Origin of the sequence: Mesorhizobium sp. CA13, from assembly GCF_020165235.1 — a bacterium.
Taxonomy (GTDB): domain Bacteria; phylum Pseudomonadota; class Alphaproteobacteria; order Rhizobiales; family Rhizobiaceae; genus Mesorhizobium.
Window position 1 is genome coordinate 115344 of record NZ_JAIUHS010000011.1, and the last position, 55657, is coordinate 171000.

Genomic DNA, 55657 nt, shown 5'->3' on the forward strand with positions numbered 1-55657 from the left:
CGCTGGAAAAGTTCGGCCATGATTTTGCGGTCATCAAGGCGGCGGAACGGCTGGAAGAGCGCTACGCCGATCTTGCCGCGTCGGTGGCCGAGAAGCTGAAAGCGATGCGCGAATAGATCCCTATTTTTCGATCACGCGTGCGAAACGCCTGTCCGGCACCAGCCAGACAAGGGCAACCAGCACATAGATCGCAACGCCGATCCACTGGCTGATGAAGGTCAGCGGGATGGCGCAGAGATAGGCGACAAGCGAGATCTTGCCCTTGCGGTCGTTGCCGATCGCCTTGGCAAAGGCCGTATCGTTTCCGTGCAGCCTGTGGAGCGTCACGACGAGAATGGTGAAGGCAATGGCGCACAGCGCGAGATCGGCGCCGTAGACGGCGACCGGTACCGGCGCGAAATGGTTTTCGCCCATGAAGGCGGTCGTCACCGGCATCAGCGACAGCCAGAACAGGAGATTGAGGTTCGCCCACAACACGCGGCCGTCGACCCGCTGCACGGTGTGGAACATATTGTGCAGATTGTTCCAGTAGATGCCGACATTGATGAAAGACAGCACGTAGCTGAAGAAGATCGGCCATAGCGGCAGCAAGGTCGAGAGATCCTCGCCATGCGGCACCTTCAGTTCAAGCACCATGATGGTGATGATGATGGCCACGACACCGTCGGTGAATGCCTCGACCCTGCCTTTGCCCATGAGTTGCGCCTTTTGCCCGGAGCCGATTGTCGAAAGACGGTAAACCGTTAGCTGATGTTGCCGGGTCGATAAACGCCATTCGATAAATTTCTCAACTATCTCGGGGAAACTCCCCTGTCGGGATCGCACAAGGTGTCTCCTGCAAGTCGGGGATTGCACACGACAGGATGTCGTGACGGATCGGAACCATTGGTTCCGATCCGAGCCCGTTCAGCCGGCCGGTTCCGGTCCACGCAACATCCACCATGCTGTCAGGAGCCTGCCGGCCGGCCGGAACGTTGGGGATAAGGGCGCGTTAAGGTCGCGATCCCTGAAACGACGAAGAGGTTTGGCCATGGCCTTTCGTGACTTGGCGCATACGCGCAACGAAGCAGGCGGCGAGGCTCTCGCAATCCCGGTGGTCGCCACAATGATCGCCGTTCTGTTCGCCGGCAGCACCGTGCTGACGCCGCTCTACATTATCTACAAGCAGCAATTCGGCTTTTCACAGATCACGCTGACGCTGGTCTACGCGGTCTATGTCGTCGGCAATCTCGGCGCCCTGCTGATGTTGGGCGGCGCGTCGGATGTCATTGGGCGCCGGCCTGCCGCTCTCGCAGCCATGGCCGTCGCCGTCGCCAGCGCGCTTGTCTTTCTGTTCGCCAACAATGTCGTTTCGCTCGATGTGGCGCGCATTCTGAGCGGGCTTGGCATCGGCGTCGGCGCGGGGACCGGAACGGCATGGATCGCCGAGCTTCTGCCCGACGCGGACAAGGCGCGCGCCAGCGTCATCGCCACCAGCACCAATTTCCTCGGCCTGGGTTTCGGCGCACTCGTCTCGGGACTGTTGGCGCAGTATGAACCGTGGCCCTTGCGCCTGGTCTTCATTGTCTATCTGGCGGTGCTTGTCATCGTCTCCATCCTGGTCTGGCGTACACGCGAAACGGTGGCGGAGCCTGGCGGACTCGGGCAGATTTCCATGCGGCCGCACTTTGCCGTGCCGGATGAAATCCGCGCGCGCTTCGTCGCGCCGGCGGTGACCGGTTTCGGCGCCATGGCGCTTGTCGGCTTCTATGCAGCGGTGGCGCCAAGCATCCTTGCGCAGCAACTGCATGAGACGAACCATGCTGTCGCCGGTGCGCTGTTCTTCGAATTGGCGATCGTCACCGCGCTCAGCATCGTAGCGTTGAAGCAAATGCAGAGCGGCAAGGCCATGCTGGCCGCGCTGGCGTTGATGATTCCCAGCATCCTCATGGTGGTGGCGGCGCAGATGCTGGCGTCGATGGCCCTGATGATTGCAGCCACCGCCTGCTGCGGCCTGACGGCCGCACTCGGCTATCGTGGCAGCCTGCAGGTGGTGAACGAGATCGCACCGGAGGATCGCCGCGCGGAAGTGGTATCCAGCTTCTTCATCTGCTGCTTTATCGGCAATGCCTTGCCCGTCATTGGCATTGGCATCATCTCGACCTATGCCAGCCCCATCGCGGCCAGCCTGGCGTTCGCCGCGATGATCATCGTGTTTGCGCTGGTCGCGCTGGGCTTTGGGTTGAAAAACAGGCCTTGAGAGCGGCCAGCTTCAGCCGTTCGGCGTCTCGGGGGAAAGATGCGCGCGTTGGCGCGGCACGCCGAGCCCGGTGTCGGGCGGCTCGCCGGCGGCCGGCCTGTTCTCCATCATATGCAAGGTGCGCCAGCCGCCGAAGCGGTAATAGCCCGCGGCCAGCAGCAGGGAGGTGATCGAGCCGGCGGGGAAACTCCACCACAGCGCTTCCTCGCCGATCACATCCCGCATGAAATAGGCAAAGCCGGTGCGCACGACCAGTACCGAGATGATCAGGATGACCAGCGGCGGCATCACGGCGCCCGTGGCGCGTACCGTGGCGAACAGCACGATGGTGATGCCGAACAGGATGAATGACCAGGACGCGACGTTGTTGATGTGAGCGGCGATGTCTATCGCCGCGCTGTCGCGGCTCAGGAACAGACTGAGGATCGAGCGGTCGAAGAACCATAGAAGTGCCACGAGAGCGCCGGTCAGCACCAGGTTGAAGCCGACGCCTGACGCTGCGATGCGGCTGATGCGGTCCCAGCGGCCGGCACCGACATTCTGCGCCGCCATCGAGGACACGGCCGCGCCGATGGCAAGCGCGGGCATCTGGATGTAGGTCCATAACTGCGCGGCGATGCCGTAGGCGGCGGCCACCTGCGAGCCGTAGGAGTTGACGATGCCCATCACCGTCAGGGCCGCGGCCGAAATCACGATCATCTGCAAACCCATCGGCACCCCCTTGAAGACGACGACGCGCAGCAAGGCGGGATCCGGCCGCAGCAGCGCCAGATTGGCGCCGGCCAGACGCAACGGGTGCTTGCGGACATAGAGCACGATCAGGATGGCAATGACGCTCACTGTCTGGCCCACAAGCGTCGAGATTGCCGAGCCTGCGATGCCGAACTCGGGGAACGGCCCGATGCCGCGGATGAGCAGTGGGTTCAAGATGATGTCGAGCACGACGGCGAGCGCCATGAAAAAGAACGGCGTGCGCGAATCGCCGGCCCCGCGCAGCACCGTCATGACAAAGGACAGAAGGTTCATCATCGGCACGGCCACGAAGATGATGCGCAAATAGGAGCGCGCCAGCGGCAAGGCGTCGGGCGGTGTGCCGAGCGCGCCCAGAATGGCGTCGACCCAGATCCAGCCGCAGACGGCGAACAGCATCGAGACGAAGAAGAAGAAGGTGGCGCTGGTGCCGACGATGCGGCGCGCCTCGGGCAGGTCGCGGGCGCCGACCGATTGCGCCACCAGTATGGTGGCCGCCATGCCTATGCCGAACACCGTGCCGAGGATGAGGAACAGCACCAGGTTGGCATTGGAGGTGGCGGTGAGCGCGGATTCGCCGAGGAAGCGGCCGACCCAGACGGCGTTGACCGAGCCGTTGAGCGATTGCAGCACATTGGAGCCGAGCACCGGCAGGGCGAACAGCAGGAGCGTGCGCGGAATGGGGCCGCTGGTCAGGTCACCGGTGCGCCGGCGCGCGGGCATCTTTTCATCCATGGCGGGCAATCCGGCAAAGCTGGTTCTTTTGAGTCCGGCACGCAGGATACCGCAGGGCCGACCGGGATGCACCTTTGCGAAAGGAGCGACGGCGGGCAAGGCATGCCGTCGTGCATCCGATCATGCTTGTCGGGCCGGAGGCGCCGCCTGGCGCCTCCGGTAAGATGCTTACTTCCTGGCGAGGTCGGGAAGCGTGACTTGATAGACAAGGAACATGGTGTCGACATCGGCGCCGTCCTCTGCCTTGTAGGGCGCGCCGACCTGGAAGCCGTCCTGTGCAAGGAAGTCGTTGTCGTTGGCGACGAACAGGAAATAGTCGTCGGGCAGCTTCGGATCGAGCACGCTCGCCAGCGACATCGCTTCCCACTTCTCCGAGAGGTTATCCTTGTCGTTGGGCGCGCCATTGTGCAGGCCGAAGCGGGCAAGCTCGGCCTTGTCGTTGATGTCGATGAACGGCGTCAGCCTTGCCGGCGTCACCGACGGATCGAGCACGCCCTTGGGCGCCACCGGCTTGTCGGCGGCATCGAAGGGACCGCCGGCGATGTCGGTCGCGCCGGAAAGGTCGACAATGTCGATCTTGCGATACAGCGAATCCTCGCCCTTCAGGCCCTGGCCGTTGCCGCTGTCGCGCGCCAGCATCAGGAAAGCGGTATCCGACAGCGCCACGATCTCGCTTTGCGCAGCCACCTTGGTCTTGCCCTTGGCGTCCTTGAACACCGGCAGCGGCACGACGTATTCGTGCGCCAGCTTGAGATGGGCAAGATCGGAGGCGTCATAGACCAGCGCCCTGGTGTTCTGGCGTGTCGAGGCCGAATCGCCGCCATCCTGCCGTGTTGCCGACTGCAAAACCGCGATCAGGAACTTGCTGTCTGGCGTCATTGCCATGCCTTCGAGGCCCTGATTGTTCTGGCGGCCGGTCTCGGGATCCTTGGTTCGGGTTCGGCAGCACCTGGGCCCGGATTGTCGGAAGCAAAATTGGCCGTGCCGTGGCGCATCGGCACGAGCGCGGCCGGAGGCTGGGTCGCCGACATCAGACGGCCGTCGGCGGAGAAGCGGTAGATGTCGGGACCGTATTCGTCCGAGACAAGCATAGTGCCGTCAGGCAGCCGCACAATCGCCTCGTTGTCGAGCGCGAGCTTGCCGTTATCGGCCTGCGGCAGGACAGGCATGTCGCCAGCGGCGGGACGCACGCCGTTCAGCGGGTCGAGACCGCTGGCGTCGGCGCCTTTGTCGTCAGTCAGGAGCATGGTGTCGGCGAGCGTCGCCTTGAGACCGGTCTGCTCCTGGCCGGCTGTGGGCGCGGCACCTGGCGCCGTCGGGGCGAATTCGATGTTGATGGTGTTGAGGCGCGGCCGGTAGTCGGTGGTGCCGACGACGTTATAACCGCGGTCGGGCAGCAGCCACAGCGAGCCCTTGTAGGTGCCGGCATCATGTCTCCAGCCCGCGGTGTCGATTGACATGCCGGAACCGGAGCCGAAGGTCTCGCCGAACCTGTCGCGCTGGCCGGCCGGGATGCGGCCAACCCCCACCAGCCCCTTGTTGACGAAACTGGCACCGCCGACGCTGGCCGTGCTGTCGGCGAAGACAGGCAGCGAAACGGCCGAGGCCGCCAGCGCGGCGGCCAGCAGCCGCAACGAGAATGAGCGTAGATGCGTCATGGATATCCCCTTGATGACAAAGCGCCGGGACGGCGGAATTCTGAGGCTGCCTGGGGGCGGCGAGGCTGCCGCCCTGGAGGGCCGCTTTTGCCCTCGCCAAGCGGTCTAAGGCGCGAACATGATGCTTGCATGACAGTTGGTGACGCATTCGCGTCGGCCCGCCGCGACGCTGCTGGGGAAGTGGGGCCGCGCCGAAAAATCGATCGTTCCGACACAGGTTCGACAGCGTCCAGGAGCTGTTCGCAGTACTAGACACTTATGTACAGTACATATATGGTGCCCGTTTCGGACAGTCCGGGGAGGGAAGCCTTGAGGTCTCATTACCGCGCAGTCGTCATCGGGGGAGGAGTGGTGGGCGCTTCGGTGCTTTATCACCTGGCGCGGTTCGGCTGGTCGGATGTGGCGCTGATCGAGCGCGCCGAATTGACGGCGGGCTCGACCTGGCATGCGGCGGCGGGGTTCCACGCGCTCAACGCCGATCCCAATGTCGCCGCGCTGCAGGATTACACCATCAACCTTTACCGCGAGATCGAGGCCGAATCCGGCCAGGACGTCGGCTTGCACATGACCGGCGGCGTCAACATCGCCAGCGATCCGGCGCGCTGGGAGTGGCTGAAATCGGCCTGGGCGGTATTCCAGTCGGTCGGCATCGAGACCGCCCGGCTGGTGACGCCTGACGAGATCAAGGCGATCTGCCCGATCGTCGATGTCACCGGGGTGCTCGGCGGCCTCTTCGATTCCAACGAAGGCCATCTCGACCCCTACGGCACGACGCATGCATATGTCGGTGCCGCCAAGAAGCGCGGCGCCGACGTCATCCTGCGCAACCGCGTGGTCGAGCTGAAGGCGCGGGCCGATGGCCATTGGGACGTGGTCACCGAGCAAGGTACCATCACAGCCGAGCATGTCGTGAATGCCGGCGGGCTGTGGGCCAAGCAACTCGGCCGCATGGCCGGGGTTGAGCTCCCGGTGACGCCGATGGAGCACCATTATTTCGTCACCGAGGACATTCCGGAAGTCGCTGCCCTCGACAAGGAGCTCGGCCTGGCCGTCGATCTCGACGGCTTTTCCTATCTGCGGCAGGAGCGCAAAGGCGTGCTGCTTGGCGTCTACGAGCAGAACCCGAAGCACTGGAACATGGACGGCGCGCCTTGGGATTACGGCATCGAGCTTATCCCCGAAGACATCGACCGCATCAGCCCGGAACTTGCCAAAGCGCATGAGCGTTTCCCTTGCCTGGCGACGGCAGGCATCCGCAAATGGGTCAACGGCGCCTTCACCTTCACCCCGGACGGCAATCCGATCGTCGGGCCGGTGCGCGGCCTGAAGAATTACTGGGTCGCCTGCGGCGTCATGGCCGGCTTCAGCCAGGGCGGCGGCGTCGGCAAATCGCTGGCCGAATGGATGATTTACGGCGAGCCGCAGGCCGACATTTTCGGCATGGACATCGCCCGCTACGGCGCCTTCGCCGCGAACCGGGAATATCTCAGGCAGACCACGCGCCAGTTCTATTCTCGCCGTTTCGTCATGACCTTTCCCAACGAGCGGCTGCCGGCGGGCCGGCCGCTAAAGCGCCCCGGCGCCTATGACGGCATGAGCGCGGCCGGCTGCGAATGGACGGCCTCCTGGGGGCTGGAAATCCCCGCCTATTTCGCGCCGATGGGATTCCGCGAGGAGACGACGCTCAGGCGCTCCAACGCCTTCGACATCATCGGCGACGAGGCGCTGCAAGTCCGGCGCGCCGCCGGCCTCATCGATATCTCGGCCTATGCGCGCTACGCGATCTCAGGATCGGGCGCGGAGGCCTGGCTCGATGGGCTTCTGGTTTGCAGGCTGCCGAAGGCGGGGCAGGCGAGACTGGCGCCGATGCTCGGGCCGGACGGGCGGCTGAAGGGCGATCTCACCGTCTTCAACTGGGGCAATGGCGACTACTGGCTGATGGGCTCCTACTATCTGCGCGAATTCCACATGCGCTGGTTCGAAGCGCATATGGCTGAAGGCGTTTGCGTCACCGATATTTCAGATGCGATGTCCGGCTTCCTGGTCACTGGCCCCAATGCCAGAAAGATCGTCGAGCGCACGACGCACCAGGACATCTCCGCCAAAGCCTTGCCATTCATGGCATGCGGCGAATTCGACATCGGCATGGTGGGGGCGCGGATGGCTCGCCTTTCGATCGCCGGCGAGCTCGGCTTCGAGATCAACTGCCCGGCCACCATGCATGCCACATTGCGCGAAACGCTGCTTGCCGCCGGTGAGGATCTCGGCCTCGCCGAAGTTGGCTATTACGCACTCAACGCGCTTCGGCTGGAAAAGAGCTTCGGCATCTGGTCGCGCGAATTCACGCAAGGCTACACGCCCGGCCAGACAGGGCTCGACCGCTTCATCGCTTTCGACAAGGGCGATTTCGTTGGCCGCGAGGCGGCGCTGAAGGAACGCAAGCCGGATGTTGGACGACGCATCGTGACGCTGGAAGTCGATGCCGTCGACGCGGACGCCAGCGGCTTCGAACCGGTCTGGCACGGCGCTCGGCGCGTTGGCTTCGTCACCTCCGGCGGCTTTGGCTACACGATCGGCAAAAGCGTCGCGCTGGCGTTGGTGGATGACGATTTTGCCGAGGAAGGAACGGCGCTTTGCGTGCACATTGTCGGCATCGAGCGGCCGGCGCGTGTCATTCCGGCTTCGCCTTACGATCCCTTGGGCAAGGCGATGCGGCAATGAGGAGGTTTCCGGATGATCGATGACGCAGCACGCGAAAGCAGGCGCGAGCGCCGACGGGGACGCATCGGCGAGGCCGGCAGCGAGAGCAGCCGCCGGCCCAATTACCGCTTGCTGAAGAACCCGTTCCTGCCGCAGCCGATCTTTTCGGACGACCACGTCGCCTCGATCCACGACACGGCGCTGCGCGTGCTGGAAGAGCTGGGCATCAAGGTTCTGCTGCCGCAGGCGCGCGACCTGCTCGCCCGCGCCGGCGCCCTGGTCGACCCCGATACCGACATGGTGCGGATCGGCCGCGACATGGTGGCGGCCGCGCTGGCCTCGGCGCCGCGATCGATCCACGCCCATGCCGGCGCACGTGCCCGCGACCTGCAGCTCGAACTCGGCTCGATGACCTTCCTGGCGGGCTCCGGCGCGCCGAACGTCACCGATCTCGAGCGCGGCCGGCGGCCCGGAACGCTGGCCGCCTTCGAGGAACTCATCAGGCTGGTGCAGCATTTTGACGTCCTGCATATGCTGGGACCCTGCATCGAGCCGCAGGACATCGACAACCGTTTCCGTCATTACGCCGTCAACCGGGCGCAACTGACCCTTTCGGACAAGTTCCCGTTCGTGTTCGCGCGCGGCACGCCGCAGGTCGACGACAGCTTCGAGATGATCAGGCTGGCCCGCGGGCTGTCCGAAGACGAGTTTCGCTCGGGCGCCCATTGCTACACCGTCATCAACACCAATTCGCCGCGCCAGCTCGACATCCCGATGGCGCAAGGCATCATCGACTTCGCCAGAGCCGGGCAGGTCCTGATCATCACGCCCTTCTGCCTGGCGGGTGCGATGGCGCCGATCACGGTGGCCGGCGCGCTGACTTTGCAGCATGCCGAGGCGCTGGCCGGATTGACGCTGGCGCAGATCGTGCGGCCGGGCGCGCCTGTCGTCTACGGCTCCTTCTCCTCCAATGTCGACATGAAATCAGGCGCGCCGGCCTTCGGCACGCCGGAGCATATCAAGGCGACGCTGGGGGCCGGCCAACTGGCGCGCTTCACCGGCCTGCCGTGGCGTTCGGGCGGCGGCAGCGCGGCCAACATCTCCGATGCGCAGGCGGCGCATGAGACGCAGTTTGCGCTGTGGGGCTCGGTGCTGGCGGGCGCTACCGTGTGCATCCATGCCGCCGGCTGGCTGGAGGGGGGGCTGAGCGTTTCCTTCGAAAAGCTGGTCACCGACATCGAGGCGTTGCAGACGGTGGCTGAACTGTGCGTCGCCACGCCCGGCGACGACGATGCCATCGGCTTCGAGGCGATCGCCGAAGTGCAGCCCGGCGGCCATTTCTTCTCGGCAGGTCACACCATGGCGCGCTACCGCACCGCCTTCTACGAGCCGCTGGTGGCCGACTGGTCGAATTTCGGCAACTGGACGCAGACCGGTTCCAAGACCGCAACCGAACGCGCCACCGGTATCTGGAAGCGCATCCTCGCCGATTTCGAGCCGCCGGCGACGGCCATTGCCACATCAGCTGCGCTCGATGATTTCATCGCGCGCCGCACGGAACAGGGCGGGGCGGCGCCGGTGTCGTGAGATAGCTTGTTCATCTCATCGTCCTGAATTGTGGGTGCGATCCGGAACCTGCTGCGCCTCTCATGCATTCATGGCACGGCCGGTGCCTGCTCGCATTGTGAGCCATTGAGGGAGGACGACCACATGGGTTTCGACCAGTATCACGAACCGCCCGAAGAATTGTCGCAGGAGGTGCGGACCTTCGCCCGCATGATCACCTCGCTGATCGAGGAGGCGGAAGCGATCAGCTGGTACGAACAGCGCATGTCGGTGGAGAAGGACCCACAGGCCCGCGCCATCATGAAGAACGCGCAAGGCGAGGAGTTCAAGCATTTCGGCATGGACCTCGAATTCCTGCTGCGCCAGAAGACGGACTGGCGCGCGGAACTGAAGGAAATCCTGTTTACGACGGGCGATATCGTCAAGGCTGGCGAGGCCGGCGAGAAGAAGGTGGATTGAGGGCTTCGCCAATTCTACGGAAGAGCAGAAAGGCGTCTCTCACACGGCCGCGACAAACCCGTCCAGCACGCGTTTCTGGCCGGCCTTGTCGAAGTCGATGGTCAGCTTGTTGCCCTCGATGGCCGCGATATTGCCATTGCCGAATTTCTGGTGGAAGACGCGGTCGCCGACGTTGAAGGGGGACGGCGTGTCGGCGACGGATTTCGCGACCAGCTCGCCATCGATGGTGCGGCCCTTGATGCTCGTGCGGCCGGCGCCGTAGCCGCTGTCGGTCTCGCCATAGCCGATACGCTCGACCTGGTGGCCGGAGCGCGAGCCCCAGTTGCGATCGGTCGCTTCGGTGCGGTTCTGCTGCGCCCGCTGCCAGCCCGGCGTGGCGTAGCTGTTGGAGAAGGCGCCGGATTTTTCGGCACCTACATTGTCGAAGCGCGAGGCGCCATAGGGGTTCTGGCGGCCACCTCGGCCGGAAGCGAACGAACCGCCGCCATAGGAATTGCCGTAGCCGCCATAGGAATTGCCGCTCTCGGCGACTTCGACATGAGTTTCAGGCAGTTCGTCTAGGAAGCGGGAGGGAATCGTCGATTGCCACAGGCCGTGGATGCGGCGGTTGGAGACGAACCAGATGTGCAGGTTCTTCTTGGCGCGGGTGACGCCGACATAGGCCAGCCGGCGCTCTTCCTCCAGGCCGGAACGGCCGCCTTCGTCCAGCGCGCGCTGGTGCGGGAACAGGCCTTCCTCCCAGCCCGGGAGAAAAACGGTCTCGAATTCGAGGCCTTTGGCCGAATGCAGCGTCATGATGTTGACGGCGTCGAGTTCGGCGTTCTGCTCGGCATCCATGACCAGGGCGACATGTTCGAGAAAGGAGCGCAGCGATTCATACTCCTCCATGGAGCGGATCAGCTCCTTGAGGTTCTCCAGCCGGCCGGGCGCCTCGACCGAACGGTCGTTCTTCCACATGTCGGTGTAGCCGCTCTCTTCCAGGATGGTCTCGGCGAGCTCGGTGTGCGGCGTGGTTTCCAGCGCCTTCTGCCAGCGTTCGAAATTGGCGGCGACCTCGCGCAATGCGGCGCGCGGCTTGGGCTTCAACTCGTCGCTCTCGGCGAGCTTGGCGGCGGCTTCCAACATCGGCACGCGCAGCGCGCGGGCCGTGTCGTGGATCTGACGGATGGTGGTTTCGCCGAGGCCGCGCTTGGGCACATTGACGATGCGCTCGAAGGCGAGATCGTCGGCGCCTTGCGCGACGACGCGGAAGAAGGCAAGCGCGTCGCGGATCTCCATGCGCTCATAGAAGCGCGGGCCGCCGATGACACGGTAATTGAGACCGAGCGTGACGAAACGGTCCTCGAACTCGCGCATCTGGAAGGACGCGCGCACCAGGATCGCCATGTCGTTGAGGTTGTGCTTCTGGCGCTGGTAGGCCTCGATGGTCTCGCCGACCGCGCGCGCTTCCTCCTCGGAATCCCAGGCGGCATGGACGTTGACCTTGCCGTCCTCGGGATCGTTGCGATCGGTGAACAGCGTCTTGCCGAAGCGGCCCTCATTGTGGGCGATGAGGTGCGAAGCGGCGCCGAGGATATGCGCGGTGGAACGATAATTGCGCTCCAGCCGGATGATGGTGGCGCCGGGAAAATCCTTGTCGAAGCGCAGGATGTTGTCGACCTCCGCGCCGCGCCAGCCATAGATCGACTGGTCGTCGTCGCCGACGCAGCAGATGTTGACTTTGTTTTCGCTCACGGGCTGTTCCGCGCCTGCCGGCGCGGGCCCTCCGCGCGGGCCTCGCAAAGGCTCGGACGCCCGGTCGGGCTTGCGGCCTTCGGCCGATCGCAGATCGGTCGATGTTAACGTCGACGAACGCCCAGCCTCCGGCCGCTGCGCCAGCAAGCGCAGCCACATGTATTGCGCGGTGTTGGTGTCCTGGTACTCGTCGACGAGGATGTATCTGAACCGCTTGTGATACTCCTTCAGCACGTCCGGATTGGCGCGGAAGATGCGGATCGGGTGGCAGAGCAGATCGCCGAAATCGCAGGCGTTCAGCGTCTGCAGGCGCTCCTGATAGGCCCTGTAGAGCTCGCGGCCCTTGCCGTTGGCGAAACTGCGCGCATCGCCCTCGGCGATATCGGCCGGGCCTTGTCCCTTGTTTTTCCAGCCGTCGATCATCTGCGCGAACTGCTTGGCCGGCCAGCGCTTGTCGTCGAGGCCCTCTGCCTGGATCAATTGCTTGATCAGCCGCACGACGTCGTCGGTGTCGAGAATGGTGAAGTCGGATTTCAGCCCGGCAAGCTCGGCGTGCCTGCGCAGGAGCTTGACGCCGATCGAGTGGAAGGTGCCGAGCCAGGGCATGCCCTCGACATTGCCTTCGCCGATCAGGATCCCTATGCGCTGCTTCATCTCGCGCGCGGCCTTGTTGGTGAAGGTCACGGCCAGGATCTGCGAGGGGAAGGCTTTTCCGGTCGCCAGGATGTGGGCGATGCGGGTGGTCAAGACGCGCGTCTTGCCGGTGCCGGCACCGGCCAGCACCAGAACCGGCCCTTCGGTGGTTTCCACCGCCAGCCGCTGCTCGGGGTTCAATCCCTTGAGATAGTCGGGCGCGTTGTTGTGGCCGCTGCGGGCAGCCATGGCGCGCGCGGCGATACCCGACGGGGCGGTAGGCCGCGCATCGGGTTCATCGAAAAAGGGCATGTCTTCGGAAAAGCCGGACATCGCCCCCGAATGTAGTGATTCGGTGGAGAAAGACCAGAACTGTCTACGTTTTGTTCCACCCCTGATTGTTCCCGGCCTGCTTGACAGGCAGGGCGGGTGGGAGAAAGCTGGGCAAAGGGCAGGGAGGGGATCCTGTTGCCCATGGCCGCCTCGAGGCGCGCAACAGTCGAAGGAGTATCATCTTGGCTGTCACCATCACCTCCCTCATTCTCCTCCTCATCGGCCTCGCGCTTGGCGCCGGCGGCATCTGGTTGGCTTCACTGGGAGGTAGCTGGTACTACATCATATCAGGCATCGCCTTCCTCATCGCCGCATGGCTGCTCTACCGGCGCAGATCCACCGCGCTCTGGCTCTACGCCGCGATCGTGCTGGGCACGCTTGCCTGGGCGGTCTGGGAAATCGGCTTCGACTGGTGGGAACTCGGGCCGCGCGGCGGCATCATCGTGCTCGTCGCGTTGTGGCTGCTGACGCCGTGGGCGAGGCGGGGCCTTGTTGGTCCCGATGGCCGCGCGCCGCTCATTCTCGCGGTGTTGGCGTCGCTGGCGGTCGCCGGCTATTCAATGACGACCGATCCCAAGGGTATTGCCGGCAATCTCAACACCGACAAGGTGACCCCGGCGGCCGATCTCGGCGGCGACGTACCTGCCGGCGAATGGCACTTCTACGGCCGCACGCCCTATGGCCAGCGCTATTCGCCGCTCGACCAGATCACGCCGGAGAATGTCGCCAACCTGCAGCCGGCCTGGACTTATCGCACCGGCGACGTGAAGGGTCCTGACGATGTCGGCGAGACCACCTATCAAGTGACGCCGCTGAAGATCGCCGATACGCTCTACATCTGCACGCCGCACAATTTCGCCATCGCCATCGACGCCGCCACGGGCAAGGAGAAGTGGCGCTACGATCCCCAGGTCAAGCTCGACAAGGACCGCCAGCACCAGACCTGCCGCGGCGTCTCCTATTACGCCGACGCCAAGATCGGTGCCGGGCAGCCTTGCGCCGCGCGTGTCTACCTGCCGACTTCGGATGCGCGGCTGATCGCGCTCGACGCCGCCAACGGTCAGGTCTGTCCGTCCTTTGCCGAAGGCGGCACGCTGAACCTTCTGACCGGCATGCCTTATCCCAAGTCCGGCTATTACTATTCGACCTCGGCGCCGCTGATATCGGGCGGCAAGATCATCGTCGGCGGCGCGGTCAACGACAATTATTCCACGCAGGAGCCCTCCGGCGTCATCCGCGCCTTCGATGCCTCCACGGGCGCGCTGATCTGGAACTGGGATTCCGGCAATCCCGACCAGACCACGCCGCTCGCGGCAGGCCAGACCTACACCGCCAATTCGCCCAACATGTGGTCGACGCCGAGTGCCGACGAAAAGCTCGGCCTGCTCTACATACCGCTCGGCAACCAGACGCCGGACCAGCTCGGCGCCGGCCGCAGCGCCAATGTCGAGAAATTCTCCTCCTCGATCACCGCGCTCGACCTCAATACGGGGCAATTGAAATGGGTGCGCCAGACCGTGCACCATGACCTGTGGGACATGGACGTGCCGGCGCAGCCGAGCCTTGTCGACATCACCAAGGCCGACGGCACGGTCGTGCCGGCGCTGGTGGGGCCGACCAAGCAGGGCGACCTCTATGTGCTCGACCGGCGCACCGGCGAGCCGGTCATCCCGGTCAAGGAAGTGCCGGCGCCCGGCGGCGCCATCGAAGGCGACCACACATCGCCCACGCAGCCGGTGTCGGACCTTTCCTTCAATCCGCCGCCGCTGACCGATGCCGACATGTGGGGCATCACCATGTTCGACCAGCTGGCGTGCCGGATCGCGTTGCACAGGCTGCGCTACGAGGGCCGCTACACGCCGCCGTCGCTGCAGGGCACGCTGGTCTATCCCGGCAATTTCGGCGTCTTCAACTGGGGCGGCGTGGCGGTCGATCCGGTCCGGCAGGTGCTGTTCGGCATGCCGACCTATCTCGCCTTCACCTCCAGGCTTGTGCCCCGTGCGGACGTGCCGCCGCCAGGCGACAGCAAGGGCAGCGAGCAGGGGCTGAACCGCAATGACGGCGCCCCCTATGCGGTGGTGATGGGACCGTTCCTGTCGCCGCTCGGCATTCCGTGCCAGGCGCCGCCATGGGGCTATGTCGCCGGCGCCGATCTCAGGACCGGCCAGATCGTCTACAAGCACAGGAACGGCACGGTCTACGACATGACGCCGCTGCCTTTGCCGTTCAAGGTCGGCGTGCCCGGCATTGGCGGGCCGATGATCACAGCCGGCGGGGTGGCTTTCCTCGGCGCCGCGGTCGACGACTACCTGCGCGCCTACGACCTGACCTCAGGCAGACAGCTCTGGCAGGCGCGCCTGCCAGCCGGCGGACAATCTACGCCGATGACCTATACGGTGGCTGACGGGCGCCAGTTCGTGGTCATAGTCGCCGGCGGCCATGGCTCGGTCGGCACCAAGCCGGGCGATTATGTGATGGCGTACGCGCTGCCGAAGTAGGAATGGCGCGCGGTCCCCGCAGGACCGCGGCCTAGCTGATTCCGAGATGGCTCTTCAGGCTGGGCACCGAGCCGAGCACTTCATTGGTGAGGTCAGGGCCGGCGGCGGCTTCGGCCTGCTGGATCAGCGTGGCGCCGGCCTGCCTGATCTGCGCCATGTCGAGGCCGGAGGCCTTGAGCGCGGCGACGCCGTTGATCAGTGCGCCGGCCTTTTCGCCGAGAACACCGCCCAGCGCGCCTTGCAACGAGGACAGCAGGCCGCCACCGCCGGCCGCGCCGGCGGCCATGACGTCGTATTGGCGGGCGAGATCGTCTGCGCCGGGAATCTTGGCAAAGAAACCCGAGACGTTGGTGCCTTCCGCCTCGTGCTCCAGCACCGAGAAGATGGTGCCGACGACTTTCTCTGTCGTTGCGTGGTCGAGGCCCGCCTTTTGCGAGACGGTGTTGACGATATCCTGGACGTTCATGGTCTCACCTCAAATTTGGGATTTCGGGTCCGTGCGGCGGTCCTTGCCGATGCGAAGCTCGATCATCGACCGCCTGCCTGCGTCCACAAGCCTGAAGCGTAATGCCTGAGCGGCAGCCAGGGCAAGGACGAACGTGCTGATGAGGATCGGCATGGTCATCGGCGGCGCTTCTTCTGGTCGGGACGGGATGGCACGGCGCATCGGTAGCACGCAGCTTCCCTTACTATTGTGGCAGTGCCTGCAGGATTTATCGGCGATGACCAAAATGTGATGTGGCGGCGGCACCGCCGGCTTCACCGGCAGCGGGCAATGCCTACCGCTGCGCCCATCCAGGCTGGACCGGGCCAGCCGCGCTCCTATGTAGCTCCGGTATTGAAGCTTGAAGCCGAGGAATGCGCCATGACCAAAGCAGCCGCCACGACACCAGCAAAGCCTGGGATCACCCAGGCGATGATCGACGCCTATGACGAATACACGCATCTGACACTCGATCGCCGCCGCTTCATGGAGCAACTGACCCGGCTTGCCGGGTCAGGGGCGGCGGCCGCGGCGATCGCACCGATGCTGGCGGCGAATTCCGCCCAGGCGGCCATCGTCGCCGAGAACGATCCCCGCGTGAGAGGCCAGGACATCACCTATCCCGGGGCCGGCGGCGAGATGAAGGCCTATCTGGTCAGGCCGGCGGATCAGGCGGGCAAGCTCGGCGCCGTCATCATCATCCACGAGAACAGAGGACTCAACCCGCATATACGCGACATCGCCCGGCGCGTGGCGCTGGAGGGCTTCGTGGCGCTCGCTCCGGATTTCCTGTCGCCGCTCGGCGGCACGCCCGCCGACGAGGACAAGGCGCGCGACATGTTCACCAAGCTGGATCCGGCGCGGACCGTTGCCAATGGCGTCGCGACGGTGGCTTTCCTCAAGGCCGACAAGGACGGCAATGGCAAGGTCGGCGCCGTCGGCTTCTGCTGGGGCGGCGGCACGGCCAACATGCTCGCCGTCAACGCGCCTGACCTGGCGGCAAGCGTCGCCTATTACGGCATGCAGCCGAAGGCCGCGGACGTGTCCAAGATAAAGGCGGCGCTGCTGCTGCACTATGCCGGGTTGGACGAACGCACCAATGCCGGCATCGCCGCCTTCAAGAAGGAACTCGATGCCGCGCATGTCGAATATACGGTCTATGTCTATGAAGGCGCCAATCACGCCTTCAACAACGACACTTCGGCAGCGCGCTATGACAAGAAGGCGGCTGATCTCGCCTGGGGCCGGACCGTCGCCTTCCTGAAGGAGAATCTGGCTTAGCGCAGGACTGCGTGCTCGCCGGCCTGTGCAAGGCAACGCCGGCCACCACCAGCGCAATACCGATGCAGTCGCTGATGCCGGGGATTTGGCGCAGCACCAAAATGCCGATCAGCGTCGCCGTGACGGGCAGCAGCGACAGCATCAGCGCGAAGCTCGACCGCGGCAGCCGCGCCATGGCGAGCTGATCGCAGATATAGGGGATAACCGAGGAGCAGATGCCGACGCCGATGGCCGCCAGCAGCAGCGGCGCGGAGAAAAAGGCGGGCATTGCGTCGGGGAAGCCGATCGGCAGCACGACCAGGAAGGCGACGGCCATGGCGGCGCCGAGCCCGGCAATGCCATCGCCGGCGCCTGAAGCGGCAACGCGGTGGCCAAGCACGATATAGCCCACAAAGAGCGCGCCGTTGAGGAAGGCCCAGAACAAACCGATGGGATCGCTGGACCATTTGACGTCGATCAGCAGCAAGGTGCCGGCCACGGCGACAGCAAGGGCAGCGAGATTGCGCGCGCTTCGGAGGCCGACCAGCGCGACGCCGATGGTGCCGACGAATTCGATCGCGGCCACCAGCGAAATCGGCAGGCGGTCGAGCGCCAGATAGAAGGAGCAGTTCATCACTGCCAGACAGGCGCCGAAGGCGAGCAGCAGCAGCCGTGTCGACCGATCGGCCTGAGCGAAGGTTCGCCACGGACGCGTCAGCGGCGCGAAGATCAACGCGGCGGTGGCGATGCGCAGCCAGGCCATGCCAAGCACGCCGATCTGCGCAAACAAAAGCACGGCGAAGGCAGGGCCGAGATAGTGGAAGACGGCGCTGACGCAGAACCAGACATGCGGCGGCAGCGATGTCGCCAGGCTGGCAAAGGCCGCACCTCGGGAAGCCTTGCGGGTGGTTTGGACTCGCGCCCGATCGTTCATTGGATCAGTATCGCAGGTAATTTTTTCGGTTCATATGGCTAGTGACCGTTCAAAAATCTCGTTCACTTTCGATATGCAAGGAGTTTTCGATGAAGCGCCTTCGAAACGAAAATATTGATCTCGATGCGGTCGACCTGAAGATCCTGCGCCTGCTGGAAAAAGATGCACGCGCCAGCACGGCCGAACTGGCGCGCGCCGTCGGCCTGTCGGCGCCGAGCGTAGCCGAGCGCATCAAGCAGCTTCAGGAGAACGGCGTCATCGAAGCCTATTGCGTGCGGATCAATCCGGCGGCGCTTGGCCTGAACCTGTCGGCATGGCTGCGCATCAGGCCGGTGCCGGGGCAACTCGCCGTCGTGGCCGAGATCATCCGCGACCTGCCCGAGATCGCGCAATGCGACCGGGTAACCGGCGAGGACTGTTTCATCGCGCTGGCGCATGTCGGCTCGGTGGCCGAACTCGAGCGGGTGATCGACCGCATCATTCCCTACGCGATGACCAACACGGCGATCATCCAGTCATCCCCAGTGGTGGCGCGCTCGCCGCTGGCGGCGATCAGGCGGCTGGATTGACCGCAATAGATCAATTGCCCGGCAGTGAAGCAGGTGGCCGCTCGACTTGCCGTCGTCAGGCGTGGCCGCGCTTCAGGCGAGCGCGCTTCAAGATGCTGCGCCAGCGGATCATGTCAAAGGGGATCGGCTCGTTGTTATTGGCGATGTGGAAGATCTCATTGTCGACGTTCTTCAGCGAACGCCAGAAATCATAGTCCGTTATGCGTGGATCCGCGGCTAGCCTGTCCACCTCGACCTTGATGTCGGTTTTCATGCACTTACCTCGAATCGGCTTCGCCCCGCCGCCCGTAGAACGACCCTGTGCGGACGTTTTCGAACGCTCCGCTGAGTCGTTCAACGGCTCAAATGGCTTGTTCCCGTTAAAACCTCGGTAAGGTTAACGCGGGCAGGAGGCTGCTTCAACCACTGGCGCTCGCCGATTTGAAGGTTCGACGATTTTGGCTTGCCGGTGTGGCTTTGAAGCCCAGGTCCGGTCCGTCCGGGAACGAGGTGGACGTCGATTTCGGCCTATTTGCGCCTGATGCCGATCGAGCGGCCGGCGCGTTCGGGCATCGGCAAGGCTGCGTGAGCGGCGCGCATCGCTTCGATCTTGGCCAGCACGTCGGCGGGGAAGGGGGCTACCTTGGGCCCGGACATGTCGACATGCAGTGCAAGCTGCTCGGACGTGGCGGCGAGCCAGCCGTCGGCATGGCGGATTTCCTGATAGAACCGCAACCGCTTCTCGTCATGGTCGATGAGCTGGAACGAGACTGTGACCTTGTGGTCGAGATGCAGTTCCTGCACGTAGCAGACATGGACTTCGGCGGTGTAGATCGTGAGGCGGCGGTTCTTGACATAGTCCAGCCCCATGCCCATCGCCTCGAAGGCTTCATCCGAACAGCGGTCGAACAGGACGTTGTAGTAGGCCATGTTGAGATGGCCGTTATAGTCGATCCAGTCCTTCTCGATAGCCATTGGCTGAGAAACAAAAGGGGCGGGGATCGGCATGGCAACTTCCTTGTTGTGGTGCTGGACAGAGCGTGGTTGTGAGAGCGGTTCATCGTTTCACGGAAACGCCGGACCGCCTCTTGATACAATTCTCTAGGGAAAGCGCTAGGCGCTTTTCCCGGGAAAACCGCTTCACACTTTTCCTGGAATTGCGTTAGGCATCATCCATAAATGCATGACAAGCATGGACACTGGTCCATTCGCGGAGAAATTCATGGCCCTGAGCGACCTCAATCCGGTCGAGCGCAACGAAGATGGCATCGCCGCCGTGCTCGGTATCCTCAAGCAGCGATTTGGCGAGCGCTTTCAGACCGGCGAGGCGATCCGCTCCCAGCATGCGCATACGACCACCTACATCCCGACGCAGGCGCCGGACGGCGTCGCCTTCCCGGAAACGACCGCCGAGGTGCAGGAGATCGTGCGCGCCTGCGCGGCGCACCGCGTGCCGGTGATCGCCTTCGGCGTCGGCTCCTCGCTCGAAGGCCATACCAACGCGCCGGGCGGCGGCATCTCGGTCGACACGTCGCGGATGAACCGGATCCTATCGGTCAATCCGCAGGATCTCGACTGCACGGTCGAGCCCGGGGTGACTCGCGAGGATCTCAACCGGCATCTGCGCGACACCGGCCTGTTCTTTCCGATCGATCCCGGCGCCAATGCCTCGCTGGGCGGCATGGCCGCGACGCGCGCTTCGGGCACCAACGCGGTTCGCTACGGCACGATGCGCGAGAACGTGCTGTCGCTGACGGCCGTCATGGCCGATGGCGAGGCGGTGACCACCGGCAAGCGGGCGAAAAAAAGCTCTGCCGGCTACGATCTGACGCGGCTGCTGGTCGGTTCGGAAGGCACGCTCGGCGTCATCACCTCACTGACATTAAGGCTGCAAGGCATTCCGCAGGCGATTTCCGGTGGTGTCTGTCCGTTTCCGAGCGTCGAAGCGGCCTGCAACGCCGTCATAGCGACGATCCAGATGGGAATTCCGGTGGCGCGCATCGAACTGGTCAATGCGCTGCAGATGCGGGCGATGAAGACTTACTCCAAGCTCGATTACCCGGAAAGCCCGTGCCTGTTCGTGGAGTTCCATGGCAGCGATGCAGGCGTTGCCGAACAGGCCGAGACCTTCGGCATGATCGCCGAGGAAAATGGCGGCGGACCCTTCCTGTGGACCAGCGTCGCCGAGGAGCGCACCAAACTTTGGAAGGCCAGGCATGACGCCTATTGGTCGTCGCTGACGCTACGGCCAGGCGCCAAGGGCCTGTCGACCGACGTCTGCGTTCCGATCTCGCGTTTTGCCGAATGCGTCACCGAAACCGAGGCCGACATCGCCGAAATGGGGCTTGTCGCGCCGATCGTCGGCCATGCCGGCGACGGCAATTTCCACGTCCTGGTGCTGATGGACGTGAACGACCCGAAGGAAATCGCGCTGTCGGAAAAGTTCGTGGCGCGGCTCAATATGCGGGCCATCGCCATGGAGGGCACCTGCACCGGCGAGCATGGCATCGGCCAGGGCAAGATCGGCTTCCTGCGCCATGAGCTTGGCCATGGCGTCGACATCATGCGCACGATCAAGCAGGCGCTCGATCCGCTTGATATCATGAACCCGGGTAAGATCCTGCCGGCCGCGGGATAGGGACGAGTTTCGGCAAAAGTGGACCGCGGACATCGGTCGAGTTGCCGACGAATTGCCTAAAGGATCGCAGGCCTGCCGTTTGGCATGCGTGACCAGGTCTCATTTTCCCGCCTTCCAGCGAATGCGCAAGAATCGGAATGCGCTTGTCGCGGACAAGGTGCAGAACACGATCCTCTCATCGGGGAAAGGGATCACCCATGCTGACGCTTTATGACTATCTGCCTTCGCAGAATGGCTGGAAGGTGCGTGTTCTGCTCGGGCTGCTCAAAATCCCGCATGAGACGCGCATCGTCTCGATTTTCGAGGGCGAGAGCCGCACCGACGCCTTCCTCGATCTGAACCCGGCTGGGGCCGTTCCCGTTCTCCAGCGCGAGGACGGTCGCACGACCGCCGAGTCGAATGCGATCCTCGTCTATCTCGCCGAAGGTACGCGCTTTCTTCCAGCGGATGGGTATGAGCGCGCGAAGGTCATGCAGTGGCTGTTCTTCGAGCAATATCATGTCGAGCCGGTCATCGGCTCTCTGCGCTTCTGGACATTGACCGGGCGGCTCGAACGCAACCAGGGCATGGTCGCGGCAAAACGGGAAGCCGGCACCCGCGCGCTCGACGCGCTGGACCGCAGCCTCGCCGAGACCGCATTCTTGTCGGGAAGCAGCTGTCGATCGCCGATATCGCGGTTTATGCGTACAGCCATCGGGCCGAGGATTGCGGTTTTTCGCTCACAGATTACCCGGCATTCGAGGCGTGGCTGGGGCGCGTACGAGCTGCCATCGGTGAGGACTATCCCGTGTATTCCTACAGTGTCGATGCCCATTCCGGTGCCTGAGAGGGAGCCGCCAGCGCAGATCGTCTTGACCGCGCCGGCATTCGGGCCGAGACTCCGTGCGCGGGAGGTCTGAACGAGACGGGCAGCCCAAGCGGAGGAGTGGTGTCATGGCGATTTCACGCAAGGAAGAAGCGCGCGCGCTGAGTGCCGACGAACACGAACTGGTGGAGAAATCGCACCATCCGGCGGTCCAGGACCTTTCCGACGCGGATCTGTCCGGCCTCGTCAAACGCCTGCGGGAGCGGCGCGACAAGGCGCAGACCGAGGCGCATCGTCGCCGGCGCGAAATCCGGGGCAAGGGCACACCGAAAGGGGCTGTCGCTTCAAAGGCCGACGGCGGCTCTCAGGTGAAGCTTGCGGTGCTGGCGATGGCCATGCGGCGGCTGAATGGCGAGGCCGAACGGCGCCGCCAGTTGACGGCGCGCATTTCATTGGTCGACAGCGCGCGCAAGGCGCTGGCCCTGAAACAGAAAGCGCCGACGGACGGTCCAGCGTTCAACGCGCGCACCGCGCATAAGGGCATGCGGGCCGTGCCAAACCAGAGGACGCCGAATCTGGTTCGGCCGGCCGAGCTCGGCCGACAACGCAAGGCGGCCAAGGTGGCGCAGGCAAAGCGCGACGCGCGTTGAATTCGCACTGATGACGCCGATGATCGCGTGCTGGTCTCCCCAGCACGCCGAAGCACGGCAGACGCTTCTCGGCCGACACCTGTCGACAGGCTTTGACGCTGCGTGTGCCGTCTACCGACTGGCCAACTTCTCTGGCGCTGCTTCGGCAAGCACCTGCAGCATCGGCCGTGTCGGCGCGAAGAATGTCGTGCCGGTGTGAAGGGTGGAGAAATCAAGCAGCCGGTCGTAGGCGCCGGGCGGGTCGCCGACATACATGCGCTGCAGCATCTTCTCGATCACCCAGAGATACCTCGAATAGCCGATGAAGTAAGTGCCGAATTCCCGTTGCCCCGGCCGGCCGAACGGCATGTTGTCGCGCAATATGTCATGTTCGTTGCCGTCGGCATCCTCGATGGTGGCGAGCGACTTGTGCGATTTGCGCGGCGCTTCGTCATCATCGATTTCGATGTTGTCGATCTTGGTTCGGCCGATGATCGCCTCCTGCACGGGCGTGGAGATTCGCGCCCACGCCTGTAGATCGTGCAGATATTTTTGAACGACGACATAGCTGCCGCCGGCAAAATCGGGATCTTCGTCGCCAACGAGCGCCGAGGCGGGCAGATCGAGGCCGGTTGGGTTGGCTGTGCCGTCGACGAAACCGAGCAGGTCGCGGGCATCGAAATAACGGAAGCCCGAGACTTCGTCGACGACGGTCACGCCGGGACCAAGCCTGTCCAGCAGGATACGCTCGAACTCGAAGCACATGTCGGGCCGCTCGGAGCGGATATGGAAGAGAAGGTCGCCGGGCGTCGTCGGCGCGGCGTGAACCGCTCCCTTGATCGGCGCGAACGGCTTCAACTCCGCCGGCCGCCGGCCGGGGCTGAGCCGATCCCAGAGATCGCGGCCGATCCCGGCAATGCACGACAGGCGGCCGCCGAGGTCGCGGAACCCGACAGTCTTGACCAGGTCGTCAAGGTCGCCGAGCACGGAACAAACCCCGGCGAGAACCGGCTGTTCATCGGCTATGGTGACGACAAGGAAAATCGCCGATTGCGAAAGCGGCGCGTCGACGCTCTGCGCATCGATCGGCACACGGTCCCAGTTCTTCCCCGACATCCCCAATTCTCCGCTTTTCCAGGATTCTTTCAGACGACCCCGGATCGGAAAACGCCGCGGCCGGAACAGGACGAGCACGCCCAAAGCAGGGTATCGCGACTACGAGCGACCGCGCAACATTGAACGCCGTCCGTGATTGTCGCCGACGACGATCGAATTGCCTCTTTATCGACACGCGGATGCGGGTAGAGTGCGGCTGATTTCAACCAAACCGTTCGGAGCTGATGCTCGCACGCCTGTTCGTGATCTTCGGTGGCCTGTTCGTGCTGGTGCTGTGCGCGGCGCTGGTGGGGCCGTATTTTGTCGACTGGTCCGGCTATCGGGCGCAGTTCGAGCGCGAAGCGAGCGCCATTCTCGGCCGCAAGGTGACCGTGCAGGGCGCCGCCACGGCGCGCTTGTTGCCGTTTCCATCGGTAACCTTCTCCAATGTCGCCGTTGCCGGCGGCCCCGCCGGCCAGCCGGCGATGACGGTCGAGACGTTTTCGATGGATGCGGAACTGGCGCCGTTCCTGCGTGGCGAGGTGCTGATCTTCGACATGCGGCTGGTGCGGCCGAAAGCGACAATCGACATCGCCGCCAATGGCACTGTCGACTGGGCGATGCGGCCGTCCTCGCCCTTCAACCTCAACCAGATCTCGATCGAGAAGCTCACGGTGACGGAAGGGCAGATCGAGTTGCGTCATGCCGCCGGCGGACGCAGCCACATCATGTCCGAGATCAATTCGACCATCTCGGCCAAATCGCTGGCGGGCCCGTGGCGCATGGATGGCACGCTGAGGTTCGACGGCCTGCGCACGACGGTTGCCGCCACCACCGGCAAGGTCGAAGGCAATGGCCAGATGCGGTTTCGGCTCAAGGCCGATCCCGACGCCTATCCACTGGTCATCGAAACCGACGGCAATGCCGGCATCGTCAACGGCGCCGCCGTCTACTCCGGACAGTTCAAGATTTCCGGCGCCGACAAGAACTCGGCCCAGTTGCGTGGCACCGATGGCGAGACGGTGAAGGTCGCCACCGGCAAGTCCGATCCCGGCTTTCGGGTCAACGGCAAATTCGCGCTCGATCACCAGAAGCTCGGCATCGATGAATTCCGCTTCGAGACCGGGCCGCTCGACAACCCCTATACCGCCGACGGCAAGGCCTCGGTCGATCTCGGCCAGAAGCCGAGCTTCGCCATCGAGGCCAATGGCGCGCAGGTGCAGTTCGACGAGGCGGTGGGTGCGGCGGCGGGCGCCGGCTTGACACTGGATCAGCGCATTGCCGGACTGGAACAGGCGTTGCTCGACCTGCCCAAGCCGACCATTCCCGGAACGGTCGAGGTCAGGTTGCCGGCCGTGGTGGCCGGCGACACCACGGTTCGCGACGTTCATCTTTCCGCCGAGCCGGTCGATGGCGGCTGGTCGGTGAAATCGCTCGCCGCGACACTGCCCGGCCGCGCCACGCTGGAAGCCGACGGCCTGCTCAGCGTCGAGAACCATTTCGGCTTCACCGGTTCGCTGCTGCTGGCCGTGGCGCAGCCTTCCGGCTTCGCTGCCTGGTTGTCGAAGGACGTCGACGAGGCGATCCGGCGTCTGCCCGCCGCCGGCTTCCGGGCCAAGGTCGATCTCTCCGAAAAGCGCCAGGCCTTCAGCGATCTCGAACTGGTTCTGGGCAAGGCGACGTTTTCCGGCCGCATCGACTCCAGCCAGCCCGACGACGCCAGGCCCTCGGTGCTGATGCGGCTGGAAGGCGGCGATCTCGATGTCGACGGGCTGGCGGCCTTCGTCTCGATCTTCATCAGCGACAAGGGCGCCAACCGATTTGCCGACCGCGATCTCGATTTCCAGATCAAGGCGGGACCGGTCAGCGCCGGAGGCTTGACCGCCGATACGGTTGACACAGCGCTCAGGCTGCGCGACGGGCTGCTTGAGATCGACCGGCTGTCGGTGGGCGGGCTGGCTGGCGCGTCGATCAGCGCCACCGGCCGTATCAAGGATTTTCCGGCGAGTCCGACCGGCAAGCTTGACGCCTCCGTGGTCGCCGTAGACCTGAAGCCACTGATCGACGTGGCGGCGCAGCACTATGCCGACAATGCCGTGCTCAAGGGACTGGCAAGCCGCGCCGCTGCCTATCCCGACCTGTTCCAGGATTCACGCGTCGATCTTGTGGTGAGTGCCGCCGACAATGGCGACGGCACAACGGGGCTTGCGGTGAGCGGGCAAGGCAAGGCCGGCGGATCGTCCTTTTCCGCCTCACTGTCGGGGAAGGGAGCGGTCGACAAGCTTCTTGAAGCGCCTGTGGCGCTGACCTTCAATGCCAGGAACCCCGACGCCACCGCACTGCTGGCACTTTACGGCTTGCCGGCGCTGCCGCTCGGCATGCTCGGCGAGGCAAGCACCGACATCCAGGCCAAGGGTACGCTGGGCGGCGGCCTGGCGACGAGCTTCAGCCTTGCCGGCAACGACTTCAACGCCGGTTTCGACGGCACCGTAGCCGACACACCGCAAGGTCCGGTCGCAAAGGGCAAGGTCAGCCTCGATGCGGCCGACATCGAGCCCTGGTTGATGACATCAGGCATGGGCCTGCCAGGCATGGGAACAGGCATGTCGACGTCGCTCACCGCGCAGGCCGATTACGGCAACGGCCTACTGGTGCTCTCAGGCCTCAATGCCGCCATCAACGAAGCTGCGGTTTCGGGTGACGTGAATATCGACGTCAAGAAGGGGATTGACGGCAAGGATGGCGTGCCGCATCTGGCCGGCGCGCTGTCGCTCGACGAACTCGATCTCGACCCGATGGCAGTGGCGCTGTTCGGCGATTCCGCGTTCACGGACAAGAGCGGAGACAATAAAGGCGGTGTGTGGCCGTCGGCTCCGTTCAGCCAGAAATCCAGCCTTCCGTTCATGGCCGATCTCGACTTGACCACGGCTTCCCTTGCCGCAGGACCATTCGCGACCGCCTATGACGCAGCCTTGTCGCTGAAGCTCGACCAGGAAGGCATCCGCGTGTCCGATCTCAAGGCCAAGTTCCTTGGGGGTGCGCTTACCGGCCTGTTCGAATTGAAGAACAATGACGGCACCGGGCTTTTCACCGGCCAGATGAAGCTCGCGGACGCCGATCTGCCAGCCGTGCTGCCGGATGCCGGCATCGATGGCAAGGGGGATGTCTCGGCGGCGTTTTCGACAAGCGGCAAATCGGTCGACGCGATGATCGCCGCTCTGTCGGGTTCGGGCACGGCGGCGCTGAAGGGCGTCACGGTCGCCGGCGTCAATCCCGATGCGTTCAGCACTTTCCTCGCCAAGGCGGACGCGATCGGGCGCGATATCGATGCAGCCAAGATAGCCGGCTTCGCCCCTGCTATCGCGGCAGATGGCAGTTTCGCGGCAAAGGATGCCGAAATCGCCTTCACCATTGCAGGCGGCACGCTGCGGGCGCCGCCGATCAGCCTCGAAAATCCTTCGGCGACCTTGTCCGCCGACATCACGGCAGATCTCAACGCCGATATGGTCTCCGCCAAGGGTGCGGTCACCTACCGGCCTGGCGACGAGGCGCTCGTCGGTTCCGAACCGGCGATGAATTTCAGCGCCGAGGGGGCGTTCGGTGCCGTCAAACGGCAGTTCGACAGCGAACCGCTGGCGCAGTTCCTGATACAGCGCGCGCTGGAGAAGGAGCAGCAGCGGGTCGAGGCGATGCAGGCCGCGTTGCTGGAGAAGCAGCGGCTGCGGCGCGAGGTGCGCTACTACGCTGCGTTGCAGGACCAGCGCGACAAGGCGGCCGAGGAGCTGCGACGGCAACAGGAGGCGGCGCGCCTGAAGGCCGAGGCCGACGCAAAGGCGAAAGCCGAGGCGGAAGCACAGGCGCAGGCCGAAGCAGAGGCCAAGGCCAAGGCGGATGCCGAGGCAAAAGCCAAAGCCGAGGCGGATGCCAAGGCAAAGGCCGAAGAGGCGATGCGGACCGCCTCGCAGGAGAAGGCAAGGATGGAAGCGGAGCGCAAGGGCACCGAGCAGGCGCCGACGCCGGAACCGGCGGCACCGCCGGTGGCCAATGACAATCCGCCTCCGGCCAAACCGCAGTTCAATCCGTCTACGATCGACAATTTGCTGAAGTCTTTGCAGTAGGGCAGTAGGGCAGTAGGGCAGTAGGGAGGGGATTTCCCTCAATCGCTCAAAGAGCGAGCAGCTCGGCGCTTTCGGCGACGTAGCGGGCGTGGCGAAAATCGCGGATGGCGGCAAGCTTGCCGTCCTGCCAGACCAGCAGGATGAAATAGGCTGGTCGCGCAGCCGGATCGTTGCCGTCGTGAACGAGGACCACCGGCCTGTCCTCGACGAATCCCGGCACAAAACGCCAATCGTGGGCGCGGGAATAGTTGTGGAAATAGGTGGTCACTTCCTTGGGTCCGGTAAACCGCGTCCTGGCCACCAGCTCGAGGCGAACTTCATCGGCGAGCATGTCGCGCACGGCGTCGAAATCGCGGGCGTTGAAGCGATCGATATAGGCTTCGAGCAACAGGCGTCCGGAGACGCTCAGCCTGGGAACCGGCCGATCGTCGGGCTCGGCGGCGAGCTGGCGCAAACGGCCCCGGCCACGATGCAGCGCCGCCTTGACGGCGGGGATGCTGGTGTCCAGCGCGGTGCTGATCTCTTGCAGGGAATAACCCAGAACGTCCATCATGATGACGCTGCTGCGCTGCGCGACGGGCAGGCGCATGAAGGTGTGCAGGCCGGCGGCAGCGGCCTGACGGTCGAAGGTGGCGTTGGCCGGGTCGACGATCATGTCCGGATCCTCATCGGAAAAGGCCTTTTCGCGGGCTCGCCGGCGCAGGAAATCGAGTGCCGTGTTGTGCGCGATGCGAAACAGCCAGCCCTCCGGATTTGCGATCTGGCCGGCGTTCGGCAAAGCCTCGAACGCCTTGGCCAGCGCTTCCTGCAACACGTCCTCGCCGTCGAAGACGGAACCTGTCATGCGCGCACAATAGCGGTGCAGCTTTGGGCGCAATTCCCCAAACAGGCGTTCGATGAGCGCGCGGTGCTCGCCAGGAATGAGGATGTTCATACGCCCGCCGTTCTCTACATCGCTTGACCGCCTACTGGTCCAGCATCCGGTAACTGCCCACCACCGTCATCGCCTCGCGATGCGGAGGGTCGATGCAGCGATCCCTGATGCCGTTCTGAAAAGTCTCGAACGCCGCCAGCCCGGGAAGGGTGCCGGCCTGCTCCTCGGTTGCCGCTTCGACCAGATGGAAGAAGGTACCGTCGCTGGACCGCCATGTCATGTAGCGGAACCCTTCGGGCGATTTATCCCGCAATTCCTGGAACACGGCCTTGACCAGCCTCTCGTTCTCGTCGGCCAACTCGGGTTTCGTCCTGTAACGTATCAAATGGTGTTTCATCTTGTCCGGTCCTCTGGCGGCGCTGCACCTTGCAGGTCGCTCATGTCCAAGACGAAGCGGCGGAGCCAAAGGATTCGGGGGTTCCGGAATTTCTTATGCGCCCGTCATGCCCCTTCTTCCCGGTGGTAGTCGGGCTTCGCAAGTTAAATGGACGACGGCGCGTTGCTGACGGCTGTCGCGATCTATCGTGCGCTCTCCGTCGATCGACGACGGTATGTCATGCGTCCGGTTGCGCCGAGAAGGCCACAGGCCATGCGCGGCAGTTATTCGACCAGAATGCGCGCTTCCCTCGCGGCTTCGACAAAAGCATCCCTGGCGATGTCGGCCGATACGCCGCCGTTCATGGCCTGCCGGCACGCCCGCAGCGCAGCCTTATGCTTGATGCTTCCGGCATCGCGCCAGTGATTGGTAAGAAGGTCGAGAGCTTGTTCGGCATTGGACAGATTTCGAACGTCGCCAGTAACGCCTGTGGAAACCGGGACTGCCTTGGAAAACCAGATGTTGTACATGGCATAGCCTCCATTCAGCTAGGTTACGAAAACTTATTTCTGGAGCGTATCTCGATCCTTTCGGGCGAGCACGCTCCTCAGCATGGGTTCGATGCGCGAAAGCTCGTCGAGATGCGCGGCCGACAAGTCGGCGAGGCAGGCGTCGGCCCGCTCGGTCAGTTGCAGCAGCACCTTGCGCTGGTCGTCCTTGTCCTGATCCCTGACGACCAGACCGGCCTCGCACAGGCGGTTGACGAGTTCGACGGCACTATGATGACGGATGCGCAAGCGTTCGGCGAGGTCGCCTATGGCTACCGGGCCTCCGCCTGGAAAACCCTTGACGGCGAGCAGCGCCTGATGTTGGCGCGGAGTCAAACCGGCGTCTTCAGCCTGTAGCTGGCTGAATTCCAGGAAACGGCGGATCAGATAGCGGAACTCCGACAGCCGCTGGTAGTCGGCCTGGCTGATGGCGGGGCGGGGTTTTTGCGGATGCGACATATCAGACATGTGTTGCCGTTTCGGCCAAAGCTCAAACGATTTCGGGCCAGGCCCGCTTGAATATTTATATCGTATTACGATACATAGCCGCCGGCAAAGCCGTTTTGAAGGTTTGCCGATCCTCCAACAGCGACACGCCACGGAAAGCAGGCAGGCAATGAAGACCGAACAGGGCAGTCCCGGACATCTGCGCGATTTCACCACCGACGCCAGGGTGTTGCTGATCGCGGGCATCGCGGTGGTGGTGGCGACGGCCGGGCTGTTTGCCGGCATCATTCTGCTGAAATTGATCCGGCTCGCCACCAACGTCGCCTATTTCGGTCAGTTCACGCTCGCCGACCTGAAGCTGGAGGACACGCCGCTCGGTTATGCCGCCGTCGCAGTGCCGGTGATCGGCGCACTCATCATCGGCCTGATGGCGCGCTACGGCAGCGAGAAGATCCGTGGCCACGGCATTCCCGAAGCGATCGAAGCGATCCTGCTCGGGCGCTCGCGCCTGGACGCCAAGGTCGCAGTGCTGAAGCCGCTGTCGTCGGCGATCTCGATCGGCTCCGGCGGACCGTTCGGCGCCGAGGGCCCAATCATTATGACCGGCGGCGCCATCGGCTCGCTGATCGCGCAGATGCTGCCGGTCAGCGACAATGAGCGCAAGACGCTGCTGGTGGCGGGCGCCGCTGCGGGCATGACCACCGTGTTCGGAACGCCGATCGCCGCCATTATGCTGGCGGTGGAGCTGCTTCTGTTCGAATGGACGCCGCGCAGCTTCATTCCGGTGGCGGTCGCTGCCATCGTGGCGGAGGTCGAGCGCACTATGCTGCACATGCCGGGACCGATCTTTCCGTTTCAGGGCGGCATGGCGATTTCCTTTGCCGGTCTTGGCGGCTGGGTCCTGATCGGCGTTGCCGCCGGCCTCCTGTCTGCCTTGCTGACGCAGATGGTCTATGCCTGCGAGGACGGTTTCCAGAAGCTGCCGATCCACTGGATGTGGTGGCCGATGCTCGGCGGCCTCGTCGTCGGCATTGGCGGCCTGATCGAGCCGCAGGCGCTCGGCGTCGGCTACGACAACATATCAAACATGCTGGACGGCCGTACGGTCGCGACGGCGGCACTCCTTCTGTTGGTCGTTAAGGCCGTCATCTGGTCGGTGGCGCTGGGCTCGGGAACCTCGGGCGGCGTGCTGGCGCCACTGCTGATCATGGGCGGCGCGATGGGCGCGGTGCTGGCCGGCTTCCTGCCGGCGGCCGATCCCGGCTTCTGGGCGCTGCTGGCGATGGCGGCGACCATGGGCGGCACCATGCGCGCGCCGCTGACGGCGACCTTCTTCGCGGTCGAATTGACCGGCAACACGCATGTGCTGGTACCGCTGATCGCGGCCTGCGCCGCCGCTCATGCGGTGACGGTGTTGTTGATGAAACGTTCCATCCTGACCGAGAAGATCGCCAGGCGAGGGCATCATCTGGTGCGCGAATACCGGGTCGATCCGTTCGCGCTGACCAGGGTGCACGAAGTGATGACCACGCAAGTCCAGAGCGTGCCGGCGACGATGACCCTGCATGGCGCAGCGGCGTTCCTGACCGCGCCGGAGACGCGTCATCCGAGCTTTCCGGTCATTGACGGCAACAGGCAGGTGCTCGGTCTCATCGACCCGCCGGCGATCCTGCGCTGGCGGCGCGCCGGCAAGCACCGCACGACGACGCTCGGCGACTTGCTGGCCGGTAGCAAGGTGACGCTTGCCTATCCCGATGAATATCTGGAAGGCCTGTCGGACAAGCTCTTGATGGCCAACGTGTCGCATCTGCCGGTCGTGGCACGCGACGACGGAACGCTGGTCGGTTACGTCGGCTGGAAGGACCTGATGCGCGTCAGGTCCAGAAAGCAGGCGGAAGAGCGCGATCGCACGGCCCTGCTGGGGTTCGGCACCCGCCGCGGGAAACAGGAAAGCGCTGTCTGACGGAGCCCGGCATCAGGCGCGGCCGCGCTTCGCCCAGGCCAGTACATGGATCCGAAGCGCCGAGGACAGATTGGTGTCGCGCGGCCGGGTTTCGTCGACTTCCGCGACCAGCGCGGCAAGGGTCAGATTGCGCGCGACGGCGATGGCGACAAGGTCGTCAAAAAAAGGCTTTTCGAGTGAATAGCTGGTGCGGTGGCCGCGGATCGTCACCGAGCGTTTTTCGACCGGGCTCACCTGAAGCTCATTTGGGGTCCGGATCGGGCGACGGTTGACGCCGATGGCCCGCGACGAAAGACTCGGCCTTCTCGGCAACCAGGCGGTCGCGTTCCTTCTCTGCCCCGGAGCGGCCGTACAGGGCGCGGTTCTGGCTGGCAGTGCGCTCCTTCTCCAGCCTTGCCTTCTGCTTGCGGGCCTGGCGCAGATTGACGATGTCGGCCATGACGTGCGACCCGAAGGCTTATTTCTTGCGGAAGGCGTCGAGCGAGACGACTTCGGCGCCCTTGGCGGCATCGGCATCGGCCGCCTTCTTCTCGGGTTCGGCGGTCTTCTTCTCCGCCTTCGGCTTCTTCTCGGTGACGATGGCGAGCGGTTCGGGTGCCGGTTGGGAAGCCAGCTCGTCATCTGACTGGCCTTCGGTCTTGACGTCGAATTCGAGTTCGAAGTTGACCGACGGATCGTAGAAGCCGCGCACGGCCGAGAACGGGATTTCGAGTTTTTCGGGCACGTCCGAGAAGGAGAGCCCGACCTCGAAACCGGTCTCGGTGACCTTCAGGTCCCAATACTGGAACTGGATGACGATGGTCATCTGCTCCGGATAGCGCTCGCGCAGCCGCGACGATACGCGCACGCCTGGCGCGCCGGTCAGGAAGGTGATGAAGAAATGATGGTTGCCGGGGAGGCCGGTGCGCGCGACCTCGGCCAGGACCTTGCGCATGACGCCGCGCAACGCCTCCTGGGCCAGAATGTCGTAGCGGATGTGGTCGTCGGCCATGTGGCGGTCGGGTTCCGTTGAATCGTCCGCATAGCTGTAATCAAGCTTTAGCGCGGCGTAAACCGCATATAGACCGCCGCCGCGAGGAAGCGAGGACGATTGCCGAGATTTGATCGCGCGTCCCCCGCAATGTCACGCGTTGGCAAGCGCGGCGTGTTTCTTGACGCTGGCCGGGGAGGGGCGCTTGCCGAAAGCGCGCAGGAAGGTGCGCACGCCATTTGTCGCCGATTGCACGACCTCGTCCTCGGCCGGAGTGCCGCCGAGCATGAAGGTCGTCTGCAATTCAGCATTGACGAGGCCGAGGAACTGCCGCGCCGCGACGTCGGGATCGTCGATCGCGAGGTAACCGCCATAAGCAAGGCGGGCGAAGCGGGCGGCGATTGCCGGCCAGGTCCGCCCCGGGCCCTGTTCGCGCCATTCGGCGAACAGTTCGGGATAGCGTTCGCCTTCGGTCTGGATCAGTTTGCGCAGGAACTTTCCGTCGCGATTGCAGATGCAGTTCTGGTTCAGGCGCACGGCAAAACCGATGAGATCCGCTTCCAGATCGCTGGGCTGATCCGGGAACGTGGCGATGGTGGCGAAGATGCCGGCATTGCAGCGCTCGGTGAGATCGCGGACCACGGCGATGAAGAGCTTCTCCTTGTCGCCATGGTGGTTATAGACGGTCTGGCGCGAGACACCCGCCTCGGCAGCAATCAGGTCGATGTTGGCGCCGGCAAAGCCCTCGCGGCAGAACACGGAAGCGGCGGCGTCGACCACCGAGATGCGCTTGGCCTCGTGGCTGCGTGGCGGGAAACTGTCAGGAGAAACGCCCGGTCTCATGAAAATCTATATAGAGGTGATTGACGATTTAGACAAGACTGTCTAAATTTGTGGACACGGTATAAGGGGTTCACCTCTGGACAGGCGAACAATTCGCCCTCGGAGAGTCGGAATCCCACGGGATGGAACGTCCTGGGGTCATATGTCGCCGTGCGGCGGCAACCAGATTCGAAAGAAGCCAACATCATGAGTCCCAAATTCCTCCGCATCGCGGTCGTGCTCGGCCTGTTGTCCGCCATCGGCCCTTTCGCCATCGATATGTATCTGCCCGCATTGCCCTCGATCGGCGCGGATCTCAACGCCGGCACCGCCGCCGTGCAGATGAGCCTGTTGATCTTTTTCCTGTCGATGGGCTTCGGCCAGATCGTCGTCGGGCCGATCTCCGATATGGTCGGGCGCAAGCTACCGCTTTATGGCGGTCTTGCGCTGTTCATGGTCGGCGGCATCGGTTCGGCATTGGCGCCGACCATCGAATGGCTGATCGCCTTCCGTTTCCTGCAAGGCCTTGGCGCCAGCGCCGGCATGGCCATTCCGCGCGCGATCGTGCGCGACCTGCACACCGGCAATGAAGCAGCCAAGCTGATGTCGTTGCTGATGCTGGTGTTCTCGGTGTCGCCGATCCTGGCGCCGCTGACCGGCAGCCAGATCATCGAGAGTTTCGGCTGGCGCGCCGTGTTCTGGACCGTGACGGCCGCGGCGGTGCTCGCAACCATCCTGCTCGCGACCTCGCTCAAGGAGACGCGGCCGGTTGAGGAACGCGCCGGCTCTTCCTTCGGCACCGCCCTTGCGGGCTACCGTTTCCTGATGGGCGACCGCAATTTCCTCGGCCTGGTGGCGATCGCGGGCTTCGGCATTGCGAGCTTTTTCGTCTATCTGTCGAGCTCGTCCTTCATCCTGATCGACCATTACGGCCTGTCGCCTTCGGTCTATAGCGTGTTCTTCTCGATCAATGCCGTCGCCTTCATCGGCATGTCGCAGCTCACAGGCCTGCTTTCCGAGCGTTTCGGGCTCAAGCGAGTGGTATGGGTGGCGGTGACCGGCTACGCCACGACGATGGTGGCACTGTTCGCGATCATGGCTTCCGGCGTGGACCGGCTGGATGTGATGGCGGCGCTGCTGTTCGTCGGCTACGGCTTCCTCGGCCTGGTCATTCCGACCACCTCGGTGCTGGCCATGGAAGAGCATGGCGAGATCGCCGGCACGGCTTCGGCGCTGATGGGCACGCTGCACTTCGCCATCGGCGCGCTCGCGATGGGTGTCGCGGGCATCTTCTTCGACGGCACGCCGCTGCCGATGGTCGCCGGCATCACGCTCTGCGCGGTGATTTCGTTCACGCTGGCCAAGGTCACGCTCGGCCGCTCGCGCGGGGCGGTCGAGGCGCCGGCGGAGTAATCGATCGTCAACAGAATGAAAAAAGGCCGGGTCGATCCCGGCCTTTTTCACGCCAATCGCGTTTCGGCCAGCACGAATTTCAGCCTGGCGTCGACCGGTGCCAGAGGCAGCGGTACCAGGTCATAGCCGAGTTCGGTGTAGATGCCGACCAGTCCCGATAGGTGCGCTCGGCTTCGTCCAGGGTTTGCTTGCGCTCTTCATCCTGAGCGAAGATTTCGGGCCAGGGCGGGGCAACGAAGACACGGGGGTTGTAGCGGAAGCGCTTCGCTGCAAGGCCGACGTGCCCGGGAACGGGCAGGCCGCTGAGGCGGAGATAACCCAGCGTGTCGGGCACGCCACGATCGAAGAAGACCGGTCCTTCCTGTTCGATCGCGGCCTGGTATGAGCGCATCTCCCAAGACAGCATCAATTCGGCAAACAATGTGCGATCGTTCCAGGGCAAGGCGGGGCCGCCGATGGCGGACTGGTCGCGAATGATGCCGCGCCCGGCCTCGACCGAGGTGGCGAAGCCTTTTTGCCGCAAGGCTTCGATCAGGGTGGTCTTGCCGGAGCCCGGACCTCCGGTCAGCACGATGAATCGGTCGGAATTGTTTTGCATTTTTTACCCGTGTCGAAGGAGGCACGCGGCTCCGCTGCGTCGCCTCCCACGGCCGAACGAAGTCTGGCCGGCGCGAGGGTGCCGTTGCGCGTGATGCAGGTGAAAGAGGGGGAAGTGGAGGTTTCTGTTGCCAGGTACCTCCGAACCCCGCCTAGAAGTGCGAACCCCTAGGGCTTGATTTGAAGCTATCGCACTGCATTAAGCAGCGAGACGTGCTTCCGCATAGTTGTCGTTGGCAACTATAAGTTTAGCCCGATGACGGTGGTACAATGCCGGGCAAAAGTACGATCTTTACACCTTCGTCGATCCTATTTCGCCCCCAGCAAAAGCCGCTCCGTCTTTCAGAGCGGTTTTTGGTGGAGGCGCCGGGTACCGCCCCCGGGTCCGAACGGCTTATTTCATCGCCAGTTTATCGCCATAGTCGGTCAAGCCGACCAAGCGAATATAGGGGGCCATCGCCAGAAATGAAAGACCGCAATCGTGCTTTGTCCCTGTGTCAAAATGCGACGCGGCAGGGTTGACTTGGGAACGGTCTCAACCGAAGCTTTGCCGCGGTGAGGAGTTACCGATCGAGCGCACGAGTTGCGGAGCGCGCCACAGCCCTCATCGACCGGATCCGTGGCGCCGACGAGGGGAATTTTGATGGCCGACTATCTTGCAGACGTGAAGAAATACGACGCTGCGGCGAGTGCCGAAACTGTCGAGAAGATCGTCAAGCATCTGGGCATCGCGCTCAGGAACCGCGATTCCTCGCTGGTGTCCTGCACCGATCCCAAGGAGCTCGAGCGCGTCCGGGAAAACTGGGTCGGCAAGAAGCTCGGCGTCGCCGATGCGGCGAAGGCAGATGCTGCGATCGAGAAGACCTGCAAGGCGATGGCCGCAGACAACACCAAGAATCGGGTGACTTTTTACTACCTCGTTGCCAAGGACCTGGGAAAGCTCGGTTCGCTCTGACGGGTCGCTGCGATTTGCAAGGCCGGCAGCAGGCGGTCTGATTTTTAACTTGCCGGCGTCGGCGCCGCCGTCATTGCCCTGCATGGCATTTCTCCCCGTATCAGGAGAAAGGGGCAGCCACAGCACTGGCGCTAATCTCGCAACGCTGGCGATTGGCGAATCGTCCACAACGGCACTCCTCTCCCTGGTGTGCGGGGAGAGGACGCTGGCACGCAGGTGACGGGCAGCGCCAACGGCCGGAAGGGTGGTAGGGCAAGCAACGTTCGCGCCGCTTTGTGGTGTTCGGTCACCGGTGTATCGGTTATGATGACGAAATAACCGAATCGAGCCGAACCGATGCGCCAGTATCTCGACCTTTTGCAGCACGTGCTGGACCACGGCGCCGACCGCGGCGACCGCACGGGCACGGGAACGCGCTCCGTCTTCGGCTACCAGATGCGCTTCGACCTGGCGCGCGGCTTTCCCGTTACCACCACAAAGAAGCTGCATCTGAAATCGATCATTCATGAGCTGCTGTGGTTCCTGGCCGGCGAAACCAATACCAAATATCTTACCGACCATGGCGTTTCCATCTGGGACGAGTGGGCTGACGAGAATGGCGATCTTGGCCCCGTCTACGGCAAGCAGTGGCGTTCCTGGCCGGACGGCCATGGCGGGTCGATCGACCAGATAACCAATCTTCTGAAGGAGATACGCCGCAATCCTCAATCGCGGCGGCTGATCGTTTCGGCCTGGAATCCGGCCGAGGTGGAGGCGATGGCGTTGCCGCCATGCCATTGCCTGTTCCAGTTCTATGTCTCGGAAGGCCGGCTTTCTTGCCAGCTTTACCAGCGTTCCGGCGACATCTTCCTCGGCGTGCCGTTCAACATCGCCTCCTATGCCCTGCTGACTTTGATGGTGGCGCAGGTGACTGGCCTGAAGCCCGGCGACGTCGTCCATACGCTGGGCGACGCGCATCTTTATTCGAATCATTTCGAGCAGGCACGCGAGCAGTTGCGGCGCACGCCGAGAGCGCTGCCGACCATGTGGATCAACCCTGAAGTGAAGGATCTCTTCGCCTTCCGCTTCGAGGATTTCCGGCTGGAAAACTATGTCGCCGACGCGACGATCAAGGCGCCGATCGCGGTCTGAACCGCCGGCGCAGTTGCCGGCCTGATGTCTCGAGGCCGTGGCGATGGCCTCGCCGATACGTCGTTTTGATATCTTTTCGACGAGATCGGTCGACCTTACCCTCAGGCCAGGAGATTTCCGGGGGAGGCGTCCATGCGACTGCCAGCAGCGGTATTTGCGCTCGTCTTTGTCTTCGCTTTCAATGCCCACGCATTTGCCGAGTGCGGGTGTGAATGCATCAACAACAGCATGAAGCCGTTCTGCGATGATCCAGCTGCGAAGCTGCCAAACTGTCCCCGCGCGACTTGCAAGCCCGCTGACGCGGAGGGGAATGACCTTCCCGCAAGCGCCATATCAAGCGAGACGCGGTATGTCTGCAAAGTGCGGATGGTGAAGACGCCGGAAGGCTTGTTTCGACACACACTTACCTGCATTTAGACATTGCCTCGCCTCTCCCAATAGATCGCGGCGGCGACTGCTTTGAAGGCACAGTCTACACGCCGATCAACCGTACCAATGCATGTCGCCCAAAAGTCTTCTTCTGCCTTCGCTGTATCCGTGCTGGTCTATCGCAGGTCGCGATGACGCCGCGCATTCAATGGCGACGCTGGGCGAAAAACCTTTCTTTGTTATATTCATCCGGATATATCGGATGGCAGACTTCGAGCAGGCCGAATGTCAACTCAGGGAGAGTTTCATGACGCGCAACGGTTTTGCAGTGGCGGCGGTCGCCATTGGCGGCTTCGCGGCGGCGTGGACGGCGGCAGTGTCGGCGGCTCGCGCGCAAGACCAGGTGGTGGTGTTTGCGGCCGCCAGCCTCAAGGACGCGCTCGACGCGGTCAACAAAGCCTGCGCGGCTGATGTCGGCGAAGCGGCGACCATCTCCTACGCGGCGAGTTCGGCGCTCGCCAAACAGATCGAAAGCGGCGCGCCGGCGGACGTCTTCATCTCGGCCGATCTCGACTGGATGAAGTATCTTTCCGACAGGAAGCTGACCAAGCCCCATACCGAAGTGAAGCTGCTCGGCAACCAGATCGTGCTGGTGGCCCCGAAGGATTCGGCCGTTGAAGCCAAGATCGAAAAGGGTTTTGATCTGGCCAGGCTGGTCGGCGACGGCAAGCTCGCCATGGGCGACTTCAAGGCTGTGCCGGCCGGCAAATACGGCAAGGCCGCCCTTCAATCGCTCGGCGTCTGGTCCTCGGTTGAGGGCAAGGTGGCGCAGGCCGAGAATGTGCGTGCGGCACTCAAGCTGGTCTCGACGGGCGAAGCGGCTCTCGGCATCGTCTACGCCACGGACGCGCATGCCGAAAAGGGCGTCAAGGTGGTTGGTGTTTTCCCCGAGGATTCGCATCCGCCGATCATCTATCCGGTTGCCCAGACCGCGGATTCGAAGGACAAGGACACGCCTGCCTTCCTGAAGTGCCTGCGGACGGCAAAGGCATCGGATCTGTTCAAGGAGCAGGGTTTCTCGGTCCTTGCGCCCGTCAACTAGGATAGCCACCTGCGCATGAACTGGCTGCTGGACCTCACTCCCGACGAATGGAATGCGGTCCGGCTGTCCATCAAGGTGGCGACAGTGGCGATGATCGCCAGCCTGCCGCCGGGCATAGCGATAGCGCTGCTCCTGGCGCGCGGCCGTTTCTGGGGCAAGACGCTGCTCAACGGGCTGGTGCATCTGCCGCTGATCCTGCCGCCCGTGGTGACCGGCTATCTCCTGCTTCTGACCTTCGGCAAGCGCGGGCCGGCCGGCGCATTCCTGGCCGAGCATTTCGGCATCGTCTTTTCCTTTCGCTGGACGGGTGCGGCTCTTGCCTGCGGCGTCATGGGTTTTCCGCTGATGGTGCGGGCGATCCGATTGTCGATCGAGGCCGTCGACCGCAAGATGGAGGCGGCGGCCGGAACGCTCGGCGCCAACCCGCCATGGGTGTTCGGCACCATCACCTTGCCGCTGATCCTGCCCGGGCTGATCGCCGGTGCCATCCTCTCCTTCGCCAAGGCGATGGGCGAGTTCGGAGCGACGATCACCTTCGTCTCCAACATCCCGAACGAGACGCAGACGCTGCCGTCGGCAATCTACACGTTCACCCAGGTGCCGGGCGGCGATGCCGGCGCGCTTCGGCTGACGCTGATCTCGATCGTCATCTCGATGACCGCCCTGGTGGCCTCGGAAGTGTTGGCGCGGCGCGTCGGCCGGCGGATGGACATCGAATGACGGTCCTTGTCGACATCCGCCATCGGCTAGGCGATTTCCATCTCGACATCCGCTTCGAGAGCGCCGGGCGGCTGACGGCGCTGTTCGGGCCCTCCGGTTCGGGCAAGACCACGCTGATCAATATGATTGCCGGGCTGATCCGGCCCGACCAGGGACGCATCGAGGTCGATGGCCGTGTGCTGGTCGACACGGCCAAGGGTATTTTCGTGCCGAAGCACAGGCGCCGGATCGGCATGGTGTTCCAGGACGCGCGCCTGTTTCCGCATATGAGCGTGGCGAGCAATTTGCGTTATGGCCGCTGGTTCACGCCGGCGGCGGAGCGTTATGCCGAGATCGACGCCGTCGTCGAATTGCTTGGCATCGAGCCGCTGCTGCCGCGGCGCCCGGCAAGGCTCTCGGGCGGCGAGAGACAGCGCGTCGCGATCGGCCGGGCGCTGCTCGCCAGCCCCCGGCTGTTGCTGATGGACGAGCCGCTGGCCTCGCTCGACGAGGCGCGCAAGGCCGAAATCCTGCCCTATGTCGAGCGGCTGCGCGACGAGACGAAGATCCCGATCGTCTATGTCAGCCATTCGATCGCCGAGGTGGCGCGGTTGGCGAGCGACGTGGTGATGCTGGCGCAAGGCAAGGTTGTCGCCAGTGGCCCGACCACGGCTGTCATGCAAAGGCCGGACCTTCTGCCGGCGGAAGAGCGCGGCGAGGGCGGCGCGGTGCTGGACACCAGCGTACTTCATCATGACGAGGTTTTCGGCATGACGGTGCTTGGCTCGAATGCCGGCGAGATACGCGTGCCCAAGCTGGCGGCGATGGTGGGCGCGCCGGTGCGTGTCCGCGTCCGCGCCCGCGACGTCATGATCGCCACCGAACGGCCGTCGGGTCTCAGCGCGCTCAACATCCTGGCCGGCACGATCGTCGCGATCAGGCCGGGCGAGGGGCCGACGGTCGAGATCGGTATCGACTGCAACGGCGCGACCGTGCTGGCACGGGTCACCGAACAATCGCGGCAGGTTCTGAAGCTGCGGCTCGGCGGACAGGTCTTCGCCGTGATCAAGACGGTGAGTTTCGACCAGGCGAACACCGGGGGCGGGCTCCCCGCGCAGGCGGACGGCTGAGACGACGAGCGGGTCTCTGCGCTATATCGATTTGGAATAGCGAGGCCGCCAAGGACGCTCTAACATGGCGGGCGTGATCGCGGAGGAAGAAAATGCCGTCGCTGAGCTTGCGGATAAACTTTGACCCCGACGGGCGCATCGGGCCGGGCAAGATCGAATTGCTGGAGCAAATCGCCGCCTTCGGTTCGATCTCGGCCGCCGCGCGCGGCATGGAGATGTCCTACAAGCATGCCTGGGACCTGGTCGAAGACATGAACCGGGTGTTCGGCAAGCCGCTGGTGGCCGCGCAGACCGGCGGCCGGAAGGGCGGCGGCGCGCAACTGACGGCGGTGGGCCTGGCCGTGGTCAGCCGTTTCCGCGCCATCGAACGAGCGGCGGCTTCGGCGGCCGCGACGCATATGGAGGCGTTGCAGGCGGAGATTGAGGCGGGGTAGAGAGTAAGGCAGTAAGGCAGTAGGGCAGTAGGGCAGTAGGGCAGTAGGGCAGTAGGGCAGACCAACTCGGCGCGTTGGAATTTTACTCCCCTCCCTTCCGCAGCAAATAGGTGTCCATGATCCAGCCCTTCTTCCGGCGGGCTTCCTCGCGGATTCTTTCGATTTCGGCGCCGACATCGCCGAGGCGGCCGGAGACGATGATTTCGTCCGGCGTGCCGAGATAGGCGCCCCATTGGATGAAAAGGTCCCGGTCGGCGAGCGTGTTGAAGGCGCATTTGCCGTCGAGCAGGACGACGGCGCTGCCGGCATTCTGCGGCATGCCTTCATCCGTCAGCCGGCGGCCGGTGGTGATGAGGATCGAATCGCCAATACGGTTCAACGCCGTCGCGTGGCTGGCGGCGAGCGCTTGGATGGCCGTGATGCCGGGAATAACTTCCAGTTCAAAGGCGACGTTGCCCCTGAGGCGCACGCGCTCCAGGATGCGCAGCGCGCTGTCGTAGAGCGAGGGGTCGCCCCAGATCAGGAAGGCGCCGCAGCCGTCCTCGGCGATCTCGTCGCGGATCAGGTCTTCATAGATGGCCGCGATCACCTCGTGCCAGTCATCGACAGTCGAGCGATAGGAAGGCGCTGGTTCGGCCCGCACGGGCACGTCGAATTCCACGCGGCGGGAATTCGGGTTGGTGACGAAACGGTCGCAGATGTGACGGCGCAGTTCGGCAAGATCGTTCTTCTTCGCACCCTTGTCGGGGATGAACAGCACGTCGGCCCGATTGAGGCCTGATATGGCCTGCACGGTCATATGGTCGGGATTGCCGGCGCCGATGCCGATGACGAGAAGCTTGCGCATGACGCGAACTCCTGCCCGATCGCAACCCTTTAGTCCAGACTGGCGTGGCGCGGATGCGGAAGGGCTTTGAAACGCCACGTTGAAACCGCTAGGGTCATCGCGACATTCTCGCCGAGGGGCTTTCATGTTGCGATATGTTCTGACCACGGTGCTGGCCTTGTCGGCCGCACCCGCGTTCGCCAATGATTCTGTTGCCGAGCTCGGCACCGGCGGCTTGGTCCTGTCGCGCAGCGATGCCGTGGCGATGCAGAGCGAGGAGCTCTTCATCTCGCCGGAAAAGGTGACCGTGGACTACGTCTTCCACAACAACACCGACAAGGACGTCGACGCGATCGTCGCCTTCCCAATGCCCGACATCTCCGGCGATCCCGAGGAGATGCCGGCGATCCCCGAAAACCAGAGCGACAATTTCCTCGGCTTCGAGGTGACGATCGATGGCGTGGCAGCAAAGCCTGAGCTCGAGCAGAAGGCGTTCGCGCTCGGCATCGACATCGGTGCCGACCTGAAGGCGCAGAACGTGCCTTTCAACCCATTTGGTGAAGCGGCAAAGGCGGCGCTCACGAAATTGCCGCAAACGGTGGCCGACGATTGGGTCACCCGCGGCATCATCATCGAGGACACTGTCGATGACAGCGCTGGCGCGAAACCCAATTATGCACCGTTCTGGCAATTGCGCTCGACCTATTGGTGGCGCTCGACCTTTCCGGCCAACAAGGACGTCCATGTCTCGCACCGCTACAAACCGAGCGTCGGCGGCACCTCGTCGGTCAGCTTCTTCTACGACGGCAAGTTCCAGGGGCAGTACGCTACCTACAAGACCCGCTACTGCATGGATGACACGTTCGAGAGCGCGGTGCGCAAGGCTGCCAAGAACGATCCCGACGGCTACCCCAAATATTACGAAAGCCGCATCGCCTATATCCTGACCACCGGCGGCAACTGGGCGGCGGGCAGCATCGGCAAGTTCAAGCTGACCGTCGACAAGGGCAACCCCAAAGCGCTGGTCTCGTTCTGCGGCGACAATGTTAGGAAGGTCGGGCCGACGAGCTTCGAGATGACGGCTGAGGATTTCTATCCCGAGCGCGACATCGACATCCTCATCCTCGATCCAACGGACAACGGGAACGGCAACTGATGCACGTGGCAATCTATGTCGCCATCGCCGAGAACGGCGTCATCGGGCGGGACGGAGGGCTGCCCTGGCGGCTTTCCACCGATCTCAAGCGCTTCAAGGCAGATACGATGGGCAAGCCCATCATCATGGGCCGCAAGACCTATGAAGGCATCGGCCGGCCGCTGCCGGGCAGGCTCAACATCGTCGTAACCCGCGACAAGGCCTGGCGCGCTGACGGCGTGGAAGTGGCGCATACGCTTGAGAACGCGATCCAGCTGGCTGATGTGCGTGGGCGTTGCATGAGCGGGGTGGATGAGGTCTGCGTCATCGGCGGCGGCGAGATTTATGCGCAAGCGCTGCCGCTGGCCGACCGGCTGCACGTCACCCATGTGCTGGCCGCTGTCGACGGCGATGCGCATTTCCCGCCGATCGATCCGAAACGCTGGCGCGAAGTCAGTTCGCAGGAGATCCCAGCCGGCGAAAAGGACAGCCACGCGACGCGCTATACTGTTTACGAGCGACGCCGCGAGAGCCATTGAAAGAAAAAAGGCGTTTTAAGACGACAAAGGGTCGCGACCGGCCCAAAACCGATGATGCCGGCAGAGCATCGCGTTGAAAGCGCACGGTGGCGTCCCTATAGAAGAACAAGACTGGATTTGCGCCACAGCACCGGCGCTTGAGGGAATTCCAAGCGAAAGGACATTCATGCCCTGGAACGACAAAGGTGGCGGTGGCGGCGGCCCATGGGGCGGCGGCGGCAATAATCAGGGGCCTTGGGGGCAGGGACCGAAGGGGCCAAGCGGCCCGCAAGGCTCGCCTCCCGACCTCGAGGATATCATCCGCCGTGGCCAGGACAGGCTGCGGCGCGCGCTGCCCGGCGGTGGCGGCGCCAGTCCGGCCATATTCGGGCTGATCGGCGCGGCGCTGGTCGTGCTGTGGGCGTTCCAGGCGGTCTATACCGTGCAGCCCGACGAGGTCGCGGTCGAGCTGCGCTTCGGCAAGCCGAAGGCCGAACTGTCGCAGCCCGGCCTGCATTTCCACTGGTGGCCGCTCGAAACCGTAGAAACGGCCAAGATTTCCGAGCAGCTCGTCGACATTGGCGGTGGCGCGTCCAGCGGCAACACGTCGGGGCTGATGCTTTCGGGCGACCAGAACATCGTCAACGTGCAGTTCTCGGTCGCCTATCAGGTCTCCGATCCCCGCGCCTATCTGTTCGACGTCTCCGACCCGGACGGCATGCTGCGGCAGGTCGCCGAAAGCGCGATGCGCGAGGCCGTCGGCCGCAGGCCGGCGCAGGACATCTTCCGTGACGACCGCCAGGGCATAGCGGCTTCGGTACGCGAGATCATCCAGACCACGCTCGACGGCTACAAGGCCGGGCTCCAGGTCAACGCCATCTCGATCGAGGACGCGGCGCCGCCGCGTGAGGTCGCCGACGCCTTCGATGAGGTGCAGCGCGCCGAGCAGGACGAGGATAAGTTCGTCGAGCAGGCCAACCAGTACTCCAACCAGAAGCTCGGCCAGGCTCGCGGCGAGGCCGCACAGGTCCGCGAAGACGCGGCCGCCTACAAGAACCGGGTGGTGCAGGAGGCCGAAGGTGAGGCCCAGCGCTTCATCTCCGTCTATGACGAATATGCCAAGGCGCCTGATGTGACGCGCAAGCGGCTTTACCTGGAAACGATGGAGAAGGTGCTGAAGGACTCCGGTAAGGTGATCGTCGAGCAAGGCAACGGGCAGGGGGTTGTCCCCTATCTGCCGCTGCCGGCATTGCAGCAGAAAGCGCCGGCTCCGGCCCCCCTTGGCGCGACGACGGGAGGTAACCAGTGATGGCCAACCGTCTCCCTGTCATCGTCGTCATCGCGGCGGTCATCCTGTTCCTCATCTATTCGTCGGTCTTCGTGGTCAATGCGCGCCAGCAGGCGCTGGTGCTGAGGTTCGGCGAGATCGTCGACGTCAAGACCGAACCCGGCATCTACTTCAAGGCGCCGTTCTCGTTCTTCGACGCCGACACGGTGCAGCTGATCGAGAACCGGGTGCTGCGCTTCGACCTCGACAACATCCGCGTCCAGGTGTCAGGCGGCAAGTTCTATGAGGTCGATGCCTTCATCGCCTACCGAATCTCGGATCCGCGTGTCTTCCGTGCCGCGGTATCCGGCCAGATCGAGCTGGCCGAAGCGCGGCTGAGGACGCGTCTCGACGCTGCCTTGCGCCGGGTCTACGGTCTGCGCGACTTCGAGGCCGCCCTTTCGGAGGAGCGCGCGGTGATGATGCGCGAAGTGCGCGATCAGCTACGGCCCGACGCCACCTCGCTCGGCCTGCAGATCGAGGATGTCCGCATCCGCCGCACCGACCTCACTGCCGAAGTCTCGCAGCAGACCTTCGATCGCATGAAGGCCGAACGTCTGGCCGAGGCCGAAAGGCTGAGGGCGCGCGGCAATGAGGCGGCGCAGCGCATCAAGGCCCGCGCCGACCGTGAGGTGGTCGAGATCATCGCGGAAGCGCAGAAGGAGTCCGAAATCCTGCGCGGCGAGGGCGAGGCGCAGCGCAGCGCCACCTTCGCCGAGGCCTATCAGCGCGATCCGGCGTTCTTCGACTTCTACCGGTCGATGAACGCCTATGGCACGGCGCTGGACAACACCGGCACGACAATGGTGCTGTCGCCGAATTGGGAGTTCTTCCGTTTCTTCCGCGATCCTGATGGCAAGGAGACGCCGGCAAAGCCGGCGGCTCCGCAGCCGGCACCTGCAGCGCCGGCGACGGCGCCCGCGGTATCGCCCAGCACCGGCCAGTAGCGGCCGGTGCAGGATTTCTTCGCGGCAATAGGCCTGATCCTCGTCATCGAGGGCCTAGTCTATGGCGGCTTTCCCGGCTTCGCCAGGAAGCTGGCGGGCGAGGTGCTGTCATTGCCGGAGAATGCATTGCGGATTGCCGGGCTGGTGGCGATCGGAGCCGGCGTCGGCGTCGTCTGGCTGGTTCGCGGCGGATAGGAGCGGCGGTTTGCGCAATAACGCGGGATTTACACTCTGCCGATAGCCACAGCCGCAAACGTGCCTTATTTCTTGCCATCATGGCGCGACACGGCGTTTTCGTCGAAGCGCTTTTCTCTTTCAGAAATGCCGGGAGGCTTCTCGATGACATCCAACACCCTTTTGCGCGCGGCTCGACGCACTTTCGTCGCCGGCGCGGCAGCGCTTCTTCTGGGCACCGTGGCCGTCCCAGCCTTCGTGACGCCGACAATGGCCGCCGATGGGCCTGCTTCGGTGGCCGACCTGGCGCAAGGCCTGCTCGGCGCGGTGGTCAACATCTCGACCTCGCAGACGGTGAAGGGCACGGAAGGTCCGGGCGCGGTGCCGATGCCGCAGCTCCCCGAAGGCTCGCCATTCCAGGATTTCTTCGACGATTTCTTCAAGAACCGCGGCGGCGACAAGGACAATGGCTCGCAGAAAGTGCAATCGCTCGGCTCGGGTTTCGTCATCGACGCCGAGCAGGGCATCGTCGTCACCAACAACCATGTCATCGCCGATGCCGACGACATCGAGGTCAATTTCTCCGATGGAGTCACGCTGAAGGCGACGCTGGTCGGCACCGACACCAAGACCGATGTCGCGGTGCTCAAGGTTGATCCGAAGGGCCACAAGCTGACGGCGGTGAAGTTCGGCGATTCCACCAAGATGCGCGTCGGCGACTGGGTGATGGCGATCGGTAATCCGTTCGGCCTCGGCGGCACGGTCACGGTCGGCATCGTCTCGGCGCGTAACCGCGACATCAATTCGGGCCCCTATGACGACTTCATCCAGACCGATGCCGCGATCAACCGCGGCAATTCGGGCGGGCCGCTGTTCAACAGCGCCGGCGAGGTCATCGGCATCAACACCGCGATCATTTCGCCGTCCGGCGGCTCGATCGGCATCGGCTTCTCCATCCCCTCGCAGCTCGCATCGGGAGTTGTCGAGCAACTGCGCCAATATGGCGAAACGCGGCGCGGCTGGCTTGGCGTGCGCATCCAGCCGGTGACCGATGATATTGCCGAGAGCCTCGGCATGGCGACCGCCAAGGGCGCGCTGGTCGCCGGCGTCATCAAGGGTGGACCGGTCGACAACGGCACCATCCAGGCCGGCGACGTCATCATCAAGTTCGACGGCAAGGACATCCACGAAATGCGCGACCTGCCGCGTGTGGTCGCGGAGAGCCCGGTCGGCAAGGCGGTCGACGTGCTGATCGTGCGCAAGGGTGTCGAGCAGACGGTGAAGGTAACACTCGGCCGGCTCGAGGACAGCGAGAAGCTCGCCAGCGGCGAAAACGGCAACACCGACCAGGACAAGGGCGACAAGGCGCCGGCGGTTTCGACGGCCTCAGTGCTCGGCATGACCGTCGGCGAACTGAACGACGATACGCGCAAGAAGTTCAGCATCGCCGCCGATGTTTCGGGCGTCGTCATCACCGATGTCGCCAAGGACTCGGCCGCGGCTGAACGCGGCATCCAGCCGGGCGAGGTGATCACCGAAATCGCGCAGGAATCGGTCGCCACGCCCAAGGATGTGATGGATCGGATCGGCGCGCTGAAGGAGCAGGGACGCAAGAACGCACTGCTGATGCTGGCGTCCAAGACCGGTGAGCTGAGGTTTGTGACCATCCGGATGGATTGAATCCGGCACAGCCTGCAACAATCTGATTGAGGAGGGCGGTTAGCGAGCCGCCCTTTTTCTTGCCCGCCAATCCTTGTTCGTCAGCCTGTAGAACACATGCCGCTTGAGCGCGGAGTGGCTGTCGGGAGTGTCGGGATAGTCGAAATCGGCGGATGGATCGGCTGTCATGCCAAGGCGTTGCATGACGGCGGTCGAGCGGTGGTTGTTCGCGACCGCGAAGGAGACGATCTCGCCAAGGCCGAGTTTTTCGAAGCCGTAGGCCAGCCATGCCTCGGCAGCTTCCGTGACATAGCCCTTGCCCCAGAATTCGGGCGCCAGTCGCCAGCCGATCTCGATGGTGCCGGCGGGTAGAAATGGCAGATGGTCGGTCCCGGTGATCCCGACAAAGCCGATGCATTGACCTGACGCGGCGATCTCGGCGGCGGCGAAGCCATAGCCGTCCCGATCGATGATGGCCCGCAATTCGTCCATCTTGGCGTCGGCTGCGGCACGGTCGCGACGGAAGGGGAAGAACTCCATCACGCCTTCGTCGGAATTGATGCGGTGGAACAGCTCGCGGTCGCGATCCTCCCAGTTGCGCAGGATCAGGCGTTCGGTGCGCATCGGCTTCATTGCACGAATTCTTCCTGCCTATAGCCTTGCAGATAGAGCAATGCGGTCAGGTCGCCATGGTCGATGCGAACCTTTGCCTGTGCGGCCACCATCGGTTTGGCATGCAGCGCAACACCGGTGCCGGCAAGGCGGATCATGTCGAGATCGTTGGCCCCGTCGCCGACAGCGATGGCATCGGCCGGGGTGAGGCCGAGACGCGCCGTGATCTCGATCAGGGCCTCGGCCTTGGCGGCGCGGCCGAGGATCGGCTCGCCGACCAGTCCGGCAAAGAAGCCATCCTGTTCGAGCAGGCGGTTGGCGCGGTTTTCATGGAAGCCGAGCATGGCGGCGATGCGTGAGGTGAAGACCTCGAAGCCGCCCGAGACCAGTGCGGTCCAGGCGCCGTTGGCCCGCATCGTCTGCACTAGCGCGCGGCCGCCGGAGGCCAATGTCAACCGGTTGGCAACGATCAGATCGACCACGGCCGCATCGAGCCCCTTGAGCAACGCCACGCGCTCGCGCAGGGCGGGCTCGAAGGCGATCTCGCCATTCATCGATCGTGCGGTGATCGCCGCGACGTGCTCCTTGACGCCGATCTCGTCGGCCAACTCGTCGATGCATTCCTGGTCGATCATGGTCGAATCCATATCGGCGATGAGGATCTTCTTGCGGCGCGTTGCCGACTGCTGGACGATCACGTCGATCGGCTCGGCGGCCAGCGCCGCGCGCAGACCGGCGGTCGCCTCGTCGGCTTGCGTACTCGCCGGCAGTGCGAGATCGCAGGCAATGTCTTCGGCCAGCCAGCGAACAGTGCTTGCGCCCACCGACCGTGAGGCCATATTCGCAAGCGATGGCGACAAGGCACGATCGGCGGGATGGGAAACAAGCGTGGCAACAAGCGGCATCGATAATTCCGGTGCGGATGCGGGCGAAGGCCGCGTGAAGAACGCGATCCTGATAGCCGGGCCGACCGCCAGCGGCAAGTCGGCGCTGGCGCTCGATGTGGCCGAACGTGCCGGCGGCGTGATCGTCAACACCGATTCCATGCAGGCCTATTCGGTTCTCGACGTGTTGACCGCCCGACCGGAGGCGGCCGACCTCGCTCGGGCACCGCATTATCTCTATGGGCATGTCCATCCCGGCATCGCCTACTCGACCGGCGCATGGCTGCGCGACGTGACGAAGCTGATCGAAGACGGCGCGCTCTCGCGGCGACCGATCTTCGTCGGCGGCACCGGCCTTTACTTTCGCGCGCTGGCCGAGGGCATTTCGGAAATGCCCGACATTCCGCGGCAGGTGCGCGACCGTTGGCGCTACGAGTTGAAGGAGCAAGGCGCCGTCAAACTGCATGGCATCCTGCTGCGAGAGGATTCCAGGGCTGCCACCCAGTTGAAGCCGACCGACAGCCAGCGCATCGTGCGGGCGCTCGAAGTGCTCGACGCTTCCGGCCGCTCCATCCTGGACTGGCAGGCCGCGCGGGGCCGGCCGCTCATCGACAGACAGACGGCTCGCTTCTTCGTCATCGAGCCGGACCGGGCCGCTCTGGTCGGACGCATCGAAAGGCGTTTCGACCAGATGCTGGCCAAGGGCGCGCTGGACGAAGTCAGGGAAATCGCATCGCTTCGTCTCGATCCGCAATTGCCGGCGATGAAGGCGATCGGCGTTCGTGAACTGCAAGCGGCAATGGCCGGACAATCTGGTTTTCCCGAGGCGATCGAGCGCGCCAAGATCGCAACCAGGCAATATGCCAAGCGGCAGACGACCTGGTTTCGGCACCAGCTAGGACCGGAATGGCAAAGATTGCACCCTGGTGACGATATCGAAACCACAATCCAAACGCTTGTTGCTAATGCAACCTAGAAAGCTGATCCTTCACGGAAAGGTTCTCGTTGTGGTTGTCGAAATTAACCCTCCGTAAGGCCCGCCATGCCATAAGGTCGATGGGCATTTTTCCATCGGGGAGCAGATGCGTTTCCACAAGGCGGAATCGGCGTTTTTCGTCTTTATCTTCGTGATCCTGGCCGCCGGCCTGGTGACGCTGCATGCCTATGGACTGCTGCAATCCTTTGCCACCGAACTGCACACGGCCGCCGGCCTGGACAAGGTCATCTACCTCAACAAGCTGCTTTTCGCGACGGGCGTGCTGCTCGCGACCGCGCTGTTCTTCGGCATCTTCTTCATCTACCCGCTGATCCGCAAGCAGGCGACGGAGGAAGGCAAGCTGCGCGCCATGACCGTGTCGCTGAGCGCCCGCTCCGAGACGTTCGAACATGCGGCGCTGACAGACAGCCTGACCGGCATGCAGAACCGGCGCTATTTCGACGACGCGCTGAAGGAATATCTCGAAGAGTTCAAACGCATCGAGAAACCCGTCGGGCTGATGATCCTCGACCTCGATCATTTCAAGCAGGTCAACGATACACATGGCCACGACGTCGGCGACGAGGTACTGAAGGCCGTCGCCAGCTGTCTCAAGGACATGACGCGCTACCATGACGTGGTGGCGCGATTGGGCGGTGAGGAATTCGCCGTGGTCACACCCAACATGGAGGCGGAATTGTTGTCGAAATTCGCCGAGCGCATCCGCAAGGCGATCGCCAACATGTCGGTTCTCTCGGGCAATGTCCGGCTCAAGATCACCACCAGCGTCGGCCTTGCCGTCTGGGACCGCAAAGAGACGGCGGAAGAATTCTATCGCCGCGCCGACCGCCAGCTCTACGAGGCCAAGAGGCAGGGCCGCAACCGCGTCTGCGCCTGAAATCCCGAAGAAGAATTCATGAGGCCGGTTGCCTGACGCGGCTTTCTCGACTTCCGGCGCTCACGGACTGAATGTCCGCTCCGCTCCGGCTTCTCGAAAACCACGCCATCCAATCCGGCCTGATGAATTCCCTTTTCGGGATTTAACCAAGCTGGTTCGAGATGTGAAGCCCTTGGAAGCTTGTGTGCGGCTTCCCGGCCGGTCATCAGAGAGCTTGCAGGCTCAATCGTTCTGGGGGCGCATGCCGAATGTGGCGGGCTTGAGGCCGTAGCGCATGTCGAAATCATCGTCCGATTGCACGCGTGCGGCCGGCGGCTTGCGGTAGTCGGGATCGCCAGCCTGGCGGCCAGAATCGACCACTTCGGCAAAGGCCATCGCCTGCTGCTGCGGCTTTGGAACGTTGCGAAGCCGTTCCACGATCGTCACCAGATCGACATCGTCGCCGGTTTTCGACGACATGGCTTGTTCGCGCTTGGCCGTGCCGGGGATCAGTTCAGCCGGCAGTCTCTCGAACTTCAGCCGCATCGTCGTCGCCACGCCTTCGCCGAAGGCGATCGCTTCGCGCTGGCCCATGGACGACAGGAAAGCAAGCGTGGAGGCGGACGAGTCGGCGATGGCCGAGCGGATGATCGCCTGGTCCTGCTCATTGGCGAGCCGCATGGCGAAAAAGGTCGAGCACTGCGACAGGATGGTCGGGTCGAGTTCGCCCGGGCGCTGGGTGACGACGCCGAGATAGCAGCCATATTTGCGGCCTTCCTTGGCAATGCGCGACAGCGCGTGCCTTGTCGGCGCGAAGCCGAGGCGCGCATCGGCCGGCATGTAGCGATGCGCTTCTTCGCACAGCAATAGGAGCTGCAGCTTGCCCTCGCTCCACAGCGCAAGGTCGAACGCCAGGCGCGCCAGCACCGAACAGACGGAATTGACCACTTCGGACGGCATGCCGGCCATTTCGAAACAGGTCACCGGGCGGCCGTTATGCGGCACGCGGAAGATGTTGCCGATCGTCTCGTGGATGGTGTCCTCGATCAGGCGCGAGTTGAACATGAAACGGTAGCGCGGATCGGCTGCCGCCGATTCGATGCGCGTCTTCAGCGATTTGAGCGTCGGGCGCTCGTTCTTGCTTTCGAGCATGCCCATACGCTCGTCAATCTGCTTGAGCAGATCGGCAATGCGGTAGGGCACTGGCGTATCGGCGGTCAGCGCATCGCTGCCGCGCCTGAGATAGGCACCGGAATTGGGGTTGCGATAGAGGTTTTTGGCGAGCGGAATGAGGTCGCGCAGCGCATCGATCTCGTCGGGCACGGTCTCGCGGCCGCGAAACAGAACCTCGGCGAACTCCTCGAGCCGGAACATCCAGAACGGAAGGTCGAGCGTCTTGGAATCAACCTTGACGCAATATTCGGGCAGCGATGCGGCGAATTCATTGTGCGGATCGAGGATCAGGATGCGCAGATCCGGCCGCGCCGCGATCGATTTGCGCAGCAGCAGCGAGACGGCGGTGGACTTGCCGACGCCGGTGGTGCCGACAATGGCAAAGTGGCGCGCCAGCGTGTCGTCGATGGCGATGTTGGCAGCGATCGCCTCGTCCTGCGACAGCGAGCCGATGGTGATCGAATGACGCCCGGCGAGATCGTAGACGGCCTGCAGGTCACGGCTGCGGATGCGGTGCGCGATGGCGCCGATATGGGGATAGGTGGTGATGCCGCGGTCGAAGATCGGCTTGGAGCCGGGTTCGGCGCCGTCGCGCACTTCGCCGATCAGCTCGATGCTGACCTCGATGGCGTTCTGGCCTTCGCTGTTCCAGGCGCGATCCGACTTGCCGATCGCATAGACCAGGCCGACGGTGCGCGTCGTGCCGAGATTGACCGAGATCATCTTGCCGACCGTCCACAGGCCGGTCACCGCGCCGTCGACGTCGTCCGCAAAGGCGCTGATGGTGGCCCGCGCGCCGTCGCATTGCACGACATTGCCCAGGATGCGCCTGTCGTTCTGTTCGGCGTTGCGGCGCTCCTGCGATGTCGGTTCTCCGACCGAGGCTTCGCGTTCGACATACATGGACAGGCCATCCCCATTTTCCCTCACGTCGAAGCCTACAGGAACGGGGTTAAGGTCGAGTGTGGCCGGATGGTGTAGGGAGGATTAAGAAGCCGGCGAAAATTGTCGCGACAAGGCTCTTTTCCAGCGATCGGTTTTCGTTATAATAGACGAATGGACGATATAGCGAACGACATCTCCTCGACAATCGGCAGACGGATACACGCCGAGAGGACGATACGGGACTGGTCCCTGGCCGAGGTCGCCGAGCGCTCCGGCGTCTCCAAAGCCATGCTGAGCACGATCGAGCGCGGCATGACCAGCCCGACGGCAGCGCTCCTGGTGCGGATCGCCGCCGCCTTCGGCATGACGCTGTCGACCCTTATCGCACGCGCGGAATTGCAGGGTGGGGGCTTGCTGCGGGCTGACGCGCAGCCCGTCTGGCGCGATCCCGACACCGGCTATGTCAGGCGGCATCTTTCGCCGGCCGGCGACATGCCGCTCGAACTGATCAGGGTTCATCTGCCGGCGGGCGCCAAGGTCAGCCTGCCCGCGGCGTCCTACGCTTTCATCAAACAGCAGATATGGCTGATCTCCGGACGGCTCGAATTCACCGAGGGCGATCTGGTGCACAGGCTCGAGCCCGGCGACTGTCTGGCGCTCGGCGCGCCGTCGGACTGCACCTTCCATGCACTCGAGGCGGGCGCCGACTACCTCGTCGCGCTGGTCAAGGGCTGACATCATGGCCGCGAGACGTCCGAAGCGCTCCCACAATGGGGGACCGCCGCTCGACGACTACAAGGGACCGCCATGGGGCAAGGGCGATCCTTATGTTTTCCTGGCCTGGCAGGCCGCGCATGCCAAGGCGTGGAAAGCACCGAGCCGCGACGTCATTTTGATGCGCGTGGACAAGGCGGAACGGCTGGGACTCACCTATGAGGAATACACGCTCGAGCTCCTCGAGCGTGGACGCCACCTTCAGGAAGAGGACACCGAACGCATCGCCGCGATCAAGGCGGCACGCAAGCGAAGGCGATTCAGCGCTTTCGATTGACGCCAGTTCGACCGTATCGATCCTTCCATCTCAGCCAGGCAGAACGAGCATGCATTCCATCGAGATCAGAATGTTGACGCAGGACGCGCGAACACAGGCGTTGCTTGGCGATCTTCTGGTCGAAACGGTTGCCGCGGGCGGGTCGGTGAGCTTCATGCATCCGCTGGCGCCGGAAACCGCCCGCAGGTTCTGGGACACGTCGCTGACGGCGGCCGCAAGAGGCGAGCGGGTGGTGCTTGGCGCGTGGGAGGCAGACACGCTGGTCGGCACGGTCACGCTGCTGCTCGACTGTCCGCCCAACCAGCCGCACCGGGCCGAGATCGCCAAGCTGATGACGCGCCTCGATCGTCGAGGCAAAGGCGTGGCGACCCGCCTGATGCAAGTGGCCGAGTCCCTTGCGGTGGAGAGGGGCCGCACACTTCTGGTTCTGGATACGGCGACCGAAGAGGGGGCGTCCGGGCTCTATGAGAGGCTGGGCTTCACGCTGACCGGGGAAATACCGGACTATGCATTGAAGCCCCATGGCGGGCTGACCGGCACGCTCATCTACTGGAAGCGCATCGGCCGATGACCTCATGCCGGAGACGGCTCGCCGAGACGCGACAGCAGCCATTGGCGGAAATCCTGCTCCGGCACCGGTCAGTTGCGCGATCGGTGCCTTGATCAGAAAATGCCCCGATGTGCTCGGGAAAGGGAGGTGCGGTCCAAACCGCGCCTCCCTCGGCTGTTTGCCGCCACAACGGGCTTATGCCTTGTGGTGAACCTGCTGCAGCCCATAGACGGGCGTCGCAATGCCTTCGTGCCTCGCCTTCAACTGCAGCGACAGGAACTGCGAATAATGGCGTGATTGGTGCAGGTTGCCGCCATGGAACCAGAGCGCCTCCTGCTGCGTCGGCTTCCACATGTTGCGCTGCTCACCTTCCCATGGGCCGGGGTCCTTGGTGGTGTTCGAGCCGAGCCCCCAGCA

General features: G+C 63.8%; 52 protein-coding genes, 1 other RNA gene and 3 pseudogenes (2 of these 56 only partly in view). 31 read left to right on the forward strand and 25 right to left on the reverse strand.

Annotated elements, in window-relative coordinates; genetic code table 11:
- Positions 1 to 116 carry the final stretch of a hypothetical protein gene (locus LB566_RS22850; RefSeq protein WP_224627261.1) on the forward strand. 166 nt of this gene lie to the left of the window's left edge, so 116 of the gene's 282 nt are visible here — the last part of the coding sequence; its start codon lies off the left edge, out of view; its stop codon occupies positions 114 to 116.
- Positions 117 to 120: 4 nt separating this feature from the next.
- On the opposite strand, the gene LB566_RS22855 is transcribed toward LB566_RS22850, so the two are convergent.
- Positions 121 to 696: a TMEM175 family protein gene (locus tag LB566_RS22855; RefSeq protein ID WP_140553139.1), complete on the reverse strand. Its 576-nt coding sequence runs from the start codon at positions 694 to 696 to the stop codon at positions 121 to 123.
- A 334-nt stretch (positions 697 to 1030) separates the two neighbouring features.
- Between LB566_RS22855 and LB566_RS22860 the strand changes: the two genes are divergently transcribed.
- The gene (locus tag LB566_RS22860) at positions 1031 to 2239 is read left to right on the forward strand and encodes an MFS transporter (protein ID WP_224627263.1); all 1209 of its coding nucleotides are present in this window, start codon (positions 1031 to 1033) and stop codon (positions 2237 to 2239) included.
- 12 nt (positions 2240 to 2251) lie between these two features.
- Here the strand turns inward: LB566_RS22860 and LB566_RS22865 are convergent, their stop codons facing one another.
- Positions 2252 to 3724, reverse strand: a complete 1473-nt coding sequence (locus LB566_RS22865; RefSeq protein WP_224627265.1) for an MATE family efflux transporter — start codon at positions 3722 to 3724, stop codon at positions 2252 to 2254.
- 168 nt (positions 3725 to 3892) lie between these two features.
- Positions 3893 to 5382, reverse strand: a pseudogene (locus tag LB566_RS22870) (esterase-like activity of phytase family protein).
- Positions 5383 to 5691: 309 nt separating this feature from the next.
- Between LB566_RS22870 and LB566_RS22875 the strand changes: the two are divergent.
- The 3 genes from LB566_RS22875 to LB566_RS22885 all read left to right on the forward strand — a co-directional run bounded on the left by LB566_RS22875 (position 5692) and on the right by LB566_RS22885 (position 10107).
- Entirely contained in the window at positions 5692 to 8103 is a 2412-nt protein-coding gene (locus tag LB566_RS22875) for an FAD-dependent oxidoreductase (protein WP_224627267.1), read from the forward strand.
- A 12-nt stretch (positions 8104 to 8115) separates the two neighbouring features.
- The gene (locus LB566_RS22880) at positions 8116 to 9669 is read left to right on the forward strand and encodes a trimethylamine methyltransferase family protein (RefSeq protein ID WP_224627269.1); all 1554 of its coding nucleotides are present in this window, start codon (positions 8116 to 8118) and stop codon (positions 9667 to 9669) included.
- A 123-nt stretch (positions 9670 to 9792) separates the two neighbouring features.
- Positions 9793 to 10107, forward strand: coding sequence for a hypothetical protein (locus LB566_RS22885; RefSeq protein ID WP_140553149.1), 315 nt, complete (start codon positions 9793 to 9795; stop codon positions 10105 to 10107).
- 39 nt (positions 10108 to 10146) lie between these two features.
- On the opposite strand, the gene LB566_RS22890 is transcribed toward LB566_RS22885, so the two are convergent.
- On the reverse strand, positions 10147 to 12807 hold the full coding sequence (locus tag LB566_RS22890) for an ATP-dependent helicase (RefSeq protein ID WP_224627278.1): 2661 nt from the start codon (positions 12805 to 12807) through the stop codon (positions 10147 to 10149).
- 182 nt (positions 12808 to 12989) lie between these two features.
- On the opposite strand from LB566_RS22890, the gene LB566_RS22895 reads away from it, so the two are divergent.
- Complete coding sequence (locus LB566_RS22895; protein ID WP_224627288.1) at positions 12990 to 15305, forward strand: glucose/quinate/shikimate family membrane-bound PQQ-dependent dehydrogenase; 2316 nt, start codon at positions 12990 to 12992, stop codon at positions 15303 to 15305.
- Positions 15306 to 15336: 31 nt separating this feature from the next.
- Here the strand turns inward: LB566_RS22895 and LB566_RS22900 are convergent, their stop codons facing one another.
- Both LB566_RS22900 and LB566_RS22905 read right to left on the reverse strand, forming a co-directional pair.
- Entirely contained in the window at positions 15337 to 15771 is a 435-nt protein-coding gene (locus tag LB566_RS22900) for a hypothetical protein (RefSeq protein WP_140553153.1), read from the reverse strand.
- Between the two features lie 9 nt (positions 15772 to 15780).
- Positions 15781 to 15930: a hypothetical protein gene (locus tag LB566_RS22905; protein WP_224627290.1), complete on the reverse strand. Its 150-nt coding sequence runs from the start codon at positions 15928 to 15930 to the stop codon at positions 15781 to 15783.
- Positions 15931 to 16170: 240 nt separating this feature from the next.
- On the opposite strand from LB566_RS22905, the gene LB566_RS22910 reads away from it, so the two are divergent.
- Positions 16171 to 17070 (forward strand): dienelactone hydrolase family protein, encoded by a 900-nt coding sequence (locus tag LB566_RS22910; protein WP_224627292.1) that lies wholly within the window; start codon positions 16171 to 16173, stop codon positions 17068 to 17070.
- Here the strand turns inward: LB566_RS22910 and LB566_RS22915 are convergent.
- Positions 16976 to 17983 carry an EamA family transporter gene (locus LB566_RS22915; protein ID WP_224627294.1) on the reverse strand — a complete coding sequence of 336 codons (1008 nt, stop codon included), beginning with the start codon at positions 17981 to 17983 and terminating at the stop codon, positions 16976 to 16978. The two genes, LB566_RS22910 and LB566_RS22915, sit on opposite strands and share 95 nt — an antisense overlap.
- Before the next feature lie 89 nt (positions 17984 to 18072).
- Here LB566_RS22915 and LB566_RS22920 point away from each other — a divergent pair, with 89 nt between their 5' ends.
- Complete coding sequence (locus tag LB566_RS22920; RefSeq protein WP_224627297.1) at positions 18073 to 18552, forward strand: Lrp/AsnC family transcriptional regulator; 480 nt, start codon at positions 18073 to 18075, stop codon at positions 18550 to 18552.
- A 55-nt stretch (positions 18553 to 18607) separates the two neighbouring features.
- Here the strand turns inward: LB566_RS22920 and LB566_RS22925 are convergent, their stop codons facing one another.
- Positions 18608 to 18805, reverse strand: coding sequence for a hypothetical protein (locus LB566_RS22925; protein WP_013894716.1), 198 nt, complete (start codon positions 18803 to 18805; stop codon positions 18608 to 18610).
- 254 nt (positions 18806 to 19059) lie between these two features.
- Positions 19060 to 19539: a thioesterase family protein gene (locus tag LB566_RS22930; protein WP_224627299.1), complete on the reverse strand. Its 480-nt coding sequence runs from the start codon at positions 19537 to 19539 to the stop codon at positions 19060 to 19062.
- A gap of 214 nt (positions 19540 to 19753) precedes the next feature.
- Here LB566_RS22930 and LB566_RS22935 point away from each other — a divergent pair, with 214 nt between their 5' ends.
- The 3 genes and pseudogenes from LB566_RS22935 (at position 19754) to LB566_RS22945 (ending at position 22624) form a co-directional block, all read left to right on the forward strand.
- Positions 19754 to 21169 carry an FAD-binding oxidoreductase gene (locus LB566_RS22935; RefSeq protein ID WP_140553161.1) on the forward strand — a complete coding sequence of 472 codons (1416 nt, stop codon included), beginning with the start codon at positions 19754 to 19756 and terminating at the stop codon, positions 21167 to 21169.
- Between the two features lie 197 nt (positions 21170 to 21366).
- Positions 21367 to 21995: pseudogene (locus LB566_RS22940) on the forward strand (glutathione S-transferase family protein).
- Positions 21996 to 22102: 107 nt separating this feature from the next.
- Positions 22103 to 22624 (forward strand): hypothetical protein, encoded by a 522-nt coding sequence (locus LB566_RS22945; RefSeq protein WP_224627301.1) that lies wholly within the window; start codon positions 22103 to 22105, stop codon positions 22622 to 22624.
- A gap of 111 nt (positions 22625 to 22735) precedes the next feature.
- Here the strand turns inward: LB566_RS22945 and LB566_RS22950 are convergent, their stop codons facing one another.
- Positions 22736 to 23719 (reverse strand): Dyp-type peroxidase, encoded by a 984-nt coding sequence (locus LB566_RS22950; protein WP_224627303.1) that lies wholly within the window; start codon positions 23717 to 23719, stop codon positions 22736 to 22738.
- Positions 23720 to 23943: 224 nt separating this feature from the next.
- Here LB566_RS22950 and LB566_RS22955 point away from each other — a divergent pair, with 224 nt between their 5' ends.
- Positions 23944 to 27816, forward strand: a complete 3873-nt coding sequence (locus LB566_RS22955; RefSeq protein WP_224627307.1) for an AsmA family protein — start codon at positions 23944 to 23946, stop codon at positions 27814 to 27816.
- Between the two features lie 46 nt (positions 27817 to 27862).
- On the opposite strand, the gene LB566_RS22960 is transcribed toward LB566_RS22955, so the two are convergent.
- The 4 genes from LB566_RS22960 to LB566_RS22975 form a co-directional block, all read right to left on the reverse strand.
- The gene (locus tag LB566_RS22960) at positions 27863 to 28750 is read right to left on the reverse strand and encodes a sigma-70 family RNA polymerase sigma factor (RefSeq protein ID WP_224627309.1); all 888 of its coding nucleotides are present in this window, start codon (positions 28748 to 28750) and stop codon (positions 27863 to 27865) included.
- A gap of 31 nt (positions 28751 to 28781) precedes the next feature.
- The gene (locus LB566_RS22965) at positions 28782 to 29087 is read right to left on the reverse strand and encodes a hypothetical protein (RefSeq protein ID WP_140554435.1); all 306 of its coding nucleotides are present in this window, start codon (positions 29085 to 29087) and stop codon (positions 28782 to 28784) included.
- A 263-nt stretch (positions 29088 to 29350) separates the two neighbouring features.
- Positions 29351 to 29596, reverse strand: a complete 246-nt coding sequence (locus tag LB566_RS22970) for a DUF982 domain-containing protein (protein ID WP_224627311.1) — start codon at positions 29594 to 29596, stop codon at positions 29351 to 29353.
- Positions 29597 to 29629: 33 nt separating this feature from the next.
- Positions 29630 to 30082 carry a MarR family winged helix-turn-helix transcriptional regulator gene (locus LB566_RS22975; RefSeq protein ID WP_224627321.1) on the reverse strand — a complete coding sequence of 151 codons (453 nt, stop codon included), beginning with the start codon at positions 30080 to 30082 and terminating at the stop codon, positions 29630 to 29632.
- Positions 30083 to 30230: 148 nt separating this feature from the next.
- Between LB566_RS22975 and LB566_RS22980 the strand changes: the two genes are divergently transcribed.
- Positions 30231 to 32024 carry a chloride channel protein gene (locus LB566_RS22980; RefSeq protein ID WP_224627323.1) on the forward strand — a complete coding sequence of 598 codons (1794 nt, stop codon included), beginning with the start codon at positions 30231 to 30233 and terminating at the stop codon, positions 32022 to 32024.
- Positions 32025 to 32036: 12 nt separating this feature from the next.
- On the opposite strand, the gene LB566_RS22985 is transcribed toward LB566_RS22980, so the two are convergent.
- From LB566_RS22985 to LB566_RS23000, 4 genes are all read right to left on the reverse strand, one after another.
- Positions 32037 to 32258 carry a ribbon-helix-helix domain-containing protein gene (locus tag LB566_RS22985; protein WP_140554441.1) on the reverse strand — a complete coding sequence of 74 codons (222 nt, stop codon included), beginning with the start codon at positions 32256 to 32258 and terminating at the stop codon, positions 32037 to 32039.
- A gap of 7 nt (positions 32259 to 32265) precedes the next feature.
- Positions 32266 to 32463: a DUF4169 family protein gene (locus LB566_RS22990; protein ID WP_140639163.1), complete on the reverse strand. Its 198-nt coding sequence runs from the start codon at positions 32461 to 32463 to the stop codon at positions 32266 to 32268.
- Between the two features lie 18 nt (positions 32464 to 32481).
- Entirely contained in the window at positions 32482 to 33015 is a 534-nt protein-coding gene (locus tag LB566_RS22995; protein ID WP_140554444.1) for an SspB family protein, read from the reverse strand.
- Positions 33016 to 33147: 132 nt separating this feature from the next.
- Positions 33148 to 33837, reverse strand: coding sequence for a TetR/AcrR family transcriptional regulator (locus tag LB566_RS23000; RefSeq protein ID WP_224627325.1), 690 nt, complete (start codon positions 33835 to 33837; stop codon positions 33148 to 33150).
- 186 nt (positions 33838 to 34023) lie between these two features.
- Here LB566_RS23000 and LB566_RS23005 point away from each other — a divergent pair, with 186 nt between their 5' ends.
- On the forward strand, positions 34024 to 35229 hold the full coding sequence (locus tag LB566_RS23005) for a multidrug effflux MFS transporter (RefSeq protein ID WP_224627327.1): 1206 nt from the start codon (positions 34024 to 34026) through the stop codon (positions 35227 to 35229).
- 47 nt (positions 35230 to 35276) lie between these two features.
- On the opposite strand, the pseudogene LB566_RS23010 reads toward LB566_RS23005, so the two are convergent.
- Together LB566_RS23010 and ssrA are read right to left on the reverse strand one after the other, a co-directional pair.
- Positions 35277 to 35827, reverse strand: a pseudogene (locus tag LB566_RS23010) (AAA family ATPase).
- A 113-nt stretch (positions 35828 to 35940) separates the two neighbouring features.
- Positions 35941 to 36301: a transfer-messenger RNA gene (gene ssrA / locus LB566_RS23015) on the reverse strand.
- Positions 36302 to 36469: 168 nt separating this feature from the next.
- On the opposite strand from ssrA, the gene LB566_RS23020 reads away from it, so the two are divergent.
- The 6 genes from LB566_RS23020 (at position 36470) to LB566_RS23045 (ending at position 41646) form a co-directional block, all read left to right on the forward strand.
- Complete coding sequence (locus tag LB566_RS23020) at positions 36470 to 36781, forward strand: DUF2853 family protein (protein WP_140554449.1); 312 nt, start codon at positions 36470 to 36472, stop codon at positions 36779 to 36781.
- Between the two features lie 336 nt (positions 36782 to 37117).
- Positions 37118 to 37912, forward strand: coding sequence for a thymidylate synthase (locus tag LB566_RS23025; RefSeq protein ID WP_224627337.1), 795 nt, complete (start codon positions 37118 to 37120; stop codon positions 37910 to 37912).
- A gap of 676 nt (positions 37913 to 38588) precedes the next feature.
- Positions 38589 to 39383, forward strand: coding sequence for a molybdate ABC transporter substrate-binding protein (gene modA / locus LB566_RS23030; protein ID WP_224627641.1), 795 nt, complete (start codon positions 38589 to 38591; stop codon positions 39381 to 39383).
- 15 nt (positions 39384 to 39398) lie between these two features.
- Positions 39399 to 40103: a molybdate ABC transporter permease subunit gene (gene modB / locus LB566_RS23035; RefSeq protein WP_224627339.1), complete on the forward strand. Its 705-nt coding sequence runs from the start codon at positions 39399 to 39401 to the stop codon at positions 40101 to 40103.
- Positions 40100 to 41212 carry a molybdenum ABC transporter ATP-binding protein gene (modC, locus tag LB566_RS23040; RefSeq protein WP_224627341.1) on the forward strand — a complete coding sequence of 371 codons (1113 nt, stop codon included), beginning with the start codon at positions 40100 to 40102 and terminating at the stop codon, positions 41210 to 41212. Before modB ends, modC begins: the two co-directional genes overlap by 4 nt.
- A 92-nt stretch (positions 41213 to 41304) precedes the next feature.
- Positions 41305 to 41646: a winged helix-turn-helix domain-containing protein gene (locus tag LB566_RS23045; RefSeq protein WP_224627344.1), complete on the forward strand. Its 342-nt coding sequence runs from the start codon at positions 41305 to 41307 to the stop codon at positions 41644 to 41646.
- An 82-nt stretch (positions 41647 to 41728) separates the two neighbouring features.
- Here the strand turns inward: LB566_RS23045 and cobF are convergent, their stop codons facing one another.
- A complete protein-coding gene (cobF, locus tag LB566_RS23050; protein ID WP_224627346.1) occupies positions 41729 to 42493 on the reverse strand; it encodes a precorrin-6A synthase (deacetylating) in 765 nt (254 codons plus the stop codon).
- Between the two features lie 124 nt (positions 42494 to 42617).
- Between cobF and LB566_RS23055 the strand changes: the two genes are divergently transcribed.
- The 6 genes from LB566_RS23055 to LB566_RS23080 all read left to right on the forward strand — a co-directional run bounded on the left by LB566_RS23055 (position 42618) and on the right by LB566_RS23080 (position 48253).
- Positions 42618 to 43628: a DUF4424 domain-containing protein gene (locus LB566_RS23055; RefSeq protein ID WP_224627347.1), complete on the forward strand. Its 1011-nt coding sequence runs from the start codon at positions 42618 to 42620 to the stop codon at positions 43626 to 43628.
- Complete coding sequence (locus tag LB566_RS23060) at positions 43628 to 44146, forward strand: dihydrofolate reductase (protein WP_224627358.1); 519 nt, start codon at positions 43628 to 43630, stop codon at positions 44144 to 44146. The genes LB566_RS23055 and LB566_RS23060 overlap by 1 nt, the downstream gene beginning before the upstream one ends.
- Before the next feature lie 166 nt (positions 44147 to 44312).
- Positions 44313 to 45434 carry an FtsH protease activity modulator HflK gene (hflK, locus tag LB566_RS23065; RefSeq protein WP_140495337.1) on the forward strand — a complete coding sequence of 374 codons (1122 nt, stop codon included), beginning with the start codon at positions 44313 to 44315 and terminating at the stop codon, positions 45432 to 45434.
- Positions 45434 to 46399, forward strand: a complete 966-nt coding sequence (hflC, locus tag LB566_RS23070; RefSeq protein WP_224627360.1) for a protease modulator HflC — start codon at positions 45434 to 45436, stop codon at positions 46397 to 46399. The genes hflK and hflC overlap by 1 nt, the downstream gene beginning before the upstream one ends.
- A gap of 6 nt (positions 46400 to 46405) precedes the next feature.
- Entirely contained in the window at positions 46406 to 46594 is a 189-nt protein-coding gene (locus tag LB566_RS23075; RefSeq protein ID WP_224627361.1) for a DUF2065 domain-containing protein, read from the forward strand.
- Positions 46595 to 46738: 144 nt separating this feature from the next.
- Entirely contained in the window at positions 46739 to 48253 is a 1515-nt protein-coding gene (locus LB566_RS23080) for a DegQ family serine endoprotease (protein WP_140495341.1), read from the forward strand.
- Positions 48254 to 48292: 39 nt separating this feature from the next.
- Here the strand turns inward: LB566_RS23080 and LB566_RS23085 are convergent, their stop codons facing one another.
- Together LB566_RS23085 and serB are read right to left on the reverse strand one after the other, a co-directional pair.
- Positions 48293 to 48865 (reverse strand): GNAT family N-acetyltransferase, encoded by a 573-nt coding sequence (locus tag LB566_RS23085; protein WP_224627363.1) that lies wholly within the window; start codon positions 48863 to 48865, stop codon positions 48293 to 48295.
- Positions 48862 to 49749 carry a phosphoserine phosphatase SerB gene (gene serB / locus LB566_RS23090; RefSeq protein ID WP_224627365.1) on the reverse strand — a complete coding sequence of 296 codons (888 nt, stop codon included), beginning with the start codon at positions 49747 to 49749 and terminating at the stop codon, positions 48862 to 48864. Before serB ends, LB566_RS23085 begins: the two co-directional genes overlap by 4 nt.
- Here serB and miaA point away from each other — a divergent pair.
- Both miaA and LB566_RS23100 read left to right on the forward strand, forming a co-directional pair.
- Positions 49733 to 50704 (forward strand): tRNA (adenosine(37)-N6)-dimethylallyltransferase MiaA, encoded by a 972-nt coding sequence (miaA, locus tag LB566_RS23095; protein ID WP_224627367.1) that lies wholly within the window; start codon positions 49733 to 49735, stop codon positions 50702 to 50704. The two genes, serB and miaA, sit on opposite strands and share 17 nt — an antisense overlap.
- A 106-nt stretch (positions 50705 to 50810) precedes the next feature.
- Positions 50811 to 51602, forward strand: coding sequence for a GGDEF domain-containing protein (locus tag LB566_RS23100; RefSeq protein ID WP_140553549.1), 792 nt, complete (start codon positions 50811 to 50813; stop codon positions 51600 to 51602).
- Between the two features lie 222 nt (positions 51603 to 51824).
- Here LB566_RS23100 and LB566_RS23105 read toward each other — a convergent pair whose 3' ends face one another.
- Complete coding sequence (locus LB566_RS23105) at positions 51825 to 53657, reverse strand: ATP-binding protein (protein WP_140553686.1); 1833 nt, start codon at positions 53655 to 53657, stop codon at positions 51825 to 51827.
- A gap of 153 nt (positions 53658 to 53810) precedes the next feature.
- Between LB566_RS23105 and LB566_RS23110 the strand changes: the two genes are divergently transcribed.
- From LB566_RS23110 to LB566_RS23120, 3 genes are read left to right on the forward strand one after another with little or no spacing between them, the layout of a single operon-like run.
- Positions 53811 to 54374, forward strand: a complete 564-nt coding sequence (locus LB566_RS23110; RefSeq protein ID WP_224627369.1) for an XRE family transcriptional regulator — start codon at positions 53811 to 53813, stop codon at positions 54372 to 54374.
- A gap of 4 nt (positions 54375 to 54378) precedes the next feature.
- On the forward strand, positions 54379 to 54690 hold the full coding sequence (locus LB566_RS23115) for a hypothetical protein (RefSeq protein ID WP_224627371.1): 312 nt from the start codon (positions 54379 to 54381) through the stop codon (positions 54688 to 54690).
- A gap of 49 nt (positions 54691 to 54739) precedes the next feature.
- Positions 54740 to 55261, forward strand: a complete 522-nt coding sequence (locus LB566_RS23120) for a GNAT family N-acetyltransferase (RefSeq protein WP_224627373.1) — start codon at positions 54740 to 54742, stop codon at positions 55259 to 55261.
- Between the two features lie 174 nt (positions 55262 to 55435).
- Here LB566_RS23120 and LB566_RS23125 read toward each other — a convergent pair whose 3' ends face one another.
- On the reverse strand, positions 55436 to 55657 hold the final stretch of the coding sequence (locus LB566_RS23125) for an NAD(P)/FAD-dependent oxidoreductase (RefSeq protein ID WP_224627375.1). The gene runs 1581 nt beyond the window's last position; 222 of the gene's 1803 nt are visible here — the last part of the coding sequence; its start codon lies off the right edge, out of view — the gene reads right to left on this strand; it ends in the stop codon at positions 55436 to 55438.

Excerpts from the sequence above, each read along its gene's own strand:
- LB566_RS23045 (WP_224627344.1), top strand. The coding sequence starts at position 41,305 with ATGCCGTCGCTGAGCTTGCGGATAAACTTTGACCCCGACGGGCGCATC.
- LB566_RS23105 (WP_140553686.1), bottom strand. The coding sequence starts at position 53,657 with ATGTATGTCGAACGCGAAGCCTCGGTCGGAGAACCGACATCGCAGGAG.
- LB566_RS22860 (WP_224627263.1), top strand. The coding sequence starts at position 1,031 with ATGGCCTTTCGTGACTTGGCGCATACGCGCAACGAAGCAGGCGGCGAG.
- LB566_RS22910 (WP_224627292.1), top strand. The coding sequence starts at position 16,171 with ATGACCAAAGCAGCCGCCACGACACCAGCAAAGCCTGGGATCACCCAG.
- LB566_RS22980 (WP_224627323.1), top strand. The coding sequence starts at position 30,231 with ATGAAGACCGAACAGGGCAGTCCCGGACATCTGCGCGATTTCACCACC.
- LB566_RS22905 (WP_224627290.1), bottom strand. The coding sequence starts at position 15,930 with ATGACCATGCCGATCCTCATCAGCACGTTCGTCCTTGCCCTGGCTGCC.
- LB566_RS23025 (WP_224627337.1), top strand. The coding sequence starts at position 37,118 with ATGCGCCAGTATCTCGACCTTTTGCAGCACGTGCTGGACCACGGCGCC.
- hflK (WP_140495337.1), top strand. The coding sequence starts at position 44,313 with ATGCCCTGGAACGACAAAGGTGGCGGTGGCGGCGGCCCATGGGGCGGC.
- LB566_RS22855 (WP_140553139.1), bottom strand. The coding sequence starts at position 696 with ATGGGCAAAGGCAGGGTCGAGGCATTCACCGACGGTGTCGTGGCCATC.
- LB566_RS22885 (WP_140553149.1), top strand. The coding sequence starts at position 9,793 with ATGGGTTTCGACCAGTATCACGAACCGCCCGAAGAATTGTCGCAGGAG.
- LB566_RS22865 (WP_224627265.1), bottom strand. The coding sequence starts at position 3,724 with ATGGATGAAAAGATGCCCGCGCGCCGGCGCACCGGTGACCTGACCAGC.
- LB566_RS23085 (WP_224627363.1), bottom strand. The coding sequence starts at position 48,865 with ATGAAGCCGATGCGCACCGAACGCCTGATCCTGCGCAACTGGGAGGAT.
- LB566_RS23100 (WP_140553549.1), top strand. The coding sequence starts at position 50,811 with ATGCGTTTCCACAAGGCGGAATCGGCGTTTTTCGTCTTTATCTTCGTG.
- LB566_RS23060 (WP_224627358.1), top strand. The coding sequence starts at position 43,628 with ATGCACGTGGCAATCTATGTCGCCATCGCCGAGAACGGCGTCATCGGG.
- LB566_RS23080 (WP_140495341.1), top strand. The coding sequence starts at position 46,739 with ATGACATCCAACACCCTTTTGCGCGCGGCTCGACGCACTTTCGTCGCC.
- LB566_RS23005 (WP_224627327.1), top strand. The coding sequence starts at position 34,024 with ATGAGTCCCAAATTCCTCCGCATCGCGGTCGTGCTCGGCCTGTTGTCC.
- LB566_RS22880 (WP_224627269.1), top strand. The coding sequence starts at position 8,116 with ATGATCGATGACGCAGCACGCGAAAGCAGGCGCGAGCGCCGACGGGGA.
- LB566_RS23115 (WP_224627371.1), top strand. The coding sequence starts at position 54,379 with ATGGCCGCGAGACGTCCGAAGCGCTCCCACAATGGGGGACCGCCGCTC.
- cobF (WP_224627346.1), bottom strand. The coding sequence starts at position 42,493 with ATGCGCAAGCTTCTCGTCATCGGCATCGGCGCCGGCAATCCCGACCAT.
- LB566_RS22945 (WP_224627301.1), top strand. The coding sequence starts at position 22,103 with ATGGCGATTTCACGCAAGGAAGAAGCGCGCGCGCTGAGTGCCGACGAA.
- LB566_RS23110 (WP_224627369.1), top strand. The coding sequence starts at position 53,811 with ATGGACGATATAGCGAACGACATCTCCTCGACAATCGGCAGACGGATA.
- LB566_RS22890 (WP_224627278.1), bottom strand. The coding sequence starts at position 12,807 with ATGTCCGGCTTTTCCGAAGACATGCCCTTTTTCGATGAACCCGATGCG.
- modC (WP_224627341.1), top strand. The coding sequence starts at position 40,100 with ATGACGGTCCTTGTCGACATCCGCCATCGGCTAGGCGATTTCCATCTC.
- LB566_RS23055 (WP_224627347.1), top strand. The coding sequence starts at position 42,618 with ATGTTGCGATATGTTCTGACCACGGTGCTGGCCTTGTCGGCCGCACCC.
- LB566_RS22965 (WP_140554435.1), bottom strand. The coding sequence starts at position 29,087 with ATGAAACACCATTTGATACGTTACAGGACGAAACCCGAGTTGGCCGAC.
- LB566_RS22955 (WP_224627307.1), top strand. The coding sequence starts at position 23,944 with ATGCTCGCACGCCTGTTCGTGATCTTCGGTGGCCTGTTCGTGCTGGTG.
- LB566_RS22950 (WP_224627303.1), bottom strand. The coding sequence starts at position 23,719 with ATGTCGGGGAAGAACTGGGACCGTGTGCCGATCGATGCGCAGAGCGTC.
- modA (WP_224627641.1), top strand. The coding sequence starts at position 38,589 with ATGACGCGCAACGGTTTTGCAGTGGCGGCGGTCGCCATTGGCGGCTTC.
- LB566_RS22970 (WP_224627311.1), bottom strand. The coding sequence starts at position 29,596 with ATGTACAACATCTGGTTTTCCAAGGCAGTCCCGGTTTCCACAGGCGTT.
- serB (WP_224627365.1), bottom strand. The coding sequence starts at position 49,749 with ATGCCGCTTGTTGCCACGCTTGTTTCCCATCCCGCCGATCGTGCCTTG.
- LB566_RS22925 (WP_013894716.1), bottom strand. The coding sequence starts at position 18,805 with ATGAAAACCGACATCAAGGTCGAGGTGGACAGGCTAGCCGCGGATCCA.
- LB566_RS22930 (WP_224627299.1), bottom strand. The coding sequence starts at position 19,539 with ATGCCGATCCCCGCCCCTTTTGTTTCTCAGCCAATGGCTATCGAGAAG.
- LB566_RS23020 (WP_140554449.1), top strand. The coding sequence starts at position 36,470 with ATGGCCGACTATCTTGCAGACGTGAAGAAATACGACGCTGCGGCGAGT.
- LB566_RS22900 (WP_140553153.1), bottom strand. The coding sequence starts at position 15,771 with ATGAACGTCCAGGATATCGTCAACACCGTCTCGCAAAAGGCGGGCCTC.
- LB566_RS22920 (WP_224627297.1), top strand. The coding sequence starts at position 18,073 with ATGAAGCGCCTTCGAAACGAAAATATTGATCTCGATGCGGTCGACCTG.
- LB566_RS22975 (WP_224627321.1), bottom strand. The coding sequence starts at position 30,082 with ATGTCTGATATGTCGCATCCGCAAAAACCCCGCCCCGCCATCAGCCAG.
- modB (WP_224627339.1), top strand. The coding sequence starts at position 39,399 with ATGAACTGGCTGCTGGACCTCACTCCCGACGAATGGAATGCGGTCCGG.
- LB566_RS22990 (WP_140639163.1), bottom strand. The coding sequence starts at position 32,463 with ATGGCCGACATCGTCAATCTGCGCCAGGCCCGCAAGCAGAAGGCAAGG.
- LB566_RS22960 (WP_224627309.1), bottom strand. The coding sequence starts at position 28,750 with ATGAACATCCTCATTCCTGGCGAGCACCGCGCGCTCATCGAACGCCTG.
- LB566_RS23000 (WP_224627325.1), bottom strand. The coding sequence starts at position 33,837 with ATGAGACCGGGCGTTTCTCCTGACAGTTTCCCGCCACGCAGCCACGAG.
- LB566_RS22915 (WP_224627294.1), bottom strand. The coding sequence starts at position 17,983 with ATGAACGATCGGGCGCGAGTCCAAACCACCCGCAAGGCTTCCCGAGGT.
- hflC (WP_224627360.1), top strand. The coding sequence starts at position 45,434 with ATGGCCAACCGTCTCCCTGTCATCGTCGTCATCGCGGCGGTCATCCTG.
- LB566_RS22935 (WP_140553161.1), top strand. The coding sequence starts at position 19,754 with ATGGCCCTGAGCGACCTCAATCCGGTCGAGCGCAACGAAGATGGCATC.
- LB566_RS22995 (WP_140554444.1), bottom strand. The coding sequence starts at position 33,015 with ATGGCCGACGACCACATCCGCTACGACATTCTGGCCCAGGAGGCGTTG.
- LB566_RS23120 (WP_224627373.1), top strand. The coding sequence starts at position 54,740 with ATGCATTCCATCGAGATCAGAATGTTGACGCAGGACGCGCGAACACAG.